General features: G+C 58.1%; 53 protein-coding genes and 1 riboswitch (2 of these 54 cut by a window edge). Of the genes, 37 read left to right on the forward strand and 16 right to left on the reverse strand.

The genetic code is table 11. From position 1 onward, the window contains the following. The 3 genes from ABLN94_RS09150 to ABLN94_RS09160 form a co-directional block, all read right to left on the reverse strand. A protein-coding gene (locus ABLN94_RS09150; protein ID WP_352991769.1) for a M48 family metallopeptidase crosses the window boundary here: on the reverse strand, positions 1-787 show its 5' portion. 257 nt of this gene lie to the left of the window's left edge; only the first 787 of its 1,044 coding nucleotides appear in the window; its start codon is at positions 785-787; its stop codon lies off the left edge, out of view. Positions 788-790: 3 nt separating this feature from the next. Continuing rightward, positions 791-1,858, reverse strand: coding sequence for a YjgN family protein (locus ABLN94_RS09155; RefSeq protein ID WP_352991771.1), 1,068 nt, complete (start codon positions 1,856-1,858; stop codon positions 791-793). A gap of 138 nt (positions 1,859-1,996) precedes the next feature. Then, complete coding sequence (locus tag ABLN94_RS09160) at positions 1,997-3,220, reverse strand: argininosuccinate synthase (RefSeq protein ID WP_352991773.1); 1,224 nt, start codon at positions 3,218-3,220, stop codon at positions 1,997-1,999. Positions 3,221-3,361: 141 nt separating this feature from the next. Between ABLN94_RS09160 and ABLN94_RS09165 the strand changes: the two genes are divergently transcribed. Together ABLN94_RS09165 and ilvA are read left to right on the forward strand one after the other, a co-directional pair. After that, positions 3,362-4,129: a hypothetical protein gene (locus ABLN94_RS09165; RefSeq protein WP_352991775.1), complete on the forward strand. Its 768-nt coding sequence runs from the start codon at positions 3,362-3,364 to the stop codon at positions 4,127-4,129. Between the two features lie 58 nt (positions 4,130-4,187). Next, entirely contained in the window at positions 4,188-5,414 is a 1,227-nt protein-coding gene (gene ilvA, locus ABLN94_RS09170; RefSeq protein ID WP_352991777.1) for a threonine ammonia-lyase IlvA, read from the forward strand. Here ilvA and ABLN94_RS09175 read toward each other — a convergent pair. Continuing rightward, the gene (locus ABLN94_RS09175) at positions 5,411-5,740 is read right to left on the reverse strand and encodes an Hpt domain-containing protein (RefSeq protein WP_352991779.1); all 330 of its coding nucleotides are present in this window, start codon (positions 5,738-5,740) and stop codon (positions 5,411-5,413) included. The two genes, ilvA and ABLN94_RS09175, sit on opposite strands and share 4 nt — an antisense overlap. A gap of 132 nt (positions 5,741-5,872) precedes the next feature. Here ABLN94_RS09175 and ABLN94_RS09180 point away from each other — a divergent pair, with 132 nt between their 5' ends. Next, positions 5,873-7,162, forward strand: a complete 1,290-nt coding sequence (locus ABLN94_RS09180) for a PP2C family protein-serine/threonine phosphatase (RefSeq protein WP_417750514.1) — start codon at positions 5,873-5,875, stop codon at positions 7,160-7,162. Positions 7,163-7,164: 2 nt separating this feature from the next. Here the strand turns inward: ABLN94_RS09180 and ABLN94_RS09185 are convergent, their stop codons facing one another. Then, the gene (locus ABLN94_RS09185; protein WP_352991781.1) at positions 7,165-7,611 is read right to left on the reverse strand and encodes an NUDIX hydrolase; all 447 of its coding nucleotides are present in this window, start codon (positions 7,609-7,611) and stop codon (positions 7,165-7,167) included. A 76-nt stretch (positions 7,612-7,687) separates the two neighbouring features. Between ABLN94_RS09185 and ABLN94_RS09190 the strand changes: the two genes are divergently transcribed. The 8 genes from ABLN94_RS09190 to ABLN94_RS09225 all read left to right on the forward strand — a co-directional run bounded on the left by ABLN94_RS09190 (position 7,688) and on the right by ABLN94_RS09225 (position 16,939). Further along, complete coding sequence (locus tag ABLN94_RS09190; protein WP_352991783.1) at positions 7,688-8,665, forward strand: Hsp33 family molecular chaperone HslO; 978 nt, start codon at positions 7,688-7,690, stop codon at positions 8,663-8,665. Continuing rightward, positions 8,649-9,254 carry a CoA pyrophosphatase gene (locus ABLN94_RS09195; RefSeq protein ID WP_352991785.1) on the forward strand — a complete coding sequence of 202 codons (606 nt, stop codon included), beginning with the start codon at positions 8,649-8,651 and terminating at the stop codon, positions 9,252-9,254. Before ABLN94_RS09190 ends, ABLN94_RS09195 begins: the two co-directional genes overlap by 17 nt. Further along, positions 9,251-10,405: a CCA tRNA nucleotidyltransferase gene (locus tag ABLN94_RS09200; protein WP_352991787.1), complete on the forward strand. Its 1,155-nt coding sequence runs from the start codon at positions 9,251-9,253 to the stop codon at positions 10,403-10,405. The genes ABLN94_RS09195 and ABLN94_RS09200 overlap by 4 nt, the downstream gene beginning before the upstream one ends. Before the next feature lie 191 nt (positions 10,406-10,596). Beyond that, entirely contained in the window at positions 10,597-12,435 is a 1,839-nt protein-coding gene (locus ABLN94_RS09205) for an ABC transporter ATP-binding protein (protein WP_352991789.1), read from the forward strand. Continuing rightward, on the forward strand, positions 12,432-14,264 hold the full coding sequence (locus ABLN94_RS09210; RefSeq protein WP_352991791.1) for an ABC transporter ATP-binding protein: 1,833 nt from the start codon (positions 12,432-12,434) through the stop codon (positions 14,262-14,264). The genes ABLN94_RS09205 and ABLN94_RS09210 overlap by 4 nt, the downstream gene beginning before the upstream one ends. A gap of 57 nt (positions 14,265-14,321) precedes the next feature. Continuing rightward, a complete protein-coding gene (locus ABLN94_RS09215) occupies positions 14,322-15,551 on the forward strand; it encodes a class I SAM-dependent RNA methyltransferase (RefSeq protein ID WP_352991793.1) in 1,230 nt (409 codons plus the stop codon). A 20-nt stretch (positions 15,552-15,571) separates the two neighbouring features. Next, positions 15,572-16,357, forward strand: coding sequence for an ion transporter (locus tag ABLN94_RS09220; RefSeq protein ID WP_352991795.1), 786 nt, complete (start codon positions 15,572-15,574; stop codon positions 16,355-16,357). Positions 16,358-16,420: 63 nt separating this feature from the next. Next, a complete protein-coding gene (locus ABLN94_RS09225; RefSeq protein WP_352991797.1) occupies positions 16,421-16,939 on the forward strand; it encodes a L,D-transpeptidase family protein in 519 nt (172 codons plus the stop codon). Here ABLN94_RS09225 and ABLN94_RS09230 read toward each other — a convergent pair. From ABLN94_RS09230 to cysQ, 7 genes are all read right to left on the reverse strand, one after another. Next, positions 16,936-18,369 carry a nodulation protein NodH gene (locus tag ABLN94_RS09230; protein WP_352991798.1) on the reverse strand — a complete coding sequence of 478 codons (1,434 nt, stop codon included), beginning with the start codon at positions 18,367-18,369 and terminating at the stop codon, positions 16,936-16,938. The genes ABLN94_RS09225 and ABLN94_RS09230 overlap by 4 nt on opposite strands. A gap of 6 nt (positions 18,370-18,375) precedes the next feature. Beyond that, positions 18,376-20,076 carry a beta-1,6-N-acetylglucosaminyltransferase gene (locus ABLN94_RS09235; protein ID WP_352991799.1) on the reverse strand — a complete coding sequence of 567 codons (1,701 nt, stop codon included), beginning with the start codon at positions 20,074-20,076 and terminating at the stop codon, positions 18,376-18,378. Then, on the reverse strand, positions 20,073-21,059 hold the full coding sequence (locus ABLN94_RS09240; RefSeq protein WP_352991801.1) for a glycosyltransferase family 2 protein: 987 nt from the start codon (positions 21,057-21,059) through the stop codon (positions 20,073-20,075). Before ABLN94_RS09240 ends, ABLN94_RS09235 begins: the two co-directional genes overlap by 4 nt. Before the next feature lie 168 nt (positions 21,060-21,227). Continuing rightward, positions 21,228-22,265, reverse strand: coding sequence for a glycosyltransferase family 2 protein (locus ABLN94_RS09245; protein WP_352991803.1), 1,038 nt, complete (start codon positions 22,263-22,265; stop codon positions 21,228-21,230). Between the two features lie 7 nt (positions 22,266-22,272). Next, positions 22,273-23,256, reverse strand: coding sequence for a UDP-glucose 4-epimerase GalE (gene galE / locus ABLN94_RS09250; RefSeq protein ID WP_352991805.1), 984 nt, complete (start codon positions 23,254-23,256; stop codon positions 22,273-22,275). A gap of 67 nt (positions 23,257-23,323) precedes the next feature. After that, positions 23,324-24,124 carry a 3-deoxy-manno-octulosonate cytidylyltransferase gene (locus tag ABLN94_RS09255; protein WP_352991807.1) on the reverse strand — a complete coding sequence of 267 codons (801 nt, stop codon included), beginning with the start codon at positions 24,122-24,124 and terminating at the stop codon, positions 23,324-23,326. Further along, a complete protein-coding gene (cysQ, locus tag ABLN94_RS09260) occupies positions 24,124-24,921 on the reverse strand; it encodes a 3'(2'),5'-bisphosphate nucleotidase CysQ (protein WP_352991809.1) in 798 nt (265 codons plus the stop codon). The genes ABLN94_RS09255 and cysQ overlap by 1 nt, the downstream gene beginning before the upstream one ends. Before the next feature lie 122 nt (positions 24,922-25,043). On the opposite strand from cysQ, the gene ABLN94_RS09265 reads away from it, so the two are divergent. Further along, the gene (locus ABLN94_RS09265) at positions 25,044-25,865 is read left to right on the forward strand and encodes an ABC transporter permease (RefSeq protein WP_352991810.1); all 822 of its coding nucleotides are present in this window, start codon (positions 25,044-25,046) and stop codon (positions 25,863-25,865) included. Here the strand turns inward: ABLN94_RS09265 and ABLN94_RS09270 are convergent. Then, positions 25,862-26,464 (reverse strand): alpha-ketoglutarate-dependent dioxygenase AlkB family protein, encoded by a 603-nt coding sequence (locus ABLN94_RS09270; RefSeq protein WP_352991811.1) that lies wholly within the window; start codon positions 26,462-26,464, stop codon positions 25,862-25,864. The two genes, ABLN94_RS09265 and ABLN94_RS09270, sit on opposite strands and share 4 nt — an antisense overlap. Positions 26,465-26,676: 212 nt before the next feature. Here ABLN94_RS09270 and dnaK point away from each other — a divergent pair, with 212 nt between their 5' ends. The 13 genes from dnaK (at position 26,677) to radC (ending at position 38,246) form a co-directional block, all read left to right on the forward strand. After that, positions 26,677-28,587 (forward strand): molecular chaperone DnaK, encoded by a 1,911-nt coding sequence (dnaK, locus tag ABLN94_RS09275; RefSeq protein ID WP_352991812.1) that lies wholly within the window; start codon positions 26,677-26,679, stop codon positions 28,585-28,587. A 74-nt stretch (positions 28,588-28,661) separates the two neighbouring features. Then, positions 28,662-29,816 carry a molecular chaperone DnaJ gene (gene dnaJ / locus ABLN94_RS09280; protein ID WP_170487974.1) on the forward strand — a complete coding sequence of 385 codons (1,155 nt, stop codon included), beginning with the start codon at positions 28,662-28,664 and terminating at the stop codon, positions 29,814-29,816. 130 nt (positions 29,817-29,946) lie between these two features. Then, a riboswitch (TPP riboswitch) is annotated at positions 29,947-30,053 on the forward strand. A 44-nt stretch (positions 30,054-30,097) separates the two neighbouring features. Continuing rightward, a complete protein-coding gene (gene thiD, locus ABLN94_RS09285) occupies positions 30,098-30,901 on the forward strand; it encodes a bifunctional hydroxymethylpyrimidine kinase/phosphomethylpyrimidine kinase (protein ID WP_352991813.1) in 804 nt (267 codons plus the stop codon). Next, on the forward strand, positions 30,898-31,875 hold the full coding sequence (locus ABLN94_RS09290; protein WP_352991815.1) for an FAD-dependent oxidoreductase: 978 nt from the start codon (positions 30,898-30,900) through the stop codon (positions 31,873-31,875). Before thiD ends, ABLN94_RS09290 begins: the two co-directional genes overlap by 4 nt. Continuing rightward, complete coding sequence (gene thiS / locus ABLN94_RS09295; RefSeq protein WP_352991817.1) at positions 31,859-32,053, forward strand: sulfur carrier protein ThiS; 195 nt, start codon at positions 31,859-31,861, stop codon at positions 32,051-32,053. Before ABLN94_RS09290 ends, thiS begins: the two co-directional genes overlap by 17 nt. 2 nt (positions 32,054-32,055) lie before the next feature. Beyond that, positions 32,056-32,820: a thiazole synthase gene (locus ABLN94_RS09300; RefSeq protein ID WP_352991819.1), complete on the forward strand. Its 765-nt coding sequence runs from the start codon at positions 32,056-32,058 to the stop codon at positions 32,818-32,820. Beyond that, positions 32,817-33,413 (forward strand): thiamine phosphate synthase, encoded by a 597-nt coding sequence (locus ABLN94_RS09305; protein ID WP_352991821.1) that lies wholly within the window; start codon positions 32,817-32,819, stop codon positions 33,411-33,413. Before ABLN94_RS09300 ends, ABLN94_RS09305 begins: the two co-directional genes overlap by 4 nt. Beyond that, complete coding sequence (locus ABLN94_RS09310; RefSeq protein WP_352991822.1) at positions 33,410-34,372, forward strand: ThiF family adenylyltransferase; 963 nt, start codon at positions 33,410-33,412, stop codon at positions 34,370-34,372. The genes ABLN94_RS09305 and ABLN94_RS09310 overlap by 4 nt, the downstream gene beginning before the upstream one ends. A gap of 20 nt (positions 34,373-34,392) precedes the next feature. After that, positions 34,393-35,328 (forward strand): ABC transporter substrate-binding protein, encoded by a 936-nt coding sequence (locus ABLN94_RS09315; protein WP_352991824.1) that lies wholly within the window; start codon positions 34,393-34,395, stop codon positions 35,326-35,328. Further along, positions 35,325-35,999 (forward strand): thiaminase II, encoded by a 675-nt coding sequence (gene tenA, locus ABLN94_RS09320; RefSeq protein ID WP_352991825.1) that lies wholly within the window; start codon positions 35,325-35,327, stop codon positions 35,997-35,999. Before ABLN94_RS09315 ends, tenA begins: the two co-directional genes overlap by 4 nt. Further along, positions 35,996-36,724 (forward strand): ABC transporter ATP-binding protein, encoded by a 729-nt coding sequence (locus ABLN94_RS09325; RefSeq protein ID WP_352991827.1) that lies wholly within the window; start codon positions 35,996-35,998, stop codon positions 36,722-36,724. The genes tenA and ABLN94_RS09325 overlap by 4 nt, the downstream gene beginning before the upstream one ends. Then, positions 36,721-37,455, forward strand: a complete 735-nt coding sequence (locus ABLN94_RS09330; RefSeq protein ID WP_352991828.1) for an ABC transporter permease — start codon at positions 36,721-36,723, stop codon at positions 37,453-37,455. Before ABLN94_RS09325 ends, ABLN94_RS09330 begins: the two co-directional genes overlap by 4 nt. A 35-nt stretch (positions 37,456-37,490) precedes the next feature. Next, a complete protein-coding gene (gene radC / locus ABLN94_RS09335) occupies positions 37,491-38,246 on the forward strand; it encodes a RadC family protein (RefSeq protein ID WP_352991829.1) in 756 nt (251 codons plus the stop codon). A 4-nt stretch (positions 38,247-38,250) separates the two neighbouring features. Here the strand turns inward: radC and ABLN94_RS09340 are convergent, their stop codons facing one another. The 3 genes from ABLN94_RS09340 to secA form a co-directional block, all read right to left on the reverse strand. Continuing rightward, positions 38,251-39,807: a phosphate ABC transporter substrate-binding/OmpA family protein gene (locus tag ABLN94_RS09340; protein ID WP_352991831.1), complete on the reverse strand. Its 1,557-nt coding sequence runs from the start codon at positions 39,805-39,807 to the stop codon at positions 38,251-38,253. A gap of 24 nt (positions 39,808-39,831) precedes the next feature. Next, the gene (locus ABLN94_RS09345) at positions 39,832-40,752 is read right to left on the reverse strand and encodes a hypothetical protein (protein ID WP_352991833.1); all 921 of its coding nucleotides are present in this window, start codon (positions 40,750-40,752) and stop codon (positions 39,832-39,834) included. Between the two features lie 100 nt (positions 40,753-40,852). Continuing rightward, complete coding sequence (gene secA, locus ABLN94_RS09350) at positions 40,853-43,570, reverse strand: preprotein translocase subunit SecA (RefSeq protein ID WP_352991835.1); 2,718 nt, start codon at positions 43,568-43,570, stop codon at positions 40,853-40,855. 176 nt (positions 43,571-43,746) lie between these two features. Here secA and ABLN94_RS09355 point away from each other — a divergent pair, with 176 nt between their 5' ends. From ABLN94_RS09355 to ABLN94_RS09410, 12 genes are all read left to right on the forward strand, one after another. Next, entirely contained in the window at positions 43,747-44,595 is an 849-nt protein-coding gene (locus ABLN94_RS09355; protein ID WP_352991837.1) for a peptidylprolyl isomerase, read from the forward strand. A 5-nt stretch (positions 44,596-44,600) separates the two neighbouring features. Continuing rightward, on the forward strand, positions 44,601-45,827 hold the full coding sequence (gene argJ, locus ABLN94_RS09360) for a bifunctional glutamate N-acetyltransferase/amino-acid acetyltransferase ArgJ (protein WP_352991839.1): 1,227 nt from the start codon (positions 44,601-44,603) through the stop codon (positions 45,825-45,827). After that, positions 45,824-46,222 carry a (deoxy)nucleoside triphosphate pyrophosphohydrolase gene (locus ABLN94_RS09365; RefSeq protein WP_352991841.1) on the forward strand — a complete coding sequence of 133 codons (399 nt, stop codon included), beginning with the start codon at positions 45,824-45,826 and terminating at the stop codon, positions 46,220-46,222. Before argJ ends, ABLN94_RS09365 begins: the two co-directional genes overlap by 4 nt. Positions 46,223-46,860: 638 nt before the next feature. Next, positions 46,861-48,852 carry an AMP-binding protein gene (locus ABLN94_RS09370; RefSeq protein WP_352991843.1) on the forward strand — a complete coding sequence of 664 codons (1,992 nt, stop codon included), beginning with the start codon at positions 46,861-46,863 and terminating at the stop codon, positions 48,850-48,852. A gap of 78 nt (positions 48,853-48,930) precedes the next feature. After that, on the forward strand, positions 48,931-49,749 hold the full coding sequence (locus tag ABLN94_RS09375) for an ABC transporter ATP-binding protein (protein ID WP_170326177.1): 819 nt from the start codon (positions 48,931-48,933) through the stop codon (positions 49,747-49,749). 29 nt (positions 49,750-49,778) lie between these two features. After that, positions 49,779-50,765, forward strand: a complete 987-nt coding sequence (locus tag ABLN94_RS09380; protein ID WP_170488013.1) for a branched-chain amino acid ABC transporter permease — start codon at positions 49,779-49,781, stop codon at positions 50,763-50,765. Positions 50,766-50,767: 2 nt separating this feature from the next. Next, positions 50,768-51,025 carry a hypothetical protein gene (locus tag ABLN94_RS09385; RefSeq protein WP_170488015.1) on the forward strand — a complete coding sequence of 86 codons (258 nt, stop codon included), beginning with the start codon at positions 50,768-50,770 and terminating at the stop codon, positions 51,023-51,025. Between the two features lie 3 nt (positions 51,026-51,028). Then, a complete protein-coding gene (locus ABLN94_RS09390) occupies positions 51,029-52,105 on the forward strand; it encodes a branched-chain amino acid ABC transporter permease (protein ID WP_170488016.1) in 1,077 nt (358 codons plus the stop codon). 71 nt (positions 52,106-52,176) lie between these two features. Continuing rightward, complete coding sequence (locus tag ABLN94_RS09395; RefSeq protein WP_352991846.1) at positions 52,177-53,460, forward strand: ABC transporter substrate-binding protein; 1,284 nt, start codon at positions 52,177-52,179, stop codon at positions 53,458-53,460. Positions 53,461-53,532: 72 nt separating this feature from the next. Next, entirely contained in the window at positions 53,533-54,366 is an 834-nt protein-coding gene (locus ABLN94_RS09400) for an ABC transporter ATP-binding protein (RefSeq protein ID WP_352992168.1), read from the forward strand. A 19-nt stretch (positions 54,367-54,385) separates the two neighbouring features. Further along, a complete protein-coding gene (locus ABLN94_RS09405; RefSeq protein ID WP_170488022.1) occupies positions 54,386-55,606 on the forward strand; it encodes a phenylacetate--CoA ligase family protein in 1,221 nt (406 codons plus the stop codon). Positions 55,607-55,727: 121 nt separating this feature from the next. Beyond that, positions 55,728-57,076, forward strand: partial view of an ABC transporter permease gene (locus tag ABLN94_RS09410; RefSeq protein WP_170488024.1) — the 5' portion only. 316 nt of this gene lie beyond the right edge of the window; 1,349 of the gene's 1,665 nt are visible here — the first part of the coding sequence; the start codon lies at positions 55,728-55,730; the stop codon falls past the right edge of the window.

Here is a 57,076-nt window from a genome sequence, read left to right on the forward strand (position 1 = left end):
TATCGCCCGCCATCATGCCGATCAGGATAAACGCACCCAGCGAGCGGTAGATCTGCGTTAGCCCGTGTTGTTCGGCCACATGTCCGATCTCATGCCCGATCACCCCGGCCAGCGCATCTGTCGAGACCCGCCGTACCAAATCGTCCGTCACCACAATCGTCCCGTTGGGCAGAGCAAAGGCGTTCGGCCCCATGCCAGGTAAATCGCGGAATTCCAGAGTGTAGTGGTGGTCTTCGGACGTGGGACCCATTGCGGCCAGAACACGGTCGAAACTGTCCCGAACCTCAGCTTTTTTCGCGTCATTCAACGCACTGGGCTCGGTCAGGACTTGGTCTAACGCCTGCATTACTCCGGCATCAATGGCGGCGACCAAGGGTGGAGGAGTCATCCACACAGCCAGTGTCACCAGCAGTGTCAGGCCGTATTTCCAGACGCCCCAGGCACCGACCAGACAGGCCAGAGTAATGACGATCAGGCGTGGGTGGAATTTTTCGGCGTGGTGCAGGCGTGATTCGCGGGTGTCGGCCAACAAGTGTTCCAGAGCGGCGTGTTTATCGGTCAGAAACAGGGTGCCGTCCGGGAAGTTTATCCGACGTTCGGTGGCACCGACGCGAGATTCCACCGATAACTCCTCCGGAGCGCAGCGGGTTGTAATTTGACCCTGATCGTCGATCAGCCAGACCGTGTTGGTACCCACAGCCAGCCGTGCCGGGATTTCACGTGAACTGAGAGGCGGATAGGCGCGCCCGTGGACAGGCGCGCCAATATCTTCCTCGAGACGGTCCACCGATCAGACCGCGATGCCGATATCGAACCCTTCGATATCTCCGTAGGCGTCACCGATAGCATTTACATTCGCACTGACGGTTCCGACGAAATCATCCAGCGGGCCTGCGGGGATAAAGATGGTGTGGTTGGCAAGATAGCGTGCCCGGCGCACATGCGCCCAAGGCAGCATCAGACCCAGAGTCAGGACAATAACCACCGCATTCGAGATAGAAATCCACAGCAGACGCAGCGCCGAGACATCCGAATGGAACCGATGCCCGTCGCCTAGGATAGTGTAGTTATAGACCGTATTGCGGACCATCGCGTGATAGATAATCACGGCCGGAACCATCACCAAGATCAAAAATCCGTAAATCGACAACACCGTCAGCAAGGCTGCGATATCACCGGGATCGATTTCCAAAGTACGAAACGCGCCAAGGGTTGAGGCGTTGACGCCCACAATCGCAAGCAGGGCAACGATCCCGGCGATTACCCACAGCGCTGAGCAAAAGAACGCCTTATAAAAGGGTGCTATTGGGCTGTCGAAGGACATCGGAGTAGTTCCAAAGGAGTGACCATTCACGTGAAACCGCTGAATTGAGCGGGTAACGAAAGGCCAAGTTGTATACAACGTCAGCGCTGCGATGATCGGGTACAGGAAATAGTTGGCTGCCGCCGATCCCCACGTACCTTGAAAATCAAACCGCACGTTTGACCAGCTGCTTACGCGGGCCTGAAACCGCAGTGACCGCATCAGCAAATAAGGGATCAGGAAAATCAGCCCCAACAGCATGACAAGGTTCACCAGCGGAATTGCGGCCAAGACCGTATACGCCACGATCCCGGCAATCACGATCAATCTTCCGATCAGGATCTGCACCCCGGTGGCGTGGTAGTCGAAACTCCGCCCAGCAACGTATGTGTTCTGGTAGAAGTACTTTTTGGTCCGCACCTTGGCCCAGGCGCTGTAGATGCCAAAGGTCAGCAGCGACAATAGAAGGTTGACGATCCAGATACCGAAGTATTCGCTTGCTGATCCCCGAAACTCAAACTCGGCTGGGGTCGTCTGTGAGTGTTGTGCCTGCATGAGTGCCTCAAAAAGACTGAATGAAAAAGGTCGATCCTCTGAAGGACCGACCCGTTTTCTGTGTTCAATCATAAAGGCAACACTACGGCAAAGTTGCGGCCCATATAGCCAATTCAACTTTAGTGTGTCCCTTTGCCGTTATTTCAGGCGCTTGTCCCGTGCAGCCAGAAGTTTCAGGCGCAGCGCGTTCAACTGGATGAAACCTGCCGCGTCTGTCTGATCATAGGCGCCGGCGTCTTCTTCGAAGGTCACATGCGCCTCGGAATACAGCGAGTGATCCGACCAGCGGCCCACGGTCGAGGCCAGACCTTTGTACAGCTTCACACGGACAGTGCCGGTGACATGCTCTTGCGATTTGTCGATTGCGGCCTGCAGCATTTCGCGTTCGGGGCTGTACCAGAAGCCGTTATAGATCAGCTCGGCATATTGCGGCATCAGCTGGTCTTTCAGATGCATCGCGCCGCGGTCCATGGTAATCGACTCGATGCCGCGATGCGCTTCCAGCAGGATGGTGCCGCCCGGCGTTTCGTAGATGCCGCGCGATTTCATGCCCACGAACCGGCCCTCGACCAAGTCCAGACGGCCAATGCCGTGCTTGCCGCCATATTCGTTCAGCTTGGTCAGGATTGTTGCGGGGCTCATCGCCTCGCCATTGATGCTGACCGCGTCGCCTTTTTCAAAACCGATCTCGATGAATTCGGGCTCGTTCGGCGCATCCTCGGGGTGGACGGTGCGCTGGTACACGTAGTCGGGCGCCATATCGGCGGGGTCTTCCAGAACCTTACCTTCGGACGAGGTGTGCAGCAGGTTGGCATCGACCGAGAAGGGGGCCTCGCCGCGCTTGTCCTTGGCAATCGGGATCTGGTTCGCCTCGGCAAATTCCAGCAGTTTGGTGCGGCTGGTCAGGTCCCATTCGCGCCATGGCGCGATCACCTTGATGTCCGGGTTCAGCGCATATGCCGCCAGTTCAAAGCGAACCTGATCGTTGCCTTTACCGGTTGCGCCGTGGGCCACTGCGTCAGCCCCGGTTTCCTCGGCAATCTCAACCAGACGTTTCGAGATCAGCGGGCGCGCAATCGACGTGCCCAGCAGATAGAGACCTTCATAAACCGCGTTGGCACGGAACATCGGGAAGACGAAATCGCGCACGAATTCCTCGCGGATGTCCTCGATATAGATGTTTTCAGGCTTGATCCCCAGCAACTCGGCCTTCTTGCGGGCGGGTTCCAGTTCCTCACCCTGACCCAGATCGGCGGTGAAGGTGACGACCTCACAGCCATACTCGGTCTGCAACCATTTCAGAATGATCGAGGTATCAAGGCCACCGGAATAGGCCAGAACAACTTTCTTGGGCGCGGACATCTGACTTCCCCTTATGCGTAGAACGCTTGGCCCCTAACGGGTTTTGAAAGCGGGGGCAAGTTATCTGCGTTGACGCAAGGCGGGAATTGGGGTGAAACATGCGTGTATTAAACAAGGATTGGTTGAGAGGGCAGTTTTGTAATGTTGGGATGGCAGATTTTTGTGCATTCGGTGCGGATGGTTTTTGGAAACCTCAAACAGGTACTTCAGATCACAGTTAGCCCCGCTTTGATCGCTACAGCTTTGATCGTTGCGTTGTTTATGGTGTCGGGTATTCCCCTAGAAGCTTTTGAAGCGGATTCAGGCGAACTGCCACCGGGCGTCTCGGCAGGATCGGTGCTGCTTTTGGTATTCGGGCTGATCGTGGTGATCTTTGTAACAATGTTCTGGATCGCCGTTTCTTGGCACCGCTTTATTCTGTTGGAAGAATATCCCAAAGGTATTTTTCCAACTTTCCGCTTTGATCGCATTCTCGCGTATCTAGGGCGTGCTATTCTGCTTGGATTGTTGATGGCAATCGCCTGGATTCCGGGTGGCCTGCTTCTTGGCGCATTGGTTCAAACTTCGCCGGTTTTGGCGATTATACTGATCTTGGCATACATGCTTTTTTTGGCTGTTTGCATGTACCGGCTGACCATCATTCTTCCAGCGGCGGCGATTGGTCATCCTGTAACTATTGGTGAAGCCTGGAATAGCACGACCGGCACCGCGGGTGCGCTGATAGTTCTGCTTATTGTGGCATTCCTGTTCCAGTTGGTTGTACAACTTGTTTTCACAGTGCTTGCGATTATTCCGGTTTTGGGGATTTTGCTGACAGTGTTCTTTGGAGTGCTGGTCCTGCCGATGATCAATGTGAGTATTTTTACGACAATGTATGGCGTCTTCGTCGAAAAACGCGAGCTAACCTGACCCGCGTACACATATGTATTCCTTGCCCTTTCGGCGGTGATGCGGCACTGACACGGTCATGAGTGATTTCATGACCCGCGCCCGCGCCGCCGAACAGGCGATGCGCACAGTCTTTCCGCCCACACCGCTACAGCGGAATGCCCATCTGTCCGACCGCTATGGCGCGGATATCTGGCTCAAGCGCGAGGACCTGAGCCCGGTGCGGTCCTACAAGATCCGCGGCGCGTTCAACGCCATGCGCAAGCAGCAGGGGCAGGACCTGTTCGTTTGCGCCAGCGCGGGCAACCACGCGCAGGGTGTGGCGTTCATGTGCAAGCATCTGGGCGTGAAGGGCGTAATTTTCATGCCGGTGACGACGCCACAGCAGAAAATCCAGAAGACCCGTATTTTTGGTGGCGATAATATCGAGGTCCACCTGACCGGCGACTATTTCGACGACACGCTGGCCGCCGCGCAGGCATGGTGCGCGCAGCAGGGCGGGCATTTCCTGTCACCTTTTGACGATGAGGACGTGATCGAGGGGCAGGCTTCGCTGGCCGTCGAGATCGAGGCGCAGTTGGGCGGGCTACCCGATCACGTGATCTTGCCGGTGGGCGGCGGTGGCATGTCCTCGGGCGTGGCGACGTGGTTCGGGGATCGGACACACTGCCTGTTTGTCGAACCCAAGGGCGGGGCTTGCCTGCACGCAGCGATGGCGGCGGGGCATCCAGTGGCGCTGGACCACGTGGATAACTTTGTTGACGGCGCGGCAGTTGGGAAAATCGGGGCAAAACCCTTTGAGCTGCTCAAGGATCGCCATCTGTCGGACGTGCTGGTTCTATCCGAGGATCGGATCTGCACCACGATGATCGAGATGCTGAACGTGGAAGGCGTTGTTCTTGAACCCGCTGGCGCGCTGGCGATTGAGGCAGTGGCGGATGTGCAGAGCTTTATTCGCGGCAAAACCGTAGTTTGTGTCACCTCGGGCGGCAATTTCGATTTCGAGCGCCTGCCTGAAGTCAAGGAACGAGCGCAGCGGTATTCCGGCGTTAAGAAGTACTTCATCCTACGCCTACCGCAGCGCCCCGGCGCTTTGAAGGAATTCTTGGGAATTCTCGGTCCCGAGGATGATATCGCCCGGTTCGAATACATGAAGAAGTCAGCGCGCAATTTCGGCTCGGTCCTGATCGGGATCGAAACCCGCAAGCCTGAAAACTTCGCCCGCCTGTTCGCCCATCTGGATGAAGCTGGTTTCACTTACACCGACATTACCGAGGACGAAACGCTGGCACAGTTTGTGATCTAGGTTAGGTTCGCGGCTCTTTCCGCGATAAATACAGCCTTGGATTCGTCGTAGACCTGCAGGATGGCGGGTAAATCAACTTCAGCGGCCTCACCGGCCGCCGCAACGCGTTCCCCGTCCTGACAGAGTTTCGAGAACCGATCAAACCCCAAACTCAGCGCACTGCCTTTGAGGAAATGCATGTTCTGCTCGAACTCAAGGCGGTCTGTGTCCTTGTGCAGCCGGTCGATGGTTTCTCGCACCTCGTCCAGAAAGATCTCTACAACCTCGTCGAATTCGCCTGCGCCCATCTCATCTCGCAGTTGTCTGACCCTGGACCAGTCGATCATGTTCGGCTTCTCCACACATATCGCGACCTGATTTGGGTAGCCCGAGGCCGGTAAAGAGCAGGTTAATCAATAGGAAAAACCCGCCTTCACGGGATGTTAAACCCACGCGGGCTAGGGTCGCCACGTTCAGTGATGTGCGCAGTGCAGAGGGTTCAAGTGGCAGAGGGAAGTCAGGCAGAGGCCAGGGCAGAACTGGATTTTGGCGCGATCCAAAAGGTGCTGGTCGTTGATGACAGCCGCCTGCAAAGGCGGATTCTGGTGGCCTCGCTCAAGAAATGGGGCTTTGAGGTGCTTGAGGCTGACAGTGGTGATATCGCCATCGAGATGTGTGCCAAGGACCCGCCAGAGTTGGTGCTCAGCGATTGGATCATGCCGGGAATGAGCGGGCTTGAATTCTGCCGCGCGTTCCGTGCGTTGGATAGCGACCAGTACAGCTATTTCATTCTTCTGACTTCAAAAAGCGAAAAGCAAGAGGTGGCGCGGGGGCTGGATGCCGGGGCTGATGATTTTCTGATCAAGCCACTTGAAGTCGACGAACTGCGCGCGCGCATTTCAGCCGGGGCGCGTATTCTGGATATGCAACGCGAGCTGTCTGAGAAGAACCGGTTGATCGAAACCGCGCTTGAGGAACTGCGCGTGGCGCATGATGCCATCGACAAGGACCTGATGCAGGCCCGCAAAATTCAGGACTCGCTGGTGCCGGAACTGACGCGTGAATTCGGCAAGTCACGGGTCAGCATGTTGCTGAAACCCTGCGGCCATATTGGTGGAGATCTGGTGGGCATGTTCTCTCCCGGGGTCAACCGGTTGGGGTTCTACAGTATCGACGTGTCGGGCCACGGTATCACCTCGGCGATGATGACCGCGCGGCTGGGGGGGTATCTGTCTAGCAATCACTTCGAGCAGAACGTGGCGATGGAAAAGCGTTTTGACAAATTCTACGCGCTGTTGCCGCCAGAACAGGTGGCCGAGATGCTCAATTGTCGCCTGATGGCTGATGCGGGCGTCGAAGAGTATTTCACCATGGTTTATGCAATTGTCGATCTGCGCAACGGGCATCTGAAAATGGTGCAGGCCGGGCACCCGCATCCCCTTGTACTGCGCCGCGATGGTAGCACCGAGTTTCTGGGCGAAGGCGGTTTGCCCATCGGGTTGCTGCCGGATGTGTCGTTCCAGCAGATCGAAACATATCTTAAACCAGGGGACAAACTGCTGCTGTATTCGGACGGCTTTACCGAGTGCGGGCTAGCCGATGGCGGGTTGTTGGAAGAAGAGGGCCTGCGAAAAATGGCGTTGGACTGTGCTCCTGGCCGCAGCGGGACCGAGTTTCTCGATGATATGTTCTGGCGCCTGACACAGGCCATGAGCCCCGGCAGTGGTATGGATGACGACGTATCCGCCGTGTTCTTTGAGTATAATTGAAACTAAAGCCCGTTCAGGTGCCGGTTGGCAAAGTGACGATCGCCGGCATTACCCAACATCTGCACCGCGTCCGAGGTCTCCATCCACAATGCCTCGTGGAAGGCTTCACTGGGCGGCCCCATTCGGCGGACGGGACGAGCGCTGAAGATCATGCAGATCTTCTCGGCCCAAAGGTCATATTCGGGCATATAGGTGAACCGCCGAAACGCGCCGATCCGACGGGGCGCGGCGATCAGCCAGCCAGTTTCCTCGAACACTTCGCGGTGCAGTGCGGTAATGGGGGATTCGCCGGGGTCGATGCCGCCGCCTGGCAGTTGCAATTCGGGGTTCATGCCATCGTCATACCACGTTACCAGCAGGTCCTTTCCCTGCGGCAGCAGGGCGTAAACTCCCGGTCTGCGTGTATATGTCCGTCCCGTTTCCGGGGTTTCACCAAACCGCCTGATCATGTATGGCCCCTTACAACCCAATCTCTGCGACCTATATGGTGCCGGTATGCCAACCCGTGGCGTGTAAGGAAACCCCATGTCTCTTGGAACGAAAATCGCGTGGGACGACACCGTCCTGCCCTTTCAACTCGATGTATCGGATATGCGCGGCCGCGTGGCCCGTCTGGACGGTGTGCTGGACGGCATCCTGAAACAGCATGACTACCCGGAAAAGGTCGAGGCCCTGGTGGCCGAGATGGCCTTGCTGACCGCGTTGATCGGCCAGACTATTTCGCTGCGGTGGAAACTGTCATTGCAGGTGCAGTCCAAAGGTCCGGTTCGCATGATTGCAACGGACTACTACGCGCCGAAGGTTGAAGGCGAGCCAGCCCGCATCCGCGCCTATGCCAGTTTCGACCGCGAGCGCCTGACAGATGGTGCGCCGTTCGATCAAGTGGGCGAAGGGTATTTTGCAATCATGATTGACCAGGGCGAGGGCACGCAGCCTTATCAGGGGATCACCCCTTTGGCCGGTGGGTCTATCAGCGCCTGTGCCGAAGCATATTTTGCACAGTCCGAACAGCTGCCCACGCGGTTTTCCTTGAGTTTTGGGAAATCGACCGAACCGGGTGTAGGCGAACATTGGCGCGCGGGTGGAATCATGTTGCAGCATATGCCTAAAGCGTCGCCTTTTGTCGCCAGCGGAGACGGTGAGGGCCAGATTCTCACCGCCGAAGACCTGGTAGAGGGTGAAGAGGGTGAAAACTGGGGCCGCGTAAACATCCTGTTGGATACGGTCGAGGATTTGGAGCTGATCGGCCCGTCAGTGGCGCCGACCGACCTGCTTATTCGTCTGTTCCATGAGGAAAGCCCACGTGTCTTTGACGCGCAATCGGTGCAGTTCGGCTGCACCTGCTCGGAAGAGCGCGTGCGGCAAAGCCTGTCGATCTACTCGGCCAAAGACATCGAAAAGATGACCACGCCTGAGGGCAAGGTGACCGCCGATTGTCAGTTCTGCGGTGCCCATTATGTACTGGAACCCGGGACGGTCGGCTTTGATGCGGACGAAGCCTGATCCATCAGAACAGCTGAGGGCGGCCCTGCGCCGCCCCGGCCACGGGTCGAGCGATTTCGACCTGAACCCGGAAACTGTGCTGCCGGAAGGGCGCAAGCTCAGACCGGCTGGCGTTTTGGTTCCAATCACGCTGGCGGACGACACGCCGCGTTTGATCCTGACGAAACGGTCGTCGGCCCTGAAACAACATCCCGGCCAGATTGCCTTTCCCGGTGGCAAACAGGACGAAGGGGATGAAGATGTCACCGCCGCTGCTCTGCGTGAGGCGCAGGAGGAAATCGGCCTACCGCCGGAGCTGCCCGAGGTATTGGGTCATCTACCAGCCCATGAAACTGTAACGTCTTTTTCTGTGACACCCGTTGTCGCGATCCTGCGCCAACCCTTCCAGCCAATCCCGGAACCGGGTGAAGTAGATGAGGTGTTTTCGGTTCCGCTTGCACATGTGCTCAACCCTGCGAATTATATCGTTGAATCACGCCGCTGGCGTGGTCAGAAACGATATTATTTTACGGTGCCGTACGGTCCCTTTTATATCTGGGGCGCGACAGCGCGAATGTTGCGGGGATTGGCCGCGCGGGTGAGTGAATGACGCAATTAACGGAGGCTTGGGTTTCTGACCCGGCCACGCAAAAAGTCTGCGCGGCCCTGACGGATGCAGGGGCGCAGGCTCTGTTTGTCGGCGGTTGTGTCCGAAACGCGCTTTTAGGCGCGCCGGTCTCGGATATTGATATCGCCACCGATGCGCGCCCTGAACGGGTGATGGAGCTGGCGCAGGAGGCGGGTCTCAAGGCGATCCCAACAGGGATCGACCATGGCACTGTTACAGTCGTCAGCGGAGGCGCCCCGCATGAGATCACTACTTTTCGTCGTGATGTGGAAACGGATGGTCGAAGGGCCGTTGTGATCTTTTCCGACAAGGTAGAAGAAGATGCCGCGCGACGTGATTTCACCATGAATGCGATCTACGCACGGCCGGACGGCACTTTGCTGGATCCCCTGGACGGGCTTCCCGATTTGCAGGCACGGCGCGTGCAATTCATCGGAACAGCAGAAAACCGTATCCGCGAGGATTACCTGCGTTCGTTGCGGTACTTTCGATTTCACGCTTGGTATGGCGATGCCGAAGTTGGATTTGATCCGGACGCCCTAGCGGCGATCGCGGCCAATCTGGACGGGTTGGCAGGGCTGTCGCGTGAACGTGTGGGGGCCGAGCTGTTGAAACTGCTAGGTGCGCCAGATCCAGCGCCTTCGATTGCTGCGATGCGTCAGACGGGTGTTCTTGCGCAGCTGTTGCCCGGGGCTGAGGACCGAGCGCTGGCGCCTCTGATCGCCTTGGAGGAACAGGCCGGGGCCGAACCCGAGCCGATCCGCCGTCTGGCCGCGATTGCAACGCCCGAGATCGCCAAGACCCTGCGCCTCAGCAAAGCGCAATTGCAACGGCTGACCCGCATGCGGGATGAGGCATCCGGCACAGCCAGCGTTGCTGAGCTGGGCTTCCGCTATGGAGAGGAAGGCGGGTTGCACGAAACCCTGTTGCGCTGCGCCTTTCTAGAACAGCCCTGGAGCGAAGACCTGCGACAGGCCCTGCGCAAAGGGGCCGCTGCTGATTTCCCGATCAAAGCCACCGATCTGATCCCCGATTTCACCGGCCCCGCGCTGGGTAAGAAACTGGCCGAATTGGAAGCCAAGTGGATCGCCTCGGGCTTTGCCCTGACTCGCGAGGAATTGCTGGGCAACTGACACGAAGTCTCAAAAGGGGATGACAAATCAACTTCTTTGTGGTTTCGTGCGCCTGTCACATGAACGGAGGGATGCGAATGTATTACGGGATCTGGTTCGGCTAAAGCCGGAACACTTTGACCCGTTCGGGTGGTGTTCTGGCGCCATCTTTGTTCGCATGACCTATTATCTGCTCAATCGGAGCACTCTCCATGTTTCGCTATTTCGAAAACCTCGTTGACCCTTTTGCTGACTATACCGAGACCGACACGCCGCCCACGCGGTTGTGGCCGTTTATGCTGGATTACTCGCGGCCGTTTATGCGGGTGTTTTTCTGGACCGCGCTGATTTCGGTCATCGTCGCGGCGGTTGAGGTCGGGCTGATCTACTATATGGGTCGGGTGGTTGATCTGTTGTCCGGCCCCCCGGCTGAGGTCTGGCAGGCGCATGGGACCGAACTGATCCTGATGGCGGTATTTGTTCTGCTGCTGCGCCCGATGCTGCATGTGGTTGATGTGCTGCTGCTGAACAATACGATCCTGCCGAACTTTGGTACCATCATCCGCTGGCGCGCGCATAAGCACGTGCTGCGCCAATCGGTGGGGTGGTTTGAGAATGATTTCGCGGGCCGTATCGCCAACCGGATCATGCAAACGCCGCCCGCTGCGGGTGAGGCTGCGTTTCAAGTGTTTGACGCCATCTCCTTTTCACTGGCCTACCTGGTCGGCGCGGCGTTCCTGCTGATGGCTGCTGATCCGCGTCTGTTGTTGCCGCTGCTCATTTGGTTTGCGCTCTATGCCCTACTGGTGCGCTGGACAGTGGCGCGGGTTGGTCCGGCGTCCAAGGCGGCGTCGGATGCGCGCTCGGCTGTTACAGGGCGGGTGGTGGATAGTTATACCAATATCCACTCGGTCAAGATGTTTGCCCATGATGAGCAAGAGCTGGACTACGCTCGCGAAGCCATCGCGGAAACCCGCCGGACCTTCCAGATCGAGATGCGCATCTTCACGGTCATGGATGCGGTTCTGGTTACGCTGAACGGTCTGTTGATCGTAGGTGTGGTCGGCTGGGCGATTGCCTTGTGGATGCAGGGCAGCGCCTCGGTCGGTGTGGTAGCAGCCGCAACCGCACTGACCCTGCGGCTGAACGCGATGACGGGATGGATTATGTGGGCCCTGACCAGCTTCTTCCGCCAGCTTGGTGTGGTGGCCGAGGGTATGGAGACGATTGCTCAGCCCATCGACTTGTTGGACACGCCGGATGCCAAGCCGTTGGAATTGAACAAAGGTCAGATTGAAATCCGCGACCTTTCGCACCACTACGGTCGAAAAACCGGCGGCTTGGACCACATCAACCTGACCATTCACCCCGGTGAAAAGATCGGTCTGATAGGGCGTTCAGGTGCCGGTAAATCGACCCTAGTAAAGCTACTTTTGCGGTTTTATGACGTCGAGCAAGGTGCAATCCTGATCGACGATCAGAATATCGCCAAGGTTACTCAGGACAGTCTGCGCAGCCTTATCGGCATGGTGCAGCAGGACAGCGCGTTGCTACATCGCTCGGTGCGCGACAACATCCTTTACGGTCGTCCGGACGCCTCTGAGGAGCAGATGATCGCTGCCGCCAAACAGGCCGAGGCGCATGAGTTCATTCTCGATCTGCAAGACCCGCAAGGACGCACCGGCTATGACGCCCACGTGGGTGAGCGGGGCGTGAAGCTGTCCGGTGGTCAGCGGCAGCGAGTGACGCTGGCGCGGGTAATTCTGAAAGACGCGCCGATCTTGCTGTTGGACGAGGCGACATCTGCCCTAGATTCCGAGGTCGAAGCGTCGATACAGGAAACCCTCTACGGCATGATGCAAGGTAAAACAGTGATCGCCATCGCTCACCGGTTGAGCACCATTGCGCAGATGGACCGCATTCTGGTCATGGATGGCGGTCGGATTGTGGAGCAGGGCGGGCATTCCGAACTGCTGGCGCAGGGCGGGCTTTACGCCCAGTTCTGGGCGCGGCAGTCTGGCGGCTTCCTGAACCCGGAGGCTGCGGAATGAAGGTTGCCGACCTTGTAAACCCGTTCAAGCACATTGAAACGCCCCCGCCTCAAACGCTGGGGGCGTTTATTCGCTGGTGCCTGTCAGGGGCTTGGCCGATGATCTTCGTCGCCGCCTTTTTCTCGGCTTCGGCAGGCGCGATGGAGGCCGGGACGGCCTGGATGCTGGGATTGGTGATCGATCTGGCAACCGAGACTGGGCCCGAAGGGTTTTTCTCGGGCGACAGCCTATGGATGCTTATTGGTGTCGTGGTTTTTTTCATGGTGTTGCGCCCGGCCTTGTTTGGCCTGTCGTCAGTGACGAACAACTACATTGTCATGCCGAATGTGCCACCGCTGGTTTTGGCGAAGCTGAATCGATGGACGCTGGGTCAGTCGGTCACATATTTCGACGATGATTTCGCCGGGCGGATTGCGCAAAAACAGATGCAGACGTCGAATGCGCTGGCCTCAGTCGTGTCGGAAACCATCAGCGCGATTGTCTTTGCATTGGCTTCGCTTGTGGGTTCTTTGCTTTTATTAGGGTCTATTCACCCGCTGGTTATGCTGCCCTTTGCTGCTTGGCTGGTGGTGTATTTCCTATTGATCCGTTGGTACCTGCCGCGCATTCGCAAACGCTCAGCGGCACGAGCCGGAGCGCGGGCGATGGTGTCGGGGCAGGTTGTCGATACAATCACCAACATCAAAACCGTCAAACTATTTGCCCATTCCGCGTTCGAGGATCAGGCGGCGCGCAATTCCATGGTGGATCTGCGGGAAAAAATGCTCGCCTTTGGAGCGCTGTCCGCCAGTTTCCGCTTTATCCTGATGGTGCTCGCCGGGGTGCTGCCAGTGTTGTTGATCGGGGCGACACTTCTGCTGTGGAGGAACGGGATCGCGACGGCGGGGGATATCGTGGCTGCAGGTGCGGTTTCAATCCGTATCGCCCAGATGACCGGCTGGGTCAGTTTTACGCTGATGGGACTGTATGCCAATGTTGGTGAGGTTGAGAACGGCATGAAGACGCTGGCCAAACGCGACCGGATTGAGGATGCGTCAGATGCCATCGCACTGTCCGTGACCGAAGGGCAGATTGACTTCGACCATGTCAGCTTTGCCTACGGCCGCGATGTGGGCGGTGTGTCTGACGTGAGCATGACCGTGCACCCGGGCGAAAAACTGGGCATCGTTGGGGCCTCAGGGGCTGGTAAGTCGACCTTAGTTTCACTGCTGCTTAGGCTCTATGACGGGGAAAAGGGCGCTATCCGCATCGACGGGCAGGATGTTGCACAGGTGACGCAGGACAGTTTGCGCGGCCAGATTGGCATGGTTACGCAGGAAACCGCGATGTTCAATCGCTCGGCCCGCGAGAACATCCTGTATGGTCGGCCTGATGCCGCCGAGGATGAGATGATCGCGGCGGCAAAGAAGGCTGAAGCGCATGAGTTTATCCTCAGCCTGCAAGATGCCCATGGTCGCAAGGGCTATGACGCGCATCTGGGTGAACGCGGCGTGAAGCTCAGCGGCGGACAGCGGCAGAGGATCGCGCTGGCCCGCGCCATTCTGAAGGACGCGCCGATTCTGGTGCTGGATGAGGCGACCTCGGCACTGGATTCCGAGGTCGAGGCTTCGATCCAAGCGGCATTGCACCGGGTCATGCAGGGCAAAACCGTACTGGCAATCGCACATCGCCTGTCCACGCTCAGCGAGATGGACCGGATCGTTGTCCTGGATCAGGGGCGGATCGTTGAAACCGGCACGCACAATGCGCTGCTGGAGCAGGGCGGGTTGTATGCCCGGTTCTGGCATCGTCAATCGGGCGGGTTCATTCAGGCCGAAGCCGCCGAATAGCGCGCAATCCGCGCAAAGGGGTTTTGTTGCGGTCAAAGCCCCGGTATCAGGCCCCCTATGACGCAGCAGTTCACCATAACCCGCCTGGGCCATCAGGGCGACGGCATCGCCGAGGGTCCCGTTTACGCCCCACGCACCCTGCCGGGTGAGGTGGTCAGCGGCACGTTGGTTGGCCAATTGCTGACCGATATCCGGGTTGAGGCGCCATCGGACCAGCGGGTCAAAGCGCCCTGCCGTCATTACAAAGCCTGCGGCGGATGCCAGTTGCAGCACGCCGCGGATGATTTTGTGGCCGACTGGAAGGTCGAGGTGGTGCGCAATGCATTGGCTGCGCAAGGGTTGAAGGCCGAGATGCGTCCAATCCACACCTCGCCAGAACGGTCGCGCCGCCGAGCGACCATTGCAGTGCGTCGGACCAAGAAAGGCACACTGGCAGGGTTTCATGGCCGTGCCTCGGACACGATCACCGAAATTTCAGATTGTCACCTGTTGGACCCTGATCTGATCGCTGCCATTCCAGTGGCCGAAGCGCTGGCTCTGCTGGGCGGAAGCCGAAAAGGTGTTTTGGCGGTGACGCTGACCCTGTCCGAAGGTGGGTTGGATGTGGCGGTCAAAGGCGGCAAACCTCTGGATGGCCCGCTTGAACTAGCCTTGGCACAGGCGACCGAAAAACACGGGCTGGCGCGGCTCAGCTGGGATGGCGAAGTGATCGCCATGCGCCAGCCTCCGGTGCAACGTTTCGGGGTGGCTGCGGTTGTGCCGCCTCCGGGAGCATTTCTGCAGGCAACGACAGACGGAGAACAGGCTCTATTACAGGCTGTTTTGCAGGCTACTCAGGGCGCGAAGCGTATCGTGGATCTGTTTGCGGGCAGCGGAACCTTTTCACTGCCCCTTGCTGAAACCGCAGAAGTTCATACGGTGGAGAGTGACGCCGCGATGACGGAGGCTCTGGATCAGGGCTGGCGTCGGGCGCAGGGGTTGAAGCGGGTCACAACTGAGGCACGCGATCTTTTCCGACGCCCTTTGATGCCGGATGAGTTGAAAACCATTGACGCCGTGGTCATCGACCCGCCCCGTGCCGGGGCCGAGGCGCAGGTGGCGGAACTGGCGCAAGCGCAGCGCCCGGTGATCGCCTATGTCTCGTGCAACCCGGTCACCTTCGCACGGGATGCAAAAACGCTAGTTAACGCGGGCTACACCCTTGAATGGGTACAGGTGGTCGACCAATTTCGATGGTCGTCACACACAGAACTTGCCGCACGGTTTGTATTGAGGTCCGCAACATGAGCAGACAGGAGAATTTTGATATGGGGTTCAATCAACGCCTTCTGGGCATCATTGAAAATCCCACTTTTGGCCGTTTCATCACCGGCGTCATTATCTTCAATGCAATTCTTTTGGGGATGGAGACCTCTCCGACCCTGATGGAGGCCGCAGGCCCCTTGATTGTAACGCTGGATAGCATCTGCCTGGCCATCTTCGTGGCTGAGATTGCCATGAAACTGGTGGCGACGGGGCGGAGGTTTTTTGTCAGCGGCTGGAACGTGTTCGACTTTATCGTCGTGGGTATAGCCCTGATCCCCAGCGCCGGGGGGCTGTCAGTGCTGCGGGCGCTACGAATCCTGCGGGTTTTGCGCGTTATCTCGGTCGCGCCGCGCCTGCGCCGAGTGGTCGAAGGCTTCATCTCGGCCCTGCCGGGCATGGCCAGCGTCTTCCTGCTGATGGCGATTCTGTTCTATATCGGCGCGGTGATCTCGACCAAGCTGTTCTCGGTCTCTTTCCCGGATTGGTTCGGTGATCTGGGCCTTTCGGCCTACACTCTGTTCCAGATTATGACGCTGGAAAGCTGGTCCATGGGTATCGTGCGCCCGGTGATGGAGGTCTATCCCTATGCTTGGCTGTTCTTCGTGCCCTTCATCATGGTCACCACCTTTGCGGTGGTAAACCTTCTGGTCGGTTTGATCGTGAACTCGATGCAGGATGCACACCACGCCGAGGATGAGGTGAAAACCGATGCTTACCGCGACGAGGTTCTGGAACGGCTTGAGAGCATCGAGCGCCGCCTGACCGAGCAGCAACACAGTAAAAAGTGATTTCAGTTTTTCAGCTTTCTGGCATAATGCTGAAAAAAAAATGAGCAGTAGCAGGCAGTGAACATGGATCGTCGAGCATTTGGATTGGGCGCTATGGCAACGCTGGGCCTTTCGGCCTGTGCCTCGGCCAGCCCGAGATTTCTGACTTACGATGGCCCCGAGGTGACTTCATTGGTCATCAACAAGGGCGCGCGGAAGATGTATCTTCTGCACAATGAAACCATTCTCAAGGAATATAAGGTTGATCTGGGTTTTGCGCCGACCGGTACCAAGACCCAACGGGGTGATGGCCGCACGCCGGAGGGCAGCTATCTGATTGACCGTCGCAACCCCAATAGCCGGTATCACCTGTCTCTGGGGATTTCCTACCCGAACTCAAATGATATCGCGCAGGCCGTGCAGGCCGGAGTGGATCCGGGTGGTGACATTTTCATCCATGGTCAGCCGAAAAAGCGCTCGGAATTGAAACGCGCCAAAAAGACACCGGATTGGACTGCAGGCTGTATCGCCGTCAAGAATGACGAGATCGAAGAGATTTATGCGATGGTGAACAAAGGCACGCTGATCACGCTGCGCCCCTAACACGGTTTCCAGTCGCTGAACCCGAACTGCATATAGTCGCGCTGGTAGACATCAGTTGCCAGTGATTCCAGCTTTGCGTCATAGATGTCTTCCAATGTGAATGGGACATCCGCCGTGCTGTGCCCAGGTGTAGGTGGTGTTGCATGCCCCATGCGTTGCGCCAGTTCGGGTAGCACCGTTGCACTTTCCTCTTCTCGCAGAAGCAGATCAGGCATGGCGAACGGGGCGATACCGTCCAATATCTGAGATTGGCTGGCCCAAACCCCATCGACCCGAACCGGGGTTTGCCCTGCAAGGTTCTGACGTAGAAAGATCAGGAAGGCAGAAAACGCCTCATAATGCTGGTCGACAGGGTAGTTGTCAGGGCGCAGTTGACCGGGGATTGGAATCTTGAGCCTGTTGCGCAGCATGTTTCGGATTTTCAAATATGCGCCGGGTTCGGTGCTCAGGATATAAGAACAGAAGGCCCAATGTGCCCGCGCCAGCGGATGCCGCAACACAGAGAACTTCCGGTGCCCCTGATGAGTCTGGAGCCAACGTCTTATCTGTTTGCGGTTCTGGTTGGTGATTAGTTGGTCAGTGCGGACCTTGTCCAAATGCGCCAGCCATTGAACGATTGACCCTTCTATCCCACTGCGTACCGGCAGATACATCAGGGATGTCTCGGGGGTGGCGACATAGTAGCCAACTGCCGGGCCGCGACGGGGTTCGAAATTTGGCGTTCGATGCAGGTTGAAACTGTCGATCCCGGCTAAAGCCCGTTCGGTTTCTTCTGGGTTTGTCACCTTGGACAAGGCGGGATCGGGGTTTTGCGGCTTGATCGTGTCGTCGATCGCTGTCAACCGCGCCTCAACACCCAACCATTTGGCCAGACCATTCAGGACGTCCAGATTGTTGAGATCGTCATAGGCGATATAAAACCCGGTCTGCCCCGTTGTCTGCAAAGTATTGAGCAACAGGAGTTGGAATTCCTGCTGTTGATCCAGGTATTTCTCGAACTCTTGTGCATCGAATTCAATCTGAGCCTCGCGGCGTCGTTTGACGTTCTTGAGCTGCCACTGCTTGGTCTCTCGGGCGATTTGCAAGGAAACATAGCTGTCCAACGGGTTCCGCGTCAGAATGATCTTGGCGCAGCGAGGATCGGTTAAAGCAGGCTCTAACACACGAGGATCATGCCCTCGAAAAAAGCGGAAACCGTTAAGTTTGCCCTCGGCCCCTTTGATTGCGTCCACCAGTTTCAGTGGGTCGCTGTCGCGTTCTTCCAACGTCACACCAAGCAGGTTTTCGGATTTGAGGCGGCCGATGAAATGCGGATTGAACGCTTCACCATGACACGCAACGCCTTCAAGCGCGTTCAGGTTGAACTCAAGCAGGTTTGACCCGGTGCGCATGGCGGCGAGAACGATGAAATAGTCAAATCTGGATGTCATGGCGGGCTATTGGACCAGATAAGGTTTCTTGAACGGTCGAACCCGCGTACCAAACACGTCATCCGTTGGGAAATCTCCCATCAGATAGGGGTGCATGCCTTGGTTCTTGAGGTTCTGCAGGAATTGCCCAAAACCTGATAGATCGACCATTACCGGGGCTTTGGTCAGGTGGCTGGCGTGTTTGGTGCCGATTTCCTCGATCACGGTCTGCAACGGTTCCATCGGGGATTCCACGAATTCTGCCAGCGACCACGTACGCACCCGTGCTTTTGTCCAGACTGAGTTCAGAACTTCAAGCTGCTTGGTTTCGATCTGTTGCAGGCGGGCAGCCTCGTTGCGGATGTCGGCGAAATTCATGTTCGACCGGAACAGCGGAATGGCCCAGGCCCCGGTAATGACCGAGATCTGAGCGTTCTTGTCGCGGGCCAGAAACCAGTTGATCTGTTGGGTGTCTGCTGGTCCGAATTGAAAGCATTGCCTTTCGCCGCGTGTGTTCCAGATCAAGTTCGAGACAAAAGCCGTCGGATTATAGTCTCGCAACACGGGGCAATCACTAAGCGCACCATTGGTTATAGTGTCACCGTCGGCAAACTTGGCGCGCTCCGGAGCAAATAGATGCCCGTGTACGCGAGTACTCGTAGCTTCACGCAGCCAGGGTTCGAAATCATCGAACAGTTCGGTAAAGCCTTGAAATACCGAATATGGGAATGAGGTCAGACCGTTTTCACTGCCGTGGCGCGGAAAGCGACTCTGCATATACAGCCCGTCACGCCCGCGAGTCCGACGCTCGACCGCTTTGGAAAACACCCGGTCGATCTTGCCCGGGTTGGGTTCGGCTGGCCTCATCGCGGTGTTCTGATCGGTCAGGAAGGCCTGGTACAGTCGATCCGCACGCGGCCAGATTTTGCGGGCCACGAAACAGTCGGACCGGCGCAGCAACTGCAAATGGTCATCATAAAAGATATGAGGCCGCCCCTGATAATCAAATTTGGACAGAGTCAAAGATCGGCTTTCGATATGAGTGGAATAGAGCCGCGCCAGGGTTTGGAAATAGCTTTCATCCGGAATCCAGACGTGGCGAAAATAGCGGTCGTAAATCTGACGCCTTGGGTCCTGCAGAATGGCTGACAGGGTCTGCCGGGTCAGGCACCACCACTGGCTGCCCATATGCGGCACCAATCCATCGGGGATCTTACGGCGCATGCCGACGGCGCGCTGGAACTTTACGTAGATGTCAAACAGTTTGCGATTCCTGCGCCACGAAAACGGAAATCGCAGTGTAAAGCGTTCCTGATCCAAACCACCGATGGTCCAGCTCACATCGGCCGTGGTCGCGCTTTCGATGAAATCGACGCGGGGCCGGTCTGCGGTATATGCGATCAACTCATCCACCGGCCGAAGTGGCAGACAAGCCCCAGAGGACAAATACACATGATGCACATCCGGAAACGCTTCGAGCATAAGTTCGGCCGCGGATTGCGATGCCGCGACAATGCCCCAGCTGCCCCACTCGCAAACATGGCGCTCTGAGAACTTGATCAGCGGATCATCTGCGCAGGCGGTGATGAATTCGGAATAGGTATGCGCGGGCACTTTGCGGTCTACATGGATCACCACCGGGCACCCCGAAGCTGTCCAGTGGCGCGCGACCTGGGCAGCCCGATGCAGCGCGGTATGGACCAGCATGATGACGCCAAGACGGTTCATGCCCAGTTTCCTTTTGACATGAGGCCCAGAATCTCAAGCTGTCGCCAGTTGATATATTCCTCGGATCGCTCGCACCAGAACACCGGCTTGTCACCCAACCCTTCGGCATAGGCACGGTATTCCCCTGAACGGCGGTAGTGCTGGCGGCGTTGCATTTCTTCCGAGGCTTTTTCGACCAACGTGCTGATCAGCTTGGCATGCAGTAGCGCGCCGCTGGTCTTTTCGCCGCCCCATTCGTCATACACCTGGTTCAACCCACGCGGTAGCAGCGAATGGGTCGAGCTGACATAGACATACCGCTTGTCCCATTTCACCAGTGGGATCTTATTTAGTGCTGGTGCCTTCGCGGGGTTGTCGCGGAAGAAAACGCGCGCGCGGGGGCCACCTTGAATCCAAAGGTTCTTATACGCGGGATTCTTGGTGATCATGTAGTTGCCGGAATCAAACCAGCGAGCGATCTCAAATGGATCCTGACCCTCGCGATAGGGTTCCGCGTCCACCGGGCCTTGCGGATACATGTCGATCAGCATTGTGCCGAAGCTGCGCACTGCGCAACCGTCCAACCAATCGGTCAGCGCGCGAACCGGGCGGGTGTCGCAGAACGGGTAAATGAAGAACTCATCCGGATCGACGGTCAGAACCCAATGGCCGTGTGCGTGTTTTCGCAGCAGGTAATTCGACCAATCCAGACCGAACGTGGCGCGTTTGTAACTGGCCCGCGCATGCCAGACCGAAGCGTCAGGTTGACTGACCAGATACTCGCGCGTGCCGTCATCGCTATCATTGTCGATAAACAGAAAATGGTCGACACCCAGCTTTCTGTAATAATCCAGAAAATAGGGCAGGCGGATCTTTTCGTTCCGAAGAACGCTCATTAACAGGATATCGTCGTGGCGGATATTGGCGGTGTTGTCCGATACCGGCTTCAGTTCCCGCCGTTTACGCAGGCAACGCGCAAGACGACGCTTGCGCCGCAATCTCATCCGATATGAATCCAACAGACTCACGCGTTCGCACTGCCCTTTTTTTGTTACGCGAGCTTGCCCGGGGGCTGGATGGTCCAGAGTGGTGCCGGGCAATTGTCGTTTTATGCCATCTTTGCATCTTTCAAGGCAACGACTTTAGATTTCGTTAGTCACATATGCTGCGTTTCAGACAAGTTTCCCCATTAGCCCCAAATTCTGCAGCTGAGCCCAGCCTTCGAACCGAATTGAATCCGGCGTCCACATATCGGGACGATTTCCAATCGCATCATAATATGTCCCAAAAACGTCCGGGTCGTGAAAATGCTGGCGCCGTGCCTTTTCGATTTTGGATTTGTGGACCACTTCGGGCAGGAATTTGGTATGCAGCAACACGCCGGACGGACTCCTGCCGCCCGGCCCGTCATACCCAGCATTCATCTGGCGGGGCAGGGCCGAATGGCACGAGTTCACAAAGGCATACCGCCGTGACCATCTCACCAGCGGAATCTTGTTCAACGTGGGTGAATGCCGTGGCCGGTCGGAGAAGAACATGCGTTCTCGCGCACCGCCCTGTACCCAAAGATTGCCCAGTGGACTTTGCCGCTGTGCCCGATAGGGACCGGGATCGAACCAGCTCAGGATTTTGGTTGGGTCGGTCTCGGGATCGTAGGGCTGTGCGCCCAGCGGGCCCTTGGGGTAAAGGTCCAGCATCAACGCACCGAAAACAGTGCGGCCCTGTCGGTCCAGTGCAGTGGTCAGATCGTGAAGGGATGTGCTGTCATAATCGGAGTAGATCAGCAACTCATCTGCATCGACCATCAGGGTCCAGTGGTCATGGCCGTAGCGCATTTGCAGCCACGTCAGCCAATCCAGCCCGTAGCGTGAGGCGCGATAGCTATCCGAGGTCTGCCACAGCGACACGTCCGGTTGCTCAAGCAAATAGTCGACCGAGCCGTCATCACTGCCGTTATCGACGATCAGGAAATGATCGACCCCGAGCGCGCGATAGTGACGAAAGAACCACGGCATCCGGGTGATTTCGTTGCGCAGGGTGGTAAAGGTCAGAATGTTTCCCGGTCTGATCCGCGCGGTTTGATCGCGGAGGCTGGAAAGTTGATGGCGGCTGCGAAAAGATTGCCACAGAAGCCGCCGCCGTTTCAGGCGCAACCGGTATCTCTGCACCCATCCGATGGGCGGAAGTTTATCGGTTGCGGTATCGGTCAACGGAGGCTCATTTCTCGTAGTAGCCGTTCTGATGCCAGCGCCAGGCATCGCCAATCATCGTCTCTAACGTTGATCTTTTTGGCGTCCATCCCAGCTCTTCCCCAGCACGGACCGAGCCCGAAACCAGCTTGGTACAATCCCCGGCGCGTCTGGGGCCAACGGAATAGGGCACTTCGCGATTGGTGACGGCTTTGGAATGGCTGATCACCTCCATCACCGAAAAGCCCGAGCCGGTGCCCAGGTTGAACACACGGCTGCCCTTGTCCTGTTCCAGCCAATTCAGCCCCAGAACATGGGCGTCGACCAGATCGCAGACGTGCACGTAGTCGCGGATGCAGGTCCCGTCGGGCGTGTCGTAATCAGTGCCGAAGACAGTGAGTCCGTCACGTTTACCGTCAATCGCGTCCAGCATCAGTGGGATTAGATGGGTTTCAGGGCGGTGGAACTCACCCACTTCCCCCTCTGGGTCGGCCCCGGCCACGTTGAAATAGCGGAAGATAACGTGATTCAGTCCATGCGCGGCCTCAAAATCCCGCAGGATATCTTCGATGGCCCGTTTCGAGGCTCCATAGGCGTTCAGCGGTTCCTGCGGCGTGTTTTCGTCCAGCACCACGTTGTCATGATCGCCATAGGTGGCGCAGGTCGACGAAAAAACAAAGTTCAGGCACCCTGCTGCAACGGCAGCTTCGATCAGGTTCAGGGAACCGGTAACGTTATTGGCCCAATATCTGCCGGGTTGGGACATCGCCTCACCCACCTGGCTGAGGGCCGCGAAATGCATGACGGCGGCGGGCTGATACTTGGTAAAGACCTCATCCAGCCGGACGCGGTCCAGCAGGTCGCCTTGCTCGAACGGGCCGAATTTCACCGCGTCCTGCCAACCGGTGATCAGGTTGTCATAGGTCACAGGTGTATAGCCAGCCTGGGCGAGCGCCTTGCAGGCATGGGATCCAATATACCCGGCGCCGCCGGTTACGAGAATGTTCGTCATCTAATCGTCCAAAGGCAAATTAAGCGGGGCTATCTGGATGGTCTTACCCAAAACATGGGATAAGGGATCAATCCAACCCCATTGCGGCCATCATTTCTTCTAGTTTGGGCACATCCTGCGGATTGTTTAGCTCCCAGAACTGACGGCCTTTGGCTTCGACCTCAACGCATAGAACCTTGCGGCCGTTTTCCATAAAGCGCAGTTGTTCCAGCCCTTCCAGTTTTTCGAGTGGGCCGACCGGCCATGAGGGGTAGGCTGCCAGCGCATCGGGGCGGTAGGCGTAGACGCCGACATGGTGGAAAACCGGCGTTGCGTCTTCACCGGCATAGGTTTCGGCGGTGTAGGGGACAACCTCTTTTGAAAAATACATCGCACTATGGTCGGCGGCGAAAACTGCAGTGGTGCCACCAACGCGCCCATGCTTGCGGTCGTTCAGCAGGCTGTTCAGCGCGTCACCATCGCAGCGCAGCACCGGTGTGGCCACTTCGGCCTCGGGTGCGGCGCGCAGACCGGTGATCAGATCTTCGACAAACCAGTGCGGGGTCAGCGGCGCGTCACCCTGCAGGTTCACAACGATCTCATACCCCGCGCCAAGGTTCGCATGGGTCTCGGCGCAGCGCTCAGTGCCATTTTGGCAGTTTTCCGAGGTCATCACCACCTCAGCCCCGAACCCCTCGGCCGCCTCGCGGATGCGATCGTCATCGGTGGCCACAACCACCTTATCAACACCCGAGACGGAACAGGCCGCGCGCCACGATCGTTCGATCAGCGTCATCGCTTTGCCGTTTGCCCCGGTCAGCGGCACAAGCGGTTTTCCAGGATAGCGGGTCGAGGCGTAACGGGCGGGAATGGCGATCAGAACGGACATCAGGCTTCCTTCAGTTCAACACCCGGAGCGTAGGCGATAAAGAATGAGTTTGCATAGCCGTCCTTGCCATAGGTCAGCGGTGAATGGTCATCAAAGCGCACCACCTCGCCACCTGCACCGGCCAGGACCGCATGGCCTGCAGCAGTGTCCCATTCCATCGTGCGACCGACACGGGGATAAAGGTCAGCCTCACCCGTGGCCACCAGGCAGAATTTCAGCGACGAGCCCGCGCTCTTGCTGTCCTTCACTTGGTATTTATTGATGTAATCCTCAGTCGCCTGATCGCGGTGGGATTTTGATGCGACGATCAAAAGCGCCGAATTATCCGGTTTAGAGACTGAAATCGGCGTCACGTCCCCTGCCTGCGCTCTGTCCAGCGCGCCGGTTTCCTCGACTGATTGACCATCTGCCTGAGTGTAGAACATCCGCCCCTTGGCCGGAGCGTAGACAACACCGCGGGTCGGAACACCGTTTTCAACCAGTGCGATATTGACGGTGAAATCACCGCGGCGGTTGATGAACTCCTTGGTACCGTCCAGCGGGTCGACGATCAGGAAGGTGTCCCCTTTCTCGGAATGCGATGCCGCCTGTTCCTCGGTCACTAGCAGGGTCCCCGGGAAAGCCTCGCGCAGACCGGCTGAGATCAGAGCATCAGCCGCCTCATCCGCTTCGGTCACCGGGCTGGAATCGGATTTGACCTTTACGTCGAAATCATCGGAATTATAGATTTCCATGATCTTGTCGCCCGCTTCCAAGGCCAGACGTCGAATAACGGGAATGAGGGCGTCATAGGTCACAAAAATGCTCCGTTCCGGTGATTTGTTGATCGAATATCCTAACGGCCTTATGATGTGCCGGTTACGGAACGGCAAGAAATTCGTGGCAGATTGCAGGCGAAATCACGGGAAAGACGCTTCGGGTGTATTATTTCAAGCGAAACCGGACATTGCTGGGCGGCGCATTTACGACGGTCGAGTTGGTATTCCATGCCGTGGTGCGCAGCGTGCGGTCACAGCATCACAACGCGGTTCTGGCGATTATCGTCAATATTATCCAAGTCCTGGCCCTGGTGGCGGTGTTTTACATAATCATGTCGTTCCTGGGTCCGCGTGTCGCTAAGATCCGGGGGGAATTTATTCTCTTCCTCTTGTCGGGCGTGTTTCTGTTCATCACGCATATCAAATCTGTCGGCGCGATTGCAGGTGTCAGTACCGGTAACAACCCGATGATGCTGCATTCACCTATGAATATGATGGTGGTGTTGTTGGCGACGGCATTCGGGATGCTTTACACGCAGACGATGTCGATCATCATCATCCTGTTTCTCTACAGTGTCACAGTCTCACCGATTGAGATCCAGGATCCTGGTGGAGCCTTTGCGATGTTCGTGTTGGCCTGGTTTACGGGTTGTGCAATCGGGGTGGTGTTTATGGCGCTGAGTCCTTGGTTTCCCGGCACGGTTACAATTCTGAAAAACGTGTTTAGGCGTGTGAATATGTTCTTTTCGGGGAAGATGTTCGTTGCAAATGCTCTGGGGGGCGCCATGCTGGCCATGTTTGCATGGAACCCGTTGTTTCATATCATCGACCAGTGCCGTGGCTTTATTTTTCGTAACTATTTTCCGCGCAATACAAGCTGGGAATATGCGGTTTGGGTGGGTCTGGCTTTGTTGATGATTGGGTTGCTGGGGATTTTCTTTTCCCGACAGCATGTTTCCCAAAGCTGGAATGCGCGTCGCTAGCTGGCTACACGCAGGGTCAGGTTGATCCGGCCGCCTTTGGGCAGCAGTTTCGAGGAGCCGAACCTTATGCGGTCGACGCCGTGATAGGTCAATCGGGCGGGTCCGCCCATGATCACTATGTCGCCGGAGTTCAGCCAGATGGATTCAGTCTTGCCTCCGCGGGTCTGGTTGCCAATGCGGAACAAAGCGTCATCACCCAATGAGATTGACAGCACAGGCCAGGAAAAATCGGCCTCGTCCTTGTCCTGATGCAGCCCCATCCGGGCGCCTTCACCATAGTAATTGATCAGACAGCAATCGGGGTCGCGATCGGGGCTGCCCAGTTCTCGCCAGATATCCAGGATAGGGGCCGGGATGGCTGGCCACCCTGCTCCTTTTGGGTGCTGCGGCTGATACCTGTACCCTGCCTTGTCGGTGACCCAGCCGAGCGATCCGGCCGAGGTCATACGCACCGACATTTCCTTGCCCGATGGCGTCACTGGTCGAAACAACGGGGCCGTTTTCAGAATCGGGCGCAAAGCCTCGATCAGCTGCGCCTGCGCTGGCCCGTCCAGCCAGGATTTCCTGATATCAAATCCGCGCAATAGCAGTCGCGCCATCCGAGATTCCCCGATCGTTGCCAAAACCTTGCTAAAAAGGCCACAGATTCCCGAAAACCTGCGTTTTACAACGCTTGCAGGCCCCTGATCCCGCCCTTATATACGCCGGGACGCGCGATGGTGTAGGGCTGTTGCGCATATCAGATCGGGGCCGGGTGCCATAACGGGTCCGGACCTCGGGACATCGCCTTGAAGAGAAAGGGATTGAACATATGGGAAAAGTAATCGGGATTGACCTCGGAACCACCAACTCGTGCGTGGCCATCATGGACGGCTCGCAGCCGAAGGTCATCGAGAACGCCGAAGGGGCGCGGACCACGCCCTCGATCGTCGCCTTCACCGAAGATGAGCGACTGGTCGGTCAGCCTGCGAAACGTCAGGCGGTCACCAACCCCGACAACACGATCTTTGGCGTCAAGCGTCTGATCGGTCGTCGTGTGGATGATGCCGAAGTCGAAAAAGACAAGAAAATGGTGCCCTACGCTATCGTTGATGGCGGCAATGGCGATGCGTGGGTTGAAGCGCGTGGCGACAAGTACTCCCCAAGCCAGATCTCGGCCTTCACTCTGGGCAAGATGAAGGAAACCGCGGAAAGCTATCTGGGTGAGGAAGTCACGCAGGCGGTCATCACCGTTCCGGCGTACTTCAACGACGCCCAGCGTCAGGCCACCAAAGATGCCGGTAAAATCGCCGGTCTGGAAGTGCTGCGGATCATCAACGAACCGACCGCCGCCGCTCTGGCCTATGGTCTGGACAAGGAAGAAACCCAAACCATCGCGGTTTATGACCTTGGTGGCGGTACCTTCGACGTGACCATTCTGGAAATCGACGACGGCCTGTTCGAGGTGAAGTCGACCAACGGTGACACCTTCCTGGGTGGTGAAGACTTTGACATGCGCATCGTCAACTATCTGGCGGATGAGTTCAAAAAGGAACACGGTGTCGATCTGTCCGCCGACAAGATGGCCCTGCAGCGTCTGAAAGAAGCCGCTGAAAAAGCCAAGATCGAGCTGTCCTCGACCTCGCAGACCGAAATCAACCAGCCGTTCATCTCGATGGGCTCGAACGGTCAGCCGCTGCACATGGTCATGAAACTGACCCGTGCCAAGCTGGAATCGCTGGTTGGCGACCTGATCAAAAAGTCGATGAAGCCCTGTCAGGCTGCTCTGAAAGACGCGGGCCTGTCGGCTGGCGACGTGGATGAGGTTGTTCTGGTCGGTGGTATGACCCGGATGCCGAAAGTGATCGAAGAGGTCACCAAATTCTTCGGTAAAGAGCCGCACAAAGGTGTGAACCCGGACGAAGTTGTTGCCATGGGCGCCGCCATTCAGGCCGGTGTTCTGCAGGGCGACGTCAAAGATGTGGTTCTGTTGGACGTGACCCCGCTGTCGCTGGGCATCGAAACGCTGGGTGGCGTGTTCACCCGCCTGATCGACCGCAACACGACCATTCCGACCAAGAAGTCTCAGGTCTTCTCGACCGCCGAGGACAACCAGAACGCCGTGACCATCCGCGTGTTCCAGGGTGAGCGTGAAATGGCTGCGGACAACAAGATCCTGGGTCAGTTCAACCTCGAAGAAATCCCGCCCGCACCGCGCGGCATGCCTCAGATCGAGGTGACCTTCGACATCGATGCCAACGGCATTGTCTCGGTTTCGGCCAAGGACAAAGGCACCGGCAAAGAGCAGAAGATCACTATCCAGGCCTCGGGCGGTCTGTCTGACGAGGACATCGAAAAGATGGTCAAGGACGCCGAAGAGAACGCGGAAGCCGACAAGGAACGCCGCGAGCTGGTCGACGCCAAGAACCAGGCGGAAAGCCTTATCCACTCGACCGAGAAGTCGATGGAAGAGCATGCCGACAAGGTCGACCCGACCACCATCGAAGCCATTGAGCTGGCGATTGCCGCGCTGAAAGACGAACTGGAAACTGAGAATGCCGACAAGATCAAGTCCGGCATCCAGAACGTCACCGAAGCGGCCATGAAGCTGGGTGAGGCCATCTACAAGGCGCAAGCCGAAGAAGGTGAAGATGAGCCTGCCGCAGCAGACGAAGCGCCTGCCGGTGATGATGACATCGTCGACGCCGAGTTCGAAGATCTGGACGACGACAAACGTAACTAACGGGTAACCGGGCCAATTCGGGCCGGTCCGGTTGCCGGGCCGGCCCGATTACGTTGAGGCAGAAGGAAACACTGATGTCAAAACGCGACTATTACGATGTGCTCGGCGTGTCCAAGGGCGCATCGGCGGACGAGATCAAGAAGGGCTTTCGCAGGAAAGCCAAAGAGTTGCATCCCGACCGCAACAAGGACAACCCGGACGCCGAGGCGCAGTTCAAGGAAGCGAACGAAGCCTATGACGTTTTGAAGGACGCCGATCGCAAGGCCGCCTATGACCGCTTTGGTCACGCTGCCTTTGAAAACGGCATGGGTGGCGGCGGTGGCCGTCCCGGTGGCGGCTTTGGTCAGGGCGATTTCTCCAGCGCGTTCTCGGATGTGTTCGATGATCTGTTTGGCGATTTCATGGGTGGCCAGCGCGGTGGTGCCGGTGGCGGCCGTCGTGCTGCGCGCGGCTCCGACCTGCGCTACAACCTGCGCGTGACGCTGGAAGAGGCTTTCTCGGGCCTTCAGAAAACAATCAACGTGCCCGCTGCCGTGGCCTGTTCGGCCTGTGATGGTTCGGGTGCCGAAGGCGGCGTAGAACCAACAACTTGCCCGACCTGTTCCGGCATGGGCAAGGTCCGCGCTCAACAGGGTTTCTTTACCGTGGAGCGTACCTGCCCGACCTGTTCGGGTCTGGGTCAGATCATCAAAAACCCCTGTAAGGTCTGTGGTGGTGCTGGCCGCGTAGAAAAAGAACGCGCCCTGTCCGTCAATATCCCGGCTGGTGTTGAAACCGGCACCCGCATCCGTCTGGCGGGTGAGGGCGAGGCCGGGATGCGTGGTGGCCCTCCGGGTGACCTCTATATTTTTGTAGAAGTATCGGACCATAAGCTGTTCGAGCGCGACAGCGTGAACCTCTATTGCCGTGTGCCGGTCAGCATGGCCAAAGCCGCGCTGGGCGGCTCGATCGAAGTGCCCACTATCGACGGTGGTCGCGGTCGTGTACAGATTCCCGCTGGCAGTCAATCGGGCCGCCAGATGCGCCTGCGCGGTAAGGGTATGCCTGCCCTGCGCGGCGGTGGTGTCGGCGACATGTTCATCGAACTGGCTGTGGAAACCCCTGTCAACCTGACCAGCCGCCAGAAAGAACTGCTGCGGGAATTCGATGATCTGGGAGAAGATAACCACCCGGAATCCAATAGCTTTTTCTCGTCCGTCAAGTCTTTCTGGGACGGTATGAAGGGCTAAATTAGTTCCTTGGAACTACTAAGACAGAGCCGGTCCAATTGGATCGGCTTTTTCATTTCATAAGTCCAGTTTGCCCGTCACCTGCGCGAAAATTGGCCCTTGAATCCCACGCCAACCCCTGAGATTGTCCGCGCAACCGTTGGGGTGCCCCGAACAAAGGGCTGAGAGGCGTGAACGCGCTAACCCATCGAACCTGATCCGGGCAATACCGGCGTAGGGAACGGTCTAACACAAACAGACGTTTTCCATGCTGCGTTGCCCCTTGAAGATGGAGCAACGATATGGCGCATATTGCCCTGACAATTGCCGGCTCGGACAGTGGTGGCGGGGCCGGGATTCAGGCGGATCTCAAGGCGATGTCTGCTTTGGGCGTGTATGGTGCCAGCGTTGTTACTGCGGTGACGGCGCAGAATACCCGAGCGGTCACGGCGGTGCATGGAATACCGCTGGACGTGGTTTCGGCCCAGATTGAGGCGGTCCTGACCGATCTCGACGTAGGCGCGATCAAGATCGGTATGCTGGCGACCCCGGACATCATTCAGACCGTTGCAGACAGCATCTCTGGGTTTGAAGGCCCCGTCGTGTTGGACCCGGTGATGATTGCCAAATCCGGAGATTCTTTGCTGGCGCAGGATGCGGTGCAGACCTTGCGCGACGCCCTGGTGCCCCGTGCAACCGTTCTGACGCCCAATCTGCCAGAGGCAGCGTGTTTGCTCGGCTGTTCCGAAGCCAACACCCCGGATCAAATGACTGAGCAGGGGCTAGCCCTCTGCGGGTTCGGTGCGCAGGCTGTGCTGATGAAAGGGGGACATGGGCGCGGTGACATCTGCCACGACTTGTTGGTCGATGGATCGGAGCAAATCGCTGAGTACACGGCTCCACGACGCGACACGCGCAATACGCATGGCACCGGCTGTACCCTGTCGTCCTCAATTGCGGCTGGGCTGGCTCAGGGGTTGGCGCTGACCGATGCGGTTGCGCAGGCACATGATTACCTGCAAGGGGCCATTGCTTTGGCGGATGGTCTCGGGATCGGGCAGGGACATGGGCCAGTGCACCATTTCCACCGGGTTTGGCCCGCGTGACGGTCTGGTCGGTCATAGGATCTGGCGTCGCCGGTTTGGCCGTGGCCAGCGAGCTTGTTTCGCGTGGCGCTGAGGTTCAGATCTTCGATCCCGCCGGTCCGCCGGGGCCGCACGGGTGTTCTTGGTGGGCAGGCGGTATGTTGGCCCCGTGGTGCGAATTCGAAAATGCTGAAGAACCGGTCTTGCGGTTGGGGCAGTACGCATTGGACTGGTGGGCGGCGCGAACCAAAATTGAGCGATGTGGCACTCTGGTCGTGGCCAACTCGCGCGATCTGCCCGACCTGCGCCGGTTTAGCCGACGCACTGAGAGGTTTGTTGAAGTCGACCAGGCCAAAATCGCTGAATTAGAGACGGATTTGCAAGGATTTACCAAGGGCCTGTATTTTGAGGATGAAGCGCATTTGGACCCACGTCAGGCGCTGCGCGACCTGCACCGTCAGCTAAAGGATCAAGGGGTCATATTCCATCGCAAACTCGCCCCTGCCCGGTTGGAGAACGCGATTGACTGCCGGGGTCTGCATGCCCGCGAAACGCTACACGATCTGCGTGGCGTCAAAGGTGAGATGCTGGTGATCCGTTGCCCGGACTTGACCCTGACACGCCCCGTGCGACTGCTGCACCCTCGGATGCCGCTCTATATCGTGCCGCGTGGTGATGGCGTCTATATGCTGGGCGCGACAATGATCGAAAGCGAGGACAGCAGTCGCATAACCGCACGGTCTATTTTGGAACTGCTTAGCGCCGCCTACGCGCTGAACCCCGCTTTCGGGGAGGCCGAAGTCTTGGAAATCGGCGTCGATCTCCGCCCAGCCTTTCCTGACAATCTGCCGCGTATCCGCCGTCTGGGGCACACGATTTACGCCAACGGGCTGTATCGCCACGGCTACCTGCTGGCGCCTGCCCTGGCGCAAGGCGTCGCGGATTTGGCTTTGGAAAACAAACATTCGGAGATGGTCGATGAAGATCGTGCTTAATGGTAAGCCGCGCGAAGTGCGGGCCGAAAACCTATCGGACCTGTTGATGGAACTCGGGTTCTCTGGGCGGGTTGCTACGGCTGTGAACGAGGATTTCATACCCTCAAGCCTGCGCATTTCCCACAAACTGGTTGATGGCGACCGGATCGAGGTCGTCGCGCCGATGCAGGGGGGCTAAAGATGAAGCCTTTTTATGGCACCCAACTGCCAAATCCTCTGATGCTTGGCACCGCGCAATATCCCAGCCCCGCCATACTGGAGCAGGCATTCCGCGACAGTGGCGCGGGCGTGGCTACCGTCTCCCTGCGGCGTGAATCCGGGGCGGGTCAGACCTTTTGGCAGATGATCCGGGACCTGGGTGTGCTGGTACTACCCAACACTGCGGGGTGTCATACGGTGAAAGAGGCCGTGACGACCGCTCACATGGCGCGCGAGGTTTTTGACACCAAATGGATCAAGCTGGAGCTGATTGGCCACACGGACAGTTTGCAACCGGACGTATTCCAGCTGGTCGAGGCTGCCCGTATTCTGACCGAAGACGGATTTCAGGTGTTTCCCTACACCACCGACGATCTGATCGTGGGGGAACGGCTGCTTACGGCCGGGTGCGAGGTGTTGATGCCTTGGGGGGCTCCAATCGGGTCGGGGCGCGGACTGAACAATGAATATGCCCTGCGCGCAATGCGCGCTGCATTTCCGGATGTGCCTTTGGTGATTGACGCCGGGATAGGCCTGCCGAGCCATGCCGCGCGGGCAATGGAACTGGGCTATGACGCCGTCCTGCTGAACACAGCTGTGGCCCGTGCCGGAGATCCCGCCGCCATGGCCCGCGCAATGATGTCGGCGATCGAAGCTGGGCAACTGGCCCATCAAGCCGACCCGATCGAAGCGCGCGATATGGCCGAACCTTCAACTCCGGTGATCGGAAAGGCGTTTTTATCATGAGCCTCGACAAGTTTTACCCGATCTTTGACCACTCGGATTGGTTGCGCCGCATGCTGCCCTTGGGTGTGAAGCTTGCGCAGCTGCGGATAAAAGACCAACCCGTTGAAATGGTGCGAGAACAGATATTCCTATCGCGGGATCTCTGTCGTGCCCATGATGCTGTTCTAGTGGTGAACGACCACTGGCAGGCAGCTATAGACGCGGGTTGTGACTGGGTGCACTTGGGGCAAGAGGATTTGGACGTTGCCGACCTGAATGCCATTCGCAAGGCGGGGCTGAAACTGGGCGTTTCCACCCATGACGACAATGAGCTGGAGCGGGTTCTGGCAATTAGTCCGGACTATATAGCGCTGGGGCCGGTTTATCCGACAATCCTGAAAAAGATGAAATGGGAACAGCAAGGCCTGCCCCGCGTCACCGAATGGAAAGCGCGGGTAGGGGATATCCCTCTGGTCGGCATTGGCGGGATGAGTGTTGAACGCGCGCCGGGCGTGTTGCAGGCGGGGGCCGATATCGTCTCGGTCGTCACCGACATCACGCTGAACACCGATCCAGAGGCCCGCGTACGCGAATGGATCGAGGTCACGCGATGAACCGCTATACCCGCCAGATGATCCTGCCCGAGGTGGGTGCAGAGGGGCAGGCCCGCTTGTCCGCCGCGAAGGTTCTGGTCGTGGGCGCGGGCGGGCTGGCCGCTCCGGCGCTGCCGCTGTTGGCCGGAGCCGGGGTGGGGCAGTTGACGATCATGGACCGCGATCATGTTGCCCTGTCGAACCTGCATCGACAGACGTCTTTTACTGAGGCAGATTGTGGGCGCCCAAAGGCGGAGGTCGCGGCGGATCGTTGCCGGGGCTTAAATAGAGATGTCAAGGTTTTCGCAAAAAAACAGGCTCTAACAAACGAAGATGCGGCAGAGTTTGTCGAACAGGCAGACTTGGTCTTAGATTGCGCCGACAGCTACGCGGCCAGCTATACCCTGTCGGACACCTGTTTCGAATTGGGTAAGCCGCTGATTTCAGCATCTGTGTTGGGGTTGTCGGGCTACGTCGGCGGCTTTTGCGTCAGCGCGCCCTCCCTGCGGGCGGTGTTCCCGGACGCACCTGACAGCGGCGCTAGCTGTGCCACCGCAGGGGTGCTTGGTCCCGTCGTTGGGATGATCGGAGCGATGCAGGCGCAGATGGCGCTGAACCTGATCCTCGGCCTTCAGCCCTCACCGCTGGGACAGATTGTACAGGTCGATGCACGCACCTTCCGCAGCACCACCTTCCGCTTTGACGGTGCTCAGGAACCTGAACGGTACTTCCCCTTCGTGTCGGTAAATCAACTGACCGAGGACGATCTGATCATCGAGCTGCGCAGCGCGGATGAAGCACCCGGTTCCATTCATCCCAATGCCCGGCGCGTATCAACGGACACGCTCAGAATAGAGCCTAACAAGGGAAAAAGGCTGGCGCTTTGCTGCGCCACCGGCCTGCGCGCTTGGCGGGCCGCGGAAGAACTGCAACCGGATTGGCCAGGCGAGATCGTCCTTGTCGCGGCCTCAACCTCGTGAGTGAAAAGGAAACGCGAGACATGAAAAAACTGATCACGTCGATCGCCCTGCTGGCCGCCGCGCCCGCCTGGGCCGAGGATAAGATGACCGTTCTGTTGGACTGGTTCATCAACCCCGACCACGGCCCCATCATTGTGGCGCAGGAAAACGGTTATTTCGCGGACGAAGGGCTTGAGGTCGAAATCATCCCGCCCGCCGACCCCTCGGCCCCGCCGCGCCTGGTGGCCGCCGGTCAGGCGGATCTGGCAGTTTCCTACCAACCGCAACTTCACCTGCAGATTCACGAGGGCCTGCCGCTGAAACGTGTCGGCACGCTGGTTGCCACCCCGCTGAACTGCCTGCTGGTGCTTGAAGATGGCCCGATCGAAACGCTGGCTGACCTCAAAGACAAGAAGGTTGGCTTCTCGGTCGCCGGTGTGGAAGAGGCGGTTCTGTCCGCGATGCTGAACACCCATGACGTGGCGCTGGACGATATCGAAATGATCAACGTGAACTTCTCACTGTCGCCGTCGCTGATGTCCGGTCAGGTGGATGCGGTGATCGGGGCCTTCCGCAATTTTGAGCTAAACCAAATGGATATCGAAGGTGTCGCAGGCCGCTGTTTCTATATCGAGGAAGAAGGCGTGCCGCCTTATGATGAGCTAATCTATGTGGCCAACCCCGAAACGATGGATGCCGACAAGGTCGCGCGTTTTCTGGCCGCGACCGAAAAAGCGACCCAGTTCATCGTGAACAACCCGGAAAAGAGCTGGGAGATTTTCGCGGCCACCTCGCCAGAATTGCAGGATGAGCTGAACGCTCGGGCATGGGTCGACACGCTGCCGCGCTTTGCTCTGCGCCCCGCCGGTTTTGACGCGGGCCGCTATGCCCGGTTCGAGGCGTTCCTGAAAGACAGCGGCATGATCGACAGCATCAACCCTGTCAGCGACATCACCATCGACGTGACCAAGCAATGAGTGACTATGGTCAAGCTTTCACGCTGATGCGTGATGCGGCGCAAGGACCGTGGCGGGATTACACCCGCCACGCTTTTGTCGAAGGGATGAAGGATGGCACCCTGCCGCGCGAGGCCTTTCTGCACTATCTGAGGCAGGACTACGTGTTCTTGATCCACTTTTCCCGTGCGTGGGCGCTTGCGATGGTGAAATCGGAAACCCACTCGGAAATGCTGACGGCCGTTGCGACGGTTAACGCTTTGGTCGCAGAGGAGATGCAGCTGCATATCGGGATCTGCGAAGCCGAAGGCATTTCTGGGGAAGAGCTGCTCGCAACCGAGGAACGGGCCGAAAACCTAGCCTATACCCGTTTTGTGCTGGAAGCCGGTTATAGCGGCGATCTGCTGGATCTGTTGGCCGCGCTTGCGCCCTGTGTCATGGGGTACGGTGAGATTGGGAGACGTCTGGCTGCCGAGGCTACCTCCGAGACCTATCATGACTGGATCACCACTTACGCGAACCCGGATTACCAGGGTGCATGCAAAGCGGTAGGAGAACTCTTGGATGCGGCTCTAACACGGCGTGTTGGGGCAGATTTTACTGTTTCACCTCGCTGGAAACGTCTGTGTCACACATTCCGTACGGCCACCGAGCTTGAGGTCAATTTCTGGCAGATGGGCCTGACCCCATGACGCCCGCGCCCGATCTGACCATCAGCGGGCGGGCAAACATTGGTGAAACGCCCTTGTTCGCGCATCTGACTCTGACCCTTCGGGCGGGGCAGTGGACCTGTTTGCTGGGCGGATCGGGTGTTGGCAAAACCACGGTTCTGCGTCTGATCGCCGGGCTGGAGACAGGCGCGGAATTCACCGGGAACATCACTGCAAGTGATGGGCAACCCGTCCCGGACCGTGTGGCGTACATGGCGCAGAATGACTTGCTGCTGCCTTGGGCCACGGTTGCACAGAATGTCTCGCTTGGGGCCAGGCTGCGCGGCGAGAAGCCCGATCTGATCCGGCGTGACCGTCTGATCGAACGGATGCGCCTGGCGGATCACATGACCAAGAAACCGGCCGAGCTATCAGGTGGCCAACGCCAACGTGTGGCGCTGGCCCGGACATTGATGGAGGATCGCCCGATTGTGCTGCTGGACGAACCGTTCTCGGCCCTCGATGCGCGCACGCGCGCGGATATGCAGGATCTGGCGGCGGAAGCTTTACAGGGCCGCACGGTCTTGTTGGTCACCCATGATCCGGGCGAAGCCGCGCGATTGGGTCAGTCCATCGTTGTGATGACGCAGCAGGGGCTGACTCCGTGTGAGCCTCCGCAAGCCCCCGCCCCACGCCACGTGGACGACCTTGAAACCTTGGAGGTACAGGGAGCGCTCTTGCGATTGTTGCGGAAAGAGGCGGCATGAAATACCTCTCGGCTCTTGTAGCAACCTTGTTTGCATTGGTGGTCTGGCAGGGGATCGTTTGGGCCACCGGGTTGCCAAAGTTCATCCTGCCAGGGCCTGCATTGGTGGCCGAGACGTGGTGGCAAAATCGCTGGCTGATTGCCGAACATACATGGATCACCGCAGTCGAAGTGGTGATCGGGCTAGCTTGCGGCACAGTGCTGGGCGTCATCACGGCGCTGCAACTGGCCAATTCGCGCGCCGCGCGGGTACTGGTGCAGCCTATGCTGGTGTTCACGCAGGCTCTGCCGGTCTTTGCACTGGCACCGCTGCTGACGCTATGGTTGGGCTATGGGCTGTGGTCCAAAGTGGCAATGGCGGTGTTGATTATCTATTTTCCGATCACATCCTCCTTCTTTGACGGTCTGATGCGAACACCGTCGGGATATCTGGACCTGGCGCGTTCCATGCAGGCCGGCCGACGCGCGGTGCTGTGGCGTATCCGTATACCGGCGGCGTTGCCCTCATTGGCCTCGGGGATGCGTTTGGCGGCTGTGTACGCGCCGATCGGGGCGGTGATCGGCGAATGGGTGGGGTCTTCACAAGGGCTTGGGTATTTGATGTTGCTCGCCAATGGCAGGGCAAAGACCGATCTGATGTTTGCCGCGATGCTGACGTTGGGCGTGTTCTCGATCCTGCTGCACCTAATCGTCCGCCGCGCCACTGCGCGCATGGCGGGTGAGGCGCGTTAACCCTTTGGCAACCGATTCTGCATCAAAGTGTGCCCATGACACAGGACGCCTTTGCCGAAGCCCCAATGCTGTTCGATACGGACGAAGCGCCAGCGCAGCCGCTGCCGACGGGTCGGTTGCCCTCCTACATCAAAGACCATCGTAAGCGGCTGCGCGAAAGGTTCATGTCTGGCGGGTCTGCAGCCATGCCGGATTATGAGCTGTTGGAATTGGTCCTGTTCCGCTCGATCCCACGGCAAGACGTGAAGCCGTTGGCGCGGGCGTTGATGGATACTTTCGGTGATTTCAACAGGGTCCTGACCGCGCCAGAGGAACGTCTGCGCCAGATCAAGGGCGTTGGCGACACGGTGATTACCGATCTGAAAATACTCGAAGCCTGCGCCCACCGAATGGCGCGTGCAAGGGTGATTCAGCGGCATGTGATCTCTGGTTGGGATGCGCTACTGGACTATTGTCACACGACGATGGCTCATCGCGAGACCGAGCAGTTCCGGGTGTTCTATCTGGATCGCAAGAACGTGCTGATCGCGGATGAGGAGCAGGCCAAGGGCACTGTAGACCACGTCCCGGTTTACCCGCGCGAAGTGGCGAAACGGGCGTTGGAGTTGAACGCCTCGGCGCTCATTCTGGTGCACAATCACCCTTCGGGCGATCCGACACCATCACAATCGGATATCGACATGACCAACCGGATTCAGGACGCCTGTCTGGCACTGGGGCTGACGTTGCACGATCATTTGATCATTGGGAAATCGACAGAGTTGAGCTTTCGATCTCAGGGATATCTGTAACGGACTACCGCACCCAAACCTCGACCCGACGATTGACCTTGCGCCCCCAATCCGAGTCGTCACAGGCCATGGGCATTGCTTCGCCAAAGGCGTCGACTTCAAGCTCTATACTATCGGGAATCGCGGTTTCCACCGCTGCCAATACCGCATTGCGCACCGTTTTCGCGCGTAGCAATGCGATCTGCTTGTTGGCCGCCGCTGCACCGTCGCCGTCGCTGAACCCAATGAAGACGAGCTTGCGAACATCCAGGGTACCGGCTTCAAGCTGCTGGGCCAGTTGCTGGATATTGGACCGGGATTGCGCATCCGGACGCGAGGAACCGGCCTCAAAGCGGACGGACAGAGACAGTCGGGACAGAGGGCGCAATGTGGTGATCAGGCGCTGCAGTTCGTCCAACCCCACCTCTGCACCGCCCGAGGCTATGGCATTTGCCAGCCGGTTCCCCTGCAGGGCGATGGACATCGTTTCGGGAGCCTGATCGACAAAACCCGCTGTGCGGATCGCCAGTTGGGCTTCAGCGCTTTGGGTATAGGCCAAAAACTGACGGGCAACACGCGGCAGGCGACGTTGGGGCAGATAGAGGAACATCGGCGAGGTCAGGGGATAATCTTCGGTTTTGATCGTTTGCCGCGTGGCCATCAGCGTGTGGCCGCACCCCCCGGCAAGTGGCAGAGCACGGACCGTGCCGGCCTCAGCCTGGCTGGCGATCCCGATGGCAAAGGGGTCGTTGGCCACACTGCGGATCAGATCACTGCTGCGGTTGTGTCTGGTGACGGTGTCGAGCAGGGCCGCGCCGGTTGGTGTCAGCAACTGGCCTTCGATAGCCTGTGCAAGGCCAGATTCGGCTTCGGGCAGGTGTAGCGCGATTGGCGCGTCCGGCCCGCCCAAAGCCGACCAGTTGGTAATTTCGCCAGACAAAACCAGCGCCAGATCAGCCAAAGAAATATGGGGCATCGTATTGCCCGCAGCCACGACGGGCACAAGAGCGTCCAATGCCACAACTCTGGAACGGCGTGCATGGGTCAGATCGCCCACCCCGGCTGTCTGAGCAAATTCTAGTTCTTGCGGGTGGATTTCGCGCAGGGCCATGACGATGTCGGCCTGACCCTCGATCAGATCTGCGAACCCACTACTCGTATTGCCGATATCGAAAAAGAATCGGCCCAGCGGCGCATCGCGTCCGTTTTGGTGCAACGTGTAGGTCAGGGTATTAGCGTCCGAGGTGAGGGATTCAGCGGACAATCCTTCCTGTTCAGCAAAACCCATCACCAGGGCGGGCAGCACCTGTTCTGCCATGACCGAAGACCCCGAAAACCGTAATTCGGCTACGAAATCGGTCAGGTTTGGGCAGGCGGGGCCATCGCAGGTCACGCCCGAACCGTCCACTGTAAGCTCGCCGAATTGCGTGTCGACGCGGTAGAACTCCCCATCAAAGCCCAACAATGTGCCGGCCACCTCGACCTGGCCGTCATGAGAGGTGAGCGTGATATCCTGTGCCTGTACGGTCGAACAGAGGGTCGCGGAGAACAGTGCGGCGGCCGCCACACGGAAAAATGTCATAAGAACGTCAAGCCTGCCTGCGGTTTAGTTTGCCGCGATTGTCAGGTTTTGGAACAGATTATTCAACACCAGAAACTCGCCGGTTCTGGAGCAATCGGGAAAGCTCAGCGCCAAATCGCGCGAGCGCAGCTCTCGGTCGGCACGCAGCTCTAGCGATTGCACGTTTAAATCCCTGCCGCAGTTTTCGGCTGTCACTTCGGCCTCGACCGTCAGTTCGATAGAACCAGATTTTTGCGACTGCCCCACTGGGAAGGAATAGACTTCGACATTGCGGGAATCGCTGAATGCCGGCTGCGCCAAGTGTACGACACTGCCCGTGCCTTGAGCGTCGGACGCGGCCGAAACATGACCACTGTCGCCATAGCTGGCGCCGAATTCCAGCGCATGGATCTGTAGGTCCGTTTCACCCTGCCATTGCAGGGCGATACGGGAATATTGGCCGATGTCGGGGATGTGAGTGGTGGCAACGGTCCCCTTCTGATTCTCAAGCGAGATTAGGAAGATCGCGTATTCCGACAAGGCTGGTATGGTCAGATCCAGCACGCCATTTGCGTCTGTCTGTTGGGTTACGGTCAGGCCGCTGTGATGCACTTCGATGCGTTCATTGCCGTGGCAGGGAGCATTTACGATCAGGCGTGCGGCAGCACCAGGAACAGCATGGGCACGGGCGCCGAGGCTGCAATCGCGATGGTCAGTGGAAGTAGACTTGCTGGCTTTCACCGTCCGTTGCGTTGCGACAGGGTCTTCACTTGTTTTACGGGCGGGGTTCGAGGAGGTCAGAACGATACCCTCCAGCCCTGGAATGGTTGAAGCCTCAGCGACCACGAGTTCAAGGTCCTGCGCGCCAAAAGGCAGCGCCGGAGTTCCATACTGCATCAGGTAACCAATCGCCAGCGCGCAAGCGACAGTGCCGCCTGTGGTCACGTAGTTTCTGATTACAAACAAGACACCCTCCCCAGTTGAAGGAGCGAGTCGCATATTGATTTTGAAACACGGCTAATATGTGGCCGTGAAGTGGACTCAATGTGCCCCAATTTGGGTGTCGTCAGGTCAGGCGTCCGTGGCAATGTTTGAATTTCTTGCCTGATCCGCAGGGGCAAGGATCATTGCGCGACGGGTTGCCCCAAGTGCTAGGATCGTCCTCGACAAAGCCGGGGCGGGCGTCACCCGAAGCTTGGGCCTCGGCTACTGCTTCTGCCTTTCCAGCCGCCTGATCAACCGCTTTTTGCGCCTGCGCCTGTTGCGCCTGCATTTGCGCCAGCATCTCGCGTTGCTCTTCTTCGGTCAACGGACGCACGCGCGACAATTGCTGGGTCACGGTTTCGCGCAGGCTGTCCAACATGCTTTCGAACAGCTGGAAGCTTTCGTTCTTGTATTCGTTCAGCGGATCGCGCTGGGCGTAACCCCGGAAGCCAACAACCGACCGCAGATGTTCCAGCGTCAGCAGATGCTCGCGCCATTTGCTGTCGATGGTTTGCAGCAGCACCTGTTTTTCGATGTTGCGCATGTTTTCCGGCCCAAAGGCCGCGGCCTTCTGCGCCATCATCTCATCGGCGGCGTTGACCAGACGCTCGCGCACCTGCTCGTCATCCACACCTTCTTCGGCAGCCCAGTCCTGAACCGGCGCGTCGATGGTCAGCTTGTCCTTGATCGCCTCGTGCAGACCGTCGGTGTCCCACTGATCGGCATAGGATTTCGGGGGCATGTATTCGTCAATCAGATCGTCGATCACCTGTTCGCGCATGTCCGACACGATTTCAGACAGGTCATCCGAAGACATGATCTCGCGCCGTTGACTGAACACCACTTTCCGCTGGTCGTTCATCACGTCGTCGAACTTCAGAACGTTTTTGCGCATGTCGAAGTTGCGGCCTTCGACCTTGGACTGTGCACGTTCTAGCGACTTGTTTACCCAGGGGTGGACGATGGCCTCACCCTCTTTCATGCCCAGCGTTGTCAGAACCTTATCCAACCGTTCCGAGCCGAAGATGCGCATCAGGTCGTCTTCGAGGCTCAGGTAGAAGGCGGTGCGGCCTGGGTCGCCTTGCCGGCCCGAGCGGCCGCGCAGCTGGTTGTCGATCCGGCGGCTTTCGTGCCGTTCCGAAGCCATTACATAAAGACCGCCAGCGGCCAGAACCTTTTCCTTTTCCTCTGAGTGGCGCGCCTCTTCAGCGGCGCGCAACTCGGCCGGGTCAACCTCGGGGTTCTCGGCAAGTGCCTTCAGAACCTTCATTTCCACGTTGCCGCCCAGCTGAATATCGGTGCCGCGGCCAGCCATGTTGGTGGCGATGGTTACTGCGCCATACCGTCCCGCATCGGCTACGATCTGCGCCTCTTGCTCGTGCTGGCGGGCGTTCAGAACGTTGTGCTCGATGCCTTCCTTGGTCAGCATCTGGCTCAGAAGTTCGGATTTCTCGATCGAGGTAGTGCCCAGCAGAACCGGCTGGCCCTTGGCTTGCGCTTCTTTGGTTTCCTCGATCATCGCGCCGTATTTCTCACCCGCCGTGCGATAGACTTGGTCGTCCTCGTCAACACGGGCAATCGGCTTGTTGGTCGGAACCTCGACCACGCCCAGACCGTAGATTTCCTGGAATTCCTCGGCCTCGGTCAGCGCGGTGCCAGTCATGCCGCCCAGCTTGTCATAGAGGCGGAAGTAGTTCTGGAAGGTCACGCTGGCCAGCGTCACGTTTTCGGGCTGAATTTGAACGCCTTCCTTGGCCTCAATGGCCTGATGCAGACCTTCGGACAGGCGGCGGCCCGGCATCATCCGTCCGGTGAATTCGTCGATTAGAACCACGTTGCCATCGCGCACGATGTAGTCCTTGTCGCGCGTGAACAGCTTGTGCGCGCGCAGACCCTGGTTGACGTGGTGTACGACCGTAGTGCTTTCCGGGTCATAGAGCGAATGGCCTTCCGGGATAAGGCCGGCGGCAATCAGCTGTTGTTCCAGAAACTCGTTCCCCTCATCGGTGAAGGTCACGTTCCGGGACTTTTCGTCCAGCGTGAAGTGATCATCGCTCAGTGAGGGGATCAGCCCATCGATGGCGGTATACAGGTCCGAGCGGTCTTGCGACGGCCCCGAGATGATCAGCGGGGTTCGCGCTTCGTCGATCAGGATCGAATCCACCTCGTCCACAATCGCGAAATTGTGGAACTTCTGGTAAATCTGATCCAGCTCCGCCTTCATGTTATCGCGCAGATAGTCGAAGCCCAGCTCATTGTTGGTGGCATAGGTCACGTCGCAGGAATAGGCGGCTTTTTTCTCGGCATCCGGCTGGCCTGACCAGATCACGCCGGTGGTCATGCCCACCGCTTCAAACACCTTGCCCATCCATTCGGCGTCGCGCTTGGCTAGGTATTCGTTCACGGTAACGACGTGCACGCCTTTGCCGGTCAGAGCGTTCAGATAGGCGGGGAAGGTCGCGACCAGTGTCTTGCCCTCACCCGTTTTCATTTCCGAGATATTTCCCTGATGCAGGAACGCGCCGCCCATCAGCTGCACGTCAAAGGCACGCAGGCCCAACGCGCGCTTGGCGCCTTCGCGGACGTTGGCAAAGGCTTCGGGCAACAGGTCGTCCAGACTCTCGCCGTCCAATGCGCGTTTGCGCAGCTCTTCGGTCTTTTCCTTCAAACCGTCATCCGACAGTTTCTCGAACTCGGGCTCCAGCGCGTTGATCTTTTCGATCAGGGGGCGGGTCGCCTTGATCTTGCGGTCGTTCGGTGTACCGAACACCTTTTTCGCGAGCGTTCCGAGTCCCAGCATGTTCACTCCAGCGGATCTGTTCTTATCGTGGTTGCGACAGGCTTGCCCACCTTGCGTGCAACCCATAGATACGGGGGATGAAAGGCGGCCCTGTCCAAGGCTTCAAAGCGATGTAAGCGGCAGGTTCCAGAGTGTCAACGCTGCGCCCTGTCGCGGCAAAGAAATAGGATGAATCCATGCCCAAAGGCCTCACTTTTCTGCCATCGTTGGCTCTTGCTGCCGTGATGGCCCTGCCGTTGGCTGCCGAAACGAAACCTGATGCGGACACCGTGGTCGCGCGCGTGAATGGAGATGAGATCACATTGGGTCACATCATTGCCACCGCTGCTGTGCTGCCCGAGCAATACCAACAGATCGAGGATGACGTTTTGTACGAACTGATCGTCGATCAGATGATTCAGCAGCAATTGCTGGGCCAGCAACAGGAAGAGCTGACCAAACTGAACACCCTCGCGCTGGAGAATGAGTCACGATCCTTGCGGGCAGTGCAGACGGTGAATGCTCTGATCGAAGAACATCTGACGGATGAAGCAATTCAAGAGGCGTATGACGCCAAATACGCTGACTTCCAGGGTGCGGATGAATTCAACGCCAGCCATATTCTTGTGGAATCCGAAGAAGAGGCCAAAGAGATCAAGGCGCAGCTGGACGATGGCGCCGACTTTGCCGAACTGGCCAAGGAACATTCCACCGGTCCGTCGGGTCCAAACGGAGGTGAGCTGGGTTGGTTCGGATCAGGTCAGATGGTCCCAGCCTTTGAGGCTGCCGTGATTGGTCTGGAAAAAGGGCAGGTGTCCGAGCCGGTGAAAACCCAGTTCGGCTGGCACGTGGTCACCCTGAACGACAAGCGCAAATCTGAGGCCCCCGCGCTGGAGCAGGTCCGCGCTGAGCTGAGCCAGACCCTGCAACAGGATGTGATTCAAGCCCGAATCGACGAACTGACACAAGACGCCGAGATTGAACGTCCTGCACTCGAGGGCGCTGGCCCCGAAGTGTTGCGTCAGATCGAGCTGATTCAGGAGTAAGCCCCGTGGCCACGATCACCAAGGTCTCTCCGCTGGCCCCGGCGGCCTTTCCCGATCTGCCTGCGATTGACGGTGTGCGCTTTGCCACCGTCGAGGCGGGCGTGCGCTATCAGGGCCGCACCGATGTCATGCTGGCGGTTCTGGACCCCGGCACATCCGTGGCTGGGGTGTTTACCCGATCCGCGACCCGCGCGGCCCCGGTTCTGGACTGTCAGGACAAAATCGGCCGGCTAAGTGACGGGCCTGCGGCGATCCTGGTGAATTCGGGCAACGCAAACGCGTTCACCGGCCACTATGGTCAAACCTCGGTGGCTGAGGTGACGCAAGCCGTGTCCAACGCCACCGGAGTTCCGGTGGAGCGGGTGTTTACATCTTCGACTGGTGTGATTGGCGAGCCTTTGCCCCATGACCGCATCATCGCCCAGCTTGAAGCGTTGAAATCCGGCCTCAGCCGCCATGCCATTGAAGACGCAGCGCGCGCCATCATGACCACGGATACCTTCCCGAAAGGGGCCAGCGCGCAGGTCGAGGTCGATGGCAAAACAGTCTCTATTGCGGGGATTGCCAAGGGATCTGGCATGATCGCGCCGGATATGGCGACGATGCTGGTCTATATCTTCACCGATGCGCAGGTCGAGCAATCGGCGCTGCAAGCGATGCTGGGTGAACAGACCGACCGGACCTTCAACTGTATTACCGTAGACAGCGATACTTCGACTTCGGACAGCCTGTTGTTGTGCGCGACCGGCGCGTCGGGTGTGAATGCCACCGGTAGCGCGGCATTTGCCGAGGCGCTGGAAACAGTGATGCTGGACCTTGCGCAGCAAGTCGTGCGCGACGGTGAAGGCGCCACGAAGTTTGTAGAAATTCGCGTAACCGGAGCCAAAACGGACGCCGATGCCAAGACCCACGGGCTGGCCATCGCGAACTCGCCGCTGGTCAAGACTGCGATTGCGGGCGAAGACCCGAACTGGGGCCGCGTGGTGATGGCCATCGGCAAGTCCGGTGCCGCGGCGGATCGTGATCTGCTGAGCATTTCCTTCGGCGACATTCTGGTGGCCGAAAAGGGCTGGGTCAGCCCCGATTACCGCGAAGAGGACGCCGCCGCGTACATGAAAGGTCAGGACCTTGTGATCACCGTCGATCTGGGTCTGGGCGAGGGCAAATCCACCGTTTGGACTTGCGACCTGACTCACGGCTATATCGAGATCAACGCGGATTATCGCTCGTGAAAACCGTACTTGTTTCTGCCGTCGCACTGATCGACGTTGAAGGCCGGGTGCTGCTGGCGCAGCGTCCGGAAGGCAAGTCCATGGCCGGACTCTGGGAATTCCCCGGCGGCAAGATCGAACTCGGTGAAACTCCCGAGGCCGCGCTGATCCGCGAATTGCATGAGGAACTGGGCATCGACACCTGGGCCTCGTGCCTCGCCCCGCTGACCTTTGCCAGCCACAGTTATGAAGACTTCCACTTGCTCATGCCGCTGTTTGCTTGTCGGAAGTGGGAGGGCATCCCGCAGTCGAAAGAAGGTCAGGCTTTGAAATGGGCGCGTGCGAATGAATTGCGCAATTACCCAATGCCTGCGGCAGATGTACCGCTGATCCCGATTCTAAGGGATTGGTTATAGCGCAAAACGCCAAAGTCATTCGGTTTGATCCGTCTGGATGTCGTGTATGCAGACTATGTGGTCATTGGCAGGGTTTTGAAAGCCAGTTTAAATGCCAGACATAAACTCGACATGGAACCGAAACTAAATGACCTATGAAGAATGCGTGCGGTCCGTTTATTTTGACTGGGAAAGCTGGGTTATTGCCCTTGTGGCACTGGCTATCTCGCTCACTTTCTTGAGATACAGGAAGAAAATCTTCGCCGTCGTGTCTTTTTGTTTCGGTTTGCTGCTAGCTGCTTCATGGGCTTACCTGTACTATGAATTGAATTGCGTAGAACTCATCCGACCTTAGGAAGTTTGAGCTCGAAGCTGCCTCTCATCACGCCACGCACCCACGGCCTTTATCACAACCTCAGCAGCCTATTGGCGAATGAGCGGAACGTGAACTTGCGCCGTTCTTTTTGAGGCGCTTGATTTCGCAGTTTGTACATCTTGTACAACTCGTAAGATCACCCCTCCACTCCCTGTTACAATTCGTAAGAATTGAGAAAACATCAGGAAAAAGTTGACGCTGATCTTTCTCGCGTCCCTTATCGGGGCATTGGCGTTCGGGGATTCAACCCGGGCCCGCCATTTCCGGCCCGGGGAGGGGCCGGATGGGGAGGAGAGAGAGATTGGCTCAGACGCAGTCGGGCGCTGAAGGGTTAGACTCCCTTCCGGCGCTGCTACACCGCAATGTGACCCAGTTCGGGGATGCCCCGGCCTATCGGGAAAAGGAATTCGGCATTTGGCAATGCTGGACCTGGGCGGAAGCCGCCAAGGAAATCCGCGCCATCGCACTGGGCTTTCTGGAGCTGGGCGTTGAGAAAGGTGACCACATAGCCGTGATCGGCCGTAACCGTCCGGCACATTATTGGTCGATGGTCGCCGCCCAGATGGTGGGCGCGGTGCCAGTGCCGCTCTATCAGGATGCTGTGGCCGAAGAGATGGCCTATGTGATGGAGCATTGTGGCGCGAAATACGTCGTCTGCGGCGATCAGGAGCAGGTCGACAAAGTCATCGAGATTCAGGAAAACCTGCATCAGGTCAAACACATCCTCTATACCGACAAGCGGGGTATGCGGAAATACGACCATTCCCAGATGAACGCGCTGGAAGACCTAATGGCCGAGGGCAGTGCGGGTCATCAGCGGTTCGATGCGGAACTGGACAAGCGTATCGCCGCGATCACCTATGACGATACTTGCGTGATGCTTTATACCTCGGGCACTACGGGCAAGCCCAAAGGCGTGGTGCTGTCGAACCGCAACGTGATCGAAAGCGCCAAGAACTCGGCCGAGTTCGATCATCTGACGCGGAACGAGGACATCCTGTCGTACCTGCCGATGGCATGGGTCGGCGATTTCATCTTTTCCATCGGTCAGGCCTATTGGTGCGGCTTCTGCGTGAACTGCCCTGAAAGCGCTGATACGATGATGACCGACCTGCGCGAGATCGGGCCGACCTATTTCTTCGCCCCGCCGCGGGTGTTCGAAACTCAGTTGACCAATGTGATGATCCGGATGGAGGATGCGGGCAAGCTGAAGCAGCGCATGTTCCATCACTTCATGGCGCACGCCAAGAAGGTTGGGGGTCTGCTGCTGGATGGAAAGCCGGTGGGTTTTGGCGACCGCCTGAAATATGCTCTGGGCAATCTGCTGGTCTACGGGCCGCTTAAAGACACTCTGGGCTACGGCCGGTTCCGTGTGGGGTACACGGCGGGTGAAGCGATTGGCCCGGAAATCTTCGATTTCTATCGCTCTTTGGGCATCAACCTGAAACAGCTGTACGGTCAGACCGAAGCTACTGTTTTCATTACCCAGCAGCCCGATGGCGAGGTACGTGCCGACACGGTCGGCGTTCCCGCGCCTGCGGTTGAACTGAAGATCGACGACAATGGCGAGATCCACTACCGCTCGCCCGGTGTGTTCGTTGAGTATTACAACAACCCAGACTCAACTGCCTCAACCAAGGATGCTGAGGGCTGGGTGGCCACAGGCGACGCGGGCTTCATCGAGGAAGGCACCGGCCATCTACGGATCATCGACCGCGCCAAGGATGTGGGCAAGATGGCCGATGGCTCGATGTTCGCGCCGAAGTACGTAGAGAACAAGCTGAAATTCTATCCCGACATTCTTGAGGTCGTGCTGTTCGGCAACGGAAGAGATCGCTGCGTTGCCTTCATCAATATCGACCTGACGGCGGTCGGAAACTGGGCCGAACGCAACAACGTGGCCTATGCGTCCTATCAGGAACTGGCAGGCCACCCCCGTGTGTTAGAGACGATTAAGTCCCACGTTGAGGAAGTGAACAAGTCTGTCGCGGCGGATGAGATGCTGTCGGGCTGTCAGGTTCACCGCTTTGTGGTTCTACACAAGGAATTGGATGCGGATGACGGTGAGATGACCCGCACGCGGAAGGTACGGCGTGGCTTCGTCGAGGAGAAGTTCCAGGACATCATCGACGCGCTTTATGACGGGTCCAAGCAGGTCTCGACCACCACCGAAGTCACGTATGAGGACGGCCGCAAGGGGTCGATCAGCGCGACGCTTGAGATTGTCGACGCACCGGTTGTGCCGGTTGCTCAGCACAAGGTGGCGGCAGAATGAGGGCCGGTCGTGCGCCGCTCGACCTGCGGCCATCGCCCCGCCCGCTGTCCCGCTATTGCGTAAGTTTTGGAGTGGCTGATGCTTGATTCTACCGAAGGATATGTCACCGAAGATGGCCGCAAGATCGGCGGCGTGGTGATGGAGATGAAAAACATCACCCTGCGCTTTGGCGGTGTGGTGGCGATCAAGGATATCTCGTTCGATATCCGTGAGGGTGAGATTCGCGCCATCATTGGGCCGAACGGGGCGGGCAAGTCCTCGATGCTGAACGTGATTTCGGGGTTCTATGTCCCGCAGGAGGGGGAGGTTTGGTTTCACGGTGCCAAGCGCCCACCGATGCGACCATATGAGGTGGCGCGGCAGGGTATAGCTCGGACATTCCAGAATATCGCCCTGTTCGAAGGCATGAGCGTGCTGGACAACGTCATGACCGGGCGGCTGAACTACATGAAAACCAATATGTTCCAGCAGGCCTGGTGGAAGGGCAAAGCCGAGGCGGAAGAGGTTGAAAACCGCGAAGCGGTGGAGAAGATCATCGACTTTCTGGAAATCCAGCACATCCGCAAGACGCCGGTTTCGCGGCTGCCTTACGGCTTGAAGAAACGTGTCGAACTGGCCCGCGCGCTGGCGGCGGAACCCAAGCTGCTGCTGCTGGATGAACCGATGGCGGGCATGAACGTTGAAGAGAAAGAGGATATGAGCCGCTTTATCCTCGACGTGAATGACGAGTTCGGCACCACCATTGCCTTGATCGAGCACGATATGGGCGTGGTGATGGACCTGAGTGACCGCGTGGTCGTGATGGATTACGGCAAAAAGATCGGCGACGGCACACCGGATGAGGTGCGCAGCAATCAGGACGTCATCGACGCCTATCTGGGGGTCAGTCATGACTAAGCATCCGACAGACATGAGGAGCGGCGCAGATGCCTGAACAACTCGTATTCGCGATGGAGGTCATCCTCAACGGCCTGATGGCCGGGGTGCTCTATGCGCTGGTCGCCTTAGGCTTTGTTCTGATCTACAAGGCTTCGGGAATTTTCAATTATGCACAAGGGGTTATGGCGTTGTTTGCTGCCATGACTCTGGTGGGGATCATGAACGGTCAGGTGCCCTTTGCGCATCTGATCAATGCGACCTTCGGGACGCATATCCACTATTTCGGTTGGAACGTGCCCGCGCTGTTGGCGATTTTGCTGACCATGGGAGTCATGGTGCTGCTGGCCTGGGCGGTGCAGCGCTTCGTCATGCGCCATCTGGTCGGGCAGGAGCCCATCATCCTGTTCATGGCCACCATTGGCCTGGCTTATTTCCTTGAGGGCGTGGCCGACCTGATGTGGGGGTCCGAGATCAAGACGCTAGATGTGGGGCTGCCGCAGGGGATCAACCTGTGGATTGATGAGAGCACCTATAACATCTTCGGCTACGGCTTTTTCATCGACAATCTGGACATTGTGGCGACAATCATCGCCGCGCTGCTGGTGGCGGCTTTGGTGGCGTTCAGCCAATATACCAAGCAGGGCCGGGCGATGCGCGCGGTGGCCGATGACCACCAGGCGGCGCTCTCGGTTGGCATTTCGCTGAACTTCATCTGGATCATGGTCTGGTCGGTTGCGGGCTTTGTTGCTCTGGTCGCAGGGATCATGTGGGGCACCAAGTCCGGCGTGCAGTTCTCGCTGTCGTTGATCGCGCTCAAGGCGCTGCCGGTATTGATGCTGGGCGGGTTCACCTCGATCCCCGGCGCCATCGTGGGCGGGCTGATTATCGGTGTGGGTGAAAAACTGTTCGAGTTCGCCATCGGCCCGATGGTCGGCGGAGCAACCGAGAACTGGTTTGCCTATGTGCTGGCGCTGATCTTCCTGGTGTTCCGCCCGCAAGGTCTGTTCGGCGAGAAAATCATCGAAAGGGTTTAGCCATGCAAAAGATGATCGCCATCATCAATGTCATCGCGTGGGCCGGGTTTTGGGCTTTTGGCTATATCGCCATCACCTCGGAGGATCTGACCGAAAGCCAGTTGGTCGTGGCAGCAATCCTAGCCTTTGCCGGGCTGGTTACAGGTATTCTTGCTTACATGAAACTGGTGCGCAGCTCGGAGGCGAGCGGATACGCCAAAGGCTCGAACCAATTGGACGCCGAAGCCCGGAACCAAGCACAGGAAGAGTGGGGGAAGTAAGACATGTTCTACCGTGAGGCCGGAGATTTCAAAGTCTCTTACGTGGATGACAGCCAAACCTTCCCGATCAAATTCGACCGGTATCGGTACTATGTCGTTCTGGCGGTGGCGTTTGGGATCATTCCCTTCATCATCAACGACTACTGGGCCAATGCGCTGCTGCTGCCATTCCTGATCTACGCGATCGCGGCGATCGGGCTGAATATCCTTGTCGGCTACTGCGGACAGGTTAGCCTGGGGACCGGTGGGTTCATGGCTGTGGGGGCCTATGCCTGCTACAAGCTGATGACCGCTTTCCCGGACGTCAGCATGTTCATTCACGTGGTACTTGCAGGAGGGGTCACAGCCCTTGTCGGGGTGCTGTTCGGCTTGCCGTCTCTGCGGATCAAAGGGTTTTACCTGGCAGTCGCCACGCTTGCGGCACAGTTCTTCCTTGTGTGGCTGTTCAACCGGGTGCCGTGGTTCTACAACTATTCGGCCTCGGGCCAGATCAATGCGCCGGAACGCGACGTGTTCGGTATCATCATCACCGGCCCGAACGCTCCAGCCTGGGCTACCTACCTGTTCTGCCTGATCTTCCTGACCGTCTGTGCCTTGATCGCACGCAACCTGACGCGTGGAACCACAGGGCGCAGCTGGATGGCAATCCGCGACATGGATATCGCGGCTGAGATCATCGGGGTGAACCCGCTCAAGGCTAAGATCAGCGCCTTTGCCGTCAGTTCCTTCTTTGTCGGCATCGCGGGCGCGCTGTTCTTTGCGGTCTATCTGGGCGCGGTTGAGGTCGGAGAAGTCTTTGGCATCCAGAAGTCGTTCCTGGTGCTGTTCATGGTGATTATCGGCGGTTTGGGGTCGATCTTCGGCTCTTTCGCGGGGGCGGCGTTCCTTGTGCTGCTGCCTGTGCTTCTCAAGCTGATCGGTGTCGATCTGCTGGGCTGGCCTACTGATATCGTGGCGCACCTGAACCTGGTGATTGTCGGCGCGCTGATCATCATGTTCCTGATCCTCGAACCGCACGGGCTGGCGCAACTGTGGCGCGTGGCAAAAGAGAAACTCAGACTTTGGCCTTTCCCGCACTAGGGCAGGCCCAATCAGAAAACGGGTGCAAAGCCCGACCTAACCATCGGACCAACCAAGGGAGGAGACACCCGATGAACAAGACACTGGCAACCATGGCGCTGGGCGCCCTGATGGCCGCAGGCCCGGCGCTGGCAGATCTGGTGATCCCTGATCTCAGCTATCGTACTGGCCCCTATGCGGCGGGCGGCATTCCGTTTTCGGACGGCTATAACGACTATTTCACCTTGCTGAACGAACGTGACGGCGGCATTGGCGGCGTTCCTGTTCGGGTGATCGAGTGCGAGACCGGTTATAACACTGAAAAAGGCGTCGAGTGCTATGAAGCCACCAAGGGCGAAGGCGCGCTGGTGTACCAGCCGTTGTCGACGGGCATTACCTATCAATTGATCCCCAAAGTGACCGCGGACAACATCCCGCTGCACACAATGGGTTATGGCCGGACGTCGGCGGCGAACGGCACGGTGTTCAGTCATGTCTTTAACTACCCGGCAAACTACTGGAATGGCGCATCGGGTGCGATCAACTATTTGCTTGAGGAAAATGGCGGAGATCTGAGCGGCAAGAAAATCGCGCTGATCTACCACAATTCTGCCTACGGCAAGGAACCGATCCGGACTCTGGAAGACCTGTCCGAAAAACATGGGTATGAATTGGCTTTGCTGCCCGTCGACCACCCGGGACAAGAGCAAAAATCGCAATGGCTCCAGATCCGTCGTGATAGGCCCGACTATGTGATCATGTGGGGCTGGGGCGTGATGAACCAGGTTGCGGTTCAGGAAGCCGCCAATATCCGCTTCCCGATGGAGAATTTCATCGGTGTCTGGTGGTCGGGCGCTGAATTTGATGTCGAGCCTGCTGGCGAAAAAGCTAATGGGTATAAGGCGCTGACCTTCACTGGTCTGGGTATGGATTACCCGGTTTATGAAGATCTGCAGAAACATGTTGTTGATGCAGGCAAAGCCGCAGGTGCAGGCGACCAACTGGGTGCTGTGCAATACAATCGCGGTCTCTATGCTGCAATGCTGGCGTCTGAGGCAATCAAGACTGCACAGGAAATACACGGTACGGCTGACATCACTCCAGCCATGATGCGTGACGGTATGGAGGCGCTGGAAATGACCAACGCCAAGATGGATGCGCTGGGCATGGCCGGGTTCGGGCCTGAGTTCACGGTAACATGTGAAAACCACGGCGGTCCGGGGCTGGTCGGCGTCGTCCAGTGGGACGCGTCTGCCAAGACGTGGAACACTGTGCAGGACTTCAAGCCGACCGATGTCGAGGTGATTGGTGCGCTGATCGACGAGGACTCGGCCGCCTACGCAGCTGAAAACAATATCGAACCGCGTTGTAACTAAAACGCAATGAAACAGCGGGTCGGCGGTGCGCCGCCGTCCCGGAACCCCACACTCGCACAAGGACACGCGCAGATGCTGGATGCGGCCCATACCACCGAAGTTCAGGCGGAAACCCTGCTTGAGGTCAACAATATCGAGGTGATTTACAATCACGTGATCCTCGTCCTGAAAGGTGTCAGCCTGACCGTGCCCAAGGGCGGCATCACTGCTTTGCTGGGTGGCAACGGGGCGGGCAAGACCACGACGCTCAAGGCGGTGTCGAACCTGCTGCATTCGGAACGGGGTGAGGTGACCAAAGGCTCGATCACCTATCGCGGCGCCAATGTGCATGAGAGTGACCCAGCCGACCTGGTGGAAAAGGGTGTAATTCAGGTGATGGAGGGCCGCCATTGCTTTGAACACCTGACGGTTGAGGAAAACCTACTTACCGGAGCCTATACCCGTAAAGACGGCAAGGCGGCGATCCAGCAGGATCTGGATCTTGTGTATACTTATTTCCCGCGCCTTGCCGAACGCCGCAAGTCGCAGGCAGGCTATACCTCGGGCGGCGAGCAGCAAATGGTGGCAATGGGCCGGGCACTGATGTCGCGCCCCGAAACGATTTTGTTGGACGAGCCCTCGATGGGTCTGGCACCGCAGCTGGTCGAAGAGATTTTCAGCATCGTGAAAGACCTGAACGAGAAAGAAGGTGTGTCCTTCCTGCTGGCCGAACAAAACACCAATGTGGCTCTAAGATTTGCGCATTACGGCTATATTCTGGAATCGGGCCGTGTGGTGATGGACGGCCCGGCGGCCGATCTGCGCGAGAATCCGGATGTGAAAGAGTTCTATCTGGGCATGTCCGACGAGGGGCGCAAAAGTTTCCGCGACGTGCGTTCGTACCGCCGTCGCAAGCGGTGGCTGTAAGCGGATGGAGGATCTGGTCATGACGACATTCTACGACGCGCTCGAGACCCGTTCAGCCGATCAACGTGCCTCTGAACAAGAGCAGGCGCTGCGGGTTCAACTTCAGCGCGCGCTCTCCGCGCCCGGCTTTGAGACGCATTTGGCGGGGGCCGAAGTTGATGCTGTTGCTTCGATTGACGATCTGGTGAAGCTCCCGGTGTTGCGCAAGTCCGATCTGGCTCAGGCGCAGGCGAGCCGCCCCCCGTTCGGGGGCTTTACGGTCAAGCCGGCGCGGCACTTTCATCACGTTTTCCAATCCCCTGGCCCGATCTATGAGCCCGGCAGCACTGATCCCGACTGGTGGCGCATGGGGCGTTTCCTGCATGCAGCAGGTGTTGGGCCGGGCGACATTGTTCACAACTGTTTCGGTTATCACCTGACCCCTGCTGGGATGATCTTTGAAAGTGGTGCGCGGGCAGTGGGCGCGGCTGTGCTGCCAGCTGGCACTGGCCAGACGGAATTGCAGGTCACCGCTGCACGCGATGTTGGTTGCACCTCATACGCGGGCACGCCGGACTACCTGAAGGTCATTTTGGACAAGGCAGATGAAATGGGCGTTTCCCTGCAGTTCGCCACAGCCGTTGTGGGCGGCGGCGCACTGTTCCCGTCGCTGCGACAGGAATATGCCGATCGAGGTATTTCCTGCCTTCAATGCTATGCCACCGCCGATCTCGGCAATATCGCCTACGAAAGTGCTGCGATGGAGGGGATGATCATCGACGAACATGTTATTGTCGAGATCGTCACGCCGGGCACAGGTACTCCGGTCGCCCCAGGTGAGGTGGGAGAGGTTGTCGTGACCTCACTGAACCCCGACTATCCGCTGATCCGCTTCGCAACAGGTGATTTGTCGGCCATAATGCCGGGACAGTCGCCTTGTGGCCGAACCAATGCGCGGATCAAGGGCTGGATGGGCCGAGCCGATCAGACCACCAAGATCAAGGGTATGTTCGTGCGCCCCGAACAGGTGGCGGCCTTGGTCGACAAGCATGATGAGATCGTCAAAGCCCGCGTTATCGCCGCCCGTCAGGGTGAGATGGACACGATGACCGTTCAGATCGAAAGCCCGCGCAGCGACGACGTAACCTATGCCAAGTCTGTGGTCGAGGTGCTGAAACTGAAAGGCGCGATTGAGGTTGTGGCTCCTGGATCGCTGCCCAAGGACGGGTTGGTGATCGAAGATCAGCGCGTCTACGACTGACTCTGAAAAACAGCTCTGCGGCAGTATGTGTCGCAGAATTGTTCCCCCGCCCACTGGTGTTTCTTAGCATTTTGGTCGATTAAAGGCGAAACCTGCGCCTTTGCCTGCCACGACCGGAAACATGGCCGAAATCGAATATTCAGAACACGGAACGCGCAACCGGGGTGTGTTTGGCACTCGGTTGGTGGCCTCAGTGGCCTATCTGGTGGCGGCTGCCTGTCTGCTGCCGATGGTGGCGGTTGTTCTGGCAGCGGTCACAGGCGGGACAGACACGATCTCGCATCTGTTGGATACGGTTCTGCCCGGCTATGCGCTGACGACGCTCATCCTGGTGGTTTTGGTAGCCGTAGGCACGTTTTCAATCGGAGTCGGAGCGGCCTGGCTGGTGACTATGACCCGCTTTCCCGGTGTCCGCTTTCTTGAGATCGCTTTGGTTCTGCCGCTGGCTTTTCCGGCCTATGTCCTGGCCTATGCCTATACCTTCATCCTGGATCACCCGGGAATCGTCCAGACCACTCTGCGCGATGTGACCGGCTGGGGCCCGCGAGACTATTGGTTCCCGGAAATCCGCTCGACCGAGGGCGCGGCGGTCATGCTGATCCTGGTGTTGTATCCCTACGTGTATTTGCTGGCCCGCGCGGCATTTCTGCAGCAAAGCGCCTCGGCATTTCTGGCCGCCCGTGCGCTGGGTAAAAGCCCTTGGCTAGCGTTCTGGCATGTATCCCTACCCATGGCGCGTCCGGCAATTGCCGGAGGGGTCTTGTTGGCCATCATGGAGACCATCGCCGATTTCGGCACCGTAGCCTATTTCGGCGTGCAGACCTTCGCAACCGGTATCTACACAAGCTGGTTCTCAATCGGAGACCGTGCCGCGGCCGCGCAATTGGCCCTGTGCCTTTTGGGGTTTGCACTATTGTTGGCGGTGGTCGAGCGCACCCGGCGCGGTAAGGCAAAATACTATCAGGCGGGCAAAAGCCACGCCTCATTGCCTGTAACGCCCTTAAAGGGGTGGCTTGCGGTTGGGGGATTTACCCTCTGCGCCATTCCGGTGCTACTGGGCTTTTTGCTGCCAGTGTTCATTCTGGTCCAGATGGGTATGGAATCGGAACAGAACCTGCTGTCGCGGCGTTATATCGGCTTTATTAAGAACTCGCTGACGTTGGCGGGTACAGCGGCCGTGATCACCGTATTTGCGGCGATCTGTGTGGGATTCTATCAGCGCCTGCGCCCAGGGCGCGGATCATTGACCACCGGATATATCGCGCGATTGGGATATGCGGTTCCGGGCGGGGTGATTGCTGTGGGATTGATGGTGCCTTTTGCAAGTTTCGACAACGCATTGGACGCGTGGATGCGGCAGACCTTCGATATATCGACCGGGTTGCTGGTGACGGGCTCGATCTGGTTGCTGGTGGCGGCCTATATGGTGCGTTTTCTGGCCGCCGCGCTCAGCGCGTATGAGGGCGGGCA

The organism is Ruegeria sp. SCP11 (assembly GCF_040329455.1).
Taxonomy (GTDB): Bacteria; Pseudomonadota; Alphaproteobacteria; order Rhodobacterales; family Rhodobacteraceae; genus Ruegeria; species Ruegeria atlantica_E.

Excerpts from the sequence above, each read along its gene's own strand:
- ABLN94_RS09155 (WP_352991771.1), bottom strand. The coding sequence starts at position 1,858 with ATGCAGGCACAACACTCACAGACGACCCCAGCCGAGTTTGAGTTTCGG.
- ABLN94_RS09160 (WP_352991773.1), bottom strand. The coding sequence starts at position 3,220 with ATGTCCGCGCCCAAGAAAGTTGTTCTGGCCTATTCCGGTGGCCTTGAT.
- ABLN94_RS09165 (WP_352991775.1), top strand. The coding sequence starts at position 3,362 with ATGTTGGGATGGCAGATTTTTGTGCATTCGGTGCGGATGGTTTTTGGA.
- ilvA (WP_352991777.1), top strand. The coding sequence starts at position 4,188 with ATGAGTGATTTCATGACCCGCGCCCGCGCCGCCGAACAGGCGATGCGC.
- ABLN94_RS09175 (WP_352991779.1), bottom strand. The coding sequence starts at position 5,740 with ATGATCGACTGGTCCAGGGTCAGACAACTGCGAGATGAGATGGGCGCA.
- ABLN94_RS09180 (WP_417750514.1), top strand. The coding sequence starts at position 5,873 with ATGTGCGCAGTGCAGAGGGTTCAAGTGGCAGAGGGAAGTCAGGCAGAG.
- ABLN94_RS09185 (WP_352991781.1), bottom strand. The coding sequence starts at position 7,611 with ATGATCAGGCGGTTTGGTGAAACCCCGGAAACGGGACGGACATATACA.
- ABLN94_RS09190 (WP_352991783.1), top strand. The coding sequence starts at position 7,688 with ATGTCTCTTGGAACGAAAATCGCGTGGGACGACACCGTCCTGCCCTTT.
- ABLN94_RS09195 (WP_352991785.1), top strand. The coding sequence starts at position 8,649 with ATGCGGACGAAGCCTGATCCATCAGAACAGCTGAGGGCGGCCCTGCGC.
- ABLN94_RS09200 (WP_352991787.1), top strand. The coding sequence starts at position 9,251 with ATGACGCAATTAACGGAGGCTTGGGTTTCTGACCCGGCCACGCAAAAA.
- ABLN94_RS09205 (WP_352991789.1), top strand. The coding sequence starts at position 10,597 with ATGTTTCGCTATTTCGAAAACCTCGTTGACCCTTTTGCTGACTATACC.
- ABLN94_RS09210 (WP_352991791.1), top strand. The coding sequence starts at position 12,432 with ATGAAGGTTGCCGACCTTGTAAACCCGTTCAAGCACATTGAAACGCCC.
- ABLN94_RS09215 (WP_352991793.1), top strand. The coding sequence starts at position 14,322 with ATGACGCAGCAGTTCACCATAACCCGCCTGGGCCATCAGGGCGACGGC.
- ABLN94_RS09220 (WP_352991795.1), top strand. The coding sequence starts at position 15,572 with ATGGGGTTCAATCAACGCCTTCTGGGCATCATTGAAAATCCCACTTTT.
- ABLN94_RS09225 (WP_352991797.1), top strand. The coding sequence starts at position 16,421 with ATGGATCGTCGAGCATTTGGATTGGGCGCTATGGCAACGCTGGGCCTT.
- ABLN94_RS09230 (WP_352991798.1), bottom strand. The coding sequence starts at position 18,369 with ATGACATCCAGATTTGACTATTTCATCGTTCTCGCCGCCATGCGCACC.
- ABLN94_RS09235 (WP_352991799.1), bottom strand. The coding sequence starts at position 20,076 with ATGAACCGTCTTGGCGTCATCATGCTGGTCCATACCGCGCTGCATCGG.
- ABLN94_RS09240 (WP_352991801.1), bottom strand. The coding sequence starts at position 21,059 with ATGAGATTGCGGCGCAAGCGTCGTCTTGCGCGTTGCCTGCGTAAACGG.
- galE (WP_352991805.1), bottom strand. The coding sequence starts at position 23,256 with ATGACGAACATTCTCGTAACCGGCGGCGCCGGGTATATTGGATCCCAT.
- ABLN94_RS09255 (WP_352991807.1), bottom strand. The coding sequence starts at position 24,124 with ATGTCCGTTCTGATCGCCATTCCCGCCCGTTACGCCTCGACCCGCTAT.
- ABLN94_RS09270 (WP_352991811.1), bottom strand. The coding sequence starts at position 26,464 with ATGGCGCGACTGCTATTGCGCGGATTTGATATCAGGAAATCCTGGCTG.
- dnaK (WP_352991812.1), top strand. The coding sequence starts at position 26,677 with ATGGGAAAAGTAATCGGGATTGACCTCGGAACCACCAACTCGTGCGTG.
- dnaJ (WP_170487974.1), top strand. The coding sequence starts at position 28,662 with ATGTCAAAACGCGACTATTACGATGTGCTCGGCGTGTCCAAGGGCGCA.
- thiD (WP_352991813.1), top strand. The coding sequence starts at position 30,098 with ATGGCGCATATTGCCCTGACAATTGCCGGCTCGGACAGTGGTGGCGGG.
- thiS (WP_352991817.1), top strand. The coding sequence starts at position 31,859 with ATGAAGATCGTGCTTAATGGTAAGCCGCGCGAAGTGCGGGCCGAAAAC.
- ABLN94_RS09300 (WP_352991819.1), top strand. The coding sequence starts at position 32,056 with ATGAAGCCTTTTTATGGCACCCAACTGCCAAATCCTCTGATGCTTGGC.
- ABLN94_RS09305 (WP_352991821.1), top strand. The coding sequence starts at position 32,817 with ATGAGCCTCGACAAGTTTTACCCGATCTTTGACCACTCGGATTGGTTG.
- ABLN94_RS09310 (WP_352991822.1), top strand. The coding sequence starts at position 33,410 with ATGAACCGCTATACCCGCCAGATGATCCTGCCCGAGGTGGGTGCAGAG.
- ABLN94_RS09315 (WP_352991824.1), top strand. The coding sequence starts at position 34,393 with ATGAAAAAACTGATCACGTCGATCGCCCTGCTGGCCGCCGCGCCCGCC.
- tenA (WP_352991825.1), top strand. The coding sequence starts at position 35,325 with ATGAGTGACTATGGTCAAGCTTTCACGCTGATGCGTGATGCGGCGCAA.
- ABLN94_RS09325 (WP_352991827.1), top strand. The coding sequence starts at position 35,996 with ATGACGCCCGCGCCCGATCTGACCATCAGCGGGCGGGCAAACATTGGT.
- ABLN94_RS09330 (WP_352991828.1), top strand. The coding sequence starts at position 36,721 with ATGAAATACCTCTCGGCTCTTGTAGCAACCTTGTTTGCATTGGTGGTC.
- radC (WP_352991829.1), top strand. The coding sequence starts at position 37,491 with ATGACACAGGACGCCTTTGCCGAAGCCCCAATGCTGTTCGATACGGAC.
- ABLN94_RS09340 (WP_352991831.1), bottom strand. The coding sequence starts at position 39,807 with ATGACATTTTTCCGTGTGGCGGCCGCCGCACTGTTCTCCGCGACCCTC.
- secA (WP_352991835.1), bottom strand. The coding sequence starts at position 43,570 with ATGCTGGGACTCGGAACGCTCGCGAAAAAGGTGTTCGGTACACCGAAC.
- ABLN94_RS09355 (WP_352991837.1), top strand. The coding sequence starts at position 43,747 with ATGCCCAAAGGCCTCACTTTTCTGCCATCGTTGGCTCTTGCTGCCGTG.
- ABLN94_RS09370 (WP_352991843.1), top strand. The coding sequence starts at position 46,861 with ATGGGGAGGAGAGAGAGATTGGCTCAGACGCAGTCGGGCGCTGAAGGG.
- ABLN94_RS09375 (WP_170326177.1), top strand. The coding sequence starts at position 48,931 with ATGCTTGATTCTACCGAAGGATATGTCACCGAAGATGGCCGCAAGATC.
- ABLN94_RS09380 (WP_170488013.1), top strand. The coding sequence starts at position 49,779 with ATGCCTGAACAACTCGTATTCGCGATGGAGGTCATCCTCAACGGCCTG.
- ABLN94_RS09385 (WP_170488015.1), top strand. The coding sequence starts at position 50,768 with ATGCAAAAGATGATCGCCATCATCAATGTCATCGCGTGGGCCGGGTTT.
- ABLN94_RS09390 (WP_170488016.1), top strand. The coding sequence starts at position 51,029 with ATGTTCTACCGTGAGGCCGGAGATTTCAAAGTCTCTTACGTGGATGAC.
- ABLN94_RS09395 (WP_352991846.1), top strand. The coding sequence starts at position 52,177 with ATGAACAAGACACTGGCAACCATGGCGCTGGGCGCCCTGATGGCCGCA.
- ABLN94_RS09400 (WP_352992168.1), top strand. The coding sequence starts at position 53,533 with ATGCTGGATGCGGCCCATACCACCGAAGTTCAGGCGGAAACCCTGCTT.
- ABLN94_RS09405 (WP_170488022.1), top strand. The coding sequence starts at position 54,386 with ATGACGACATTCTACGACGCGCTCGAGACCCGTTCAGCCGATCAACGT.